The organism is Polynucleobacter sp. MG-5-Ahmo-C2, assembly GCF_018687735.1.
Taxonomy (GTDB): domain Bacteria; phylum Pseudomonadota; class Gammaproteobacteria; order Burkholderiales; family Burkholderiaceae; genus Polynucleobacter.
In genome coordinates, this window is the sequence record NZ_CP061304.1 from 227063 (window position 1) to 281743 (window position 54681).

Here is a 54681-nt window from a genome sequence, read left to right on the forward strand (position 1 = left end):
AGCACTTTGTCTGAAATCAGGCAATGCTGTGATTTTGCGGGGTGGTTCAGAGGCAATCGATTCCAATACTTTGTTGGCTCAAATTATCCAAAAAGGATTGGCTGCAGCAAATCTTCCTGAGGATGCTGTGCAGGTTGTCACTACAACAGACCGTAGCGCTGTTGGCGAAATGATTACGATGACTCAATATATTGATGTGATCGTGCCACGGGGCGGCAAGAGCTTGATTGCTCGTCTGATGGCCGAAGCACGTGTGCCAATGATTAAGCATTTGGATGGTATCTGCCATACCTATATTGATGCGGATGCAGATATCGCGATGGCGGTAAAGGTTTGCGATAACGCTAAAACGCAGCGTTATGCGCCATGCAATGCGATGGAGACCCTATTGGTAAATAAAGGGGTTGCGCAAAAAGTACTGCCTACGCTTTGTAAGATTTATCAAGACAAAGGTGTGGAGTTGCGGGTTGATAGCTTGACTCGCAATACGCTTGAGGCAAATGGCTTTAAAGGTTTAGTGGATGCGACAGAAGAGGATTGGCATACAGAATATTTAGCCCCCATTCTTTCCATTAAGACTGTGGCTGACATTGATGAAGCTATGAATCATATTGAGCGTTATGGGAGTAAGCATACCGATGCGATTATTACTAATAATGAGGCCCAGGCGGATCGTTTCTTGCGCGAAGTAGATAGTGCAAGCGTGATGGTAAATGCCAGTACACGCTTTGCAGATGGCTTCGAATATGGCTTAGGCGCAGAGATTGGCATTTCTAATGACAAACTACATGCCCGAGGTCCGGTTGGTCTAGATGGCTTAACCTCGCTGAAATATATCGTCATGGGTCATGGCGAGATTCGCGCTTAAAAATATGACGAACTCTTACCTTTGGGTTAAAACTTTCCATATTGTTTTTATTACTTCCTGGTTTGCGGGGCTGTTTTATCTTCCCCGAATTTTTGTGAACTTAGCTGAAGAAAAAAATTCAGATTCCTATACCCGCCTGCTAGGGATGGCCGATCGCCTCTTCCGATTTATGACTATCTTGGCAGTACCGGCTATCTTGCTGGGCCTAATACTTTGGCTTTACTTTGGTATTGGTGCGGGTGATATCTGGATGCACGCCAAGTTATTTTTTGTTCTCTTAGTGATTGGCTACCACCACGCCTGTTATAGCTTATTAAAAAAGTTTCGTGCGGGTGCGAATACTAAGTCTGGTGTTTGGTATCGCTGGTTTAATGAAGTACCAGTCATTCTGCTGGTTGTCATTGTTGCTCTGGTTCTTTTTAAGCCTTGAGTTCAGTCCAGTATCAGCGCCCCATTTTTTCACTCTTTTTAGACTGTTAGCCCCATGAGATTTTTTGTTGTTTGTCCAGGCGGTTTAGAAGCACCGCTTGCTCAGGAGCTTGCAGAGATTGCGCAGCGCCCTGATTCCAAGGCCCTGGGGGCTTGGGTGATCGATCCAACTCCAACTAGCCCAACTGGTGGCATTGGTCTTGCCGCACCGATTTCTGCGGCGATGGCTTTGAATTTACATTCCAGAATTGCTAGTCGCGTGTTGTTACAGATGGCGCAAGCGCCTTATCGGCAAGAAGAAGATCTCTATAAGTTAGCAAGTGGCTTAGCTTGGGAAGATTGGTTTACCTCTAAACAAACATTGCGCGTTGATGTGACTGCGCATCGATCTCCATTAAAAAGTTTGAACTTTGCAACCCTCAAGATTAAAGATGCCATCGTAGATCGCTTGCGTGACGTCACGGGCGATCGCCCCAGTATTGATACTGCGTTTCCGGATGTACGAGTGCAGGCGCATTTAACTGCAACCCAAATTACGATTTACTTGGATACCTCTGGTGAGGCTCTTTTCAAGCGAGGTTGGCGTGATGAAAAAGGCGATGCTCCTTTGAAAGAGAATTTAGCTGCAGGGATTTTGTCAATTACTGGCTGGAAACCTGGACAGTCTTTGTTTGACCCGATGTGTGGTAGCGGAACCTTTTTGATCGAGGCCGCTCAGATAACGCTGTCTATTCCGCCTGGGGCAATTCGGGCAGGGATATATGGTGACGATGCGAAGCCTAGCAGATTGGCCTATCGTTCCTTAGTTAGCTCTGCGGAAGGCTTTGGCTTTCAGAGACTCAAGCCATTTAATGAGGCAGCAGAGCAAAAGCGTTGGGGTACTTTAAAAGAAGCCGTCCTTACACAAATGCTAGAAAAGCGTAAGCAATATCCGAATGCGGATTCATTAAAAATCAGTGGTGGTGATATTAATGAAAAATTAGTCTCTATGTATAAAGGCAATTGGCAGAGAGCGCAGTTACCTGATCAACCGCTTGTGCGCCAGGTCGATGCTCTCGCTAGCAAGCCCCCAGTGAATTCTAAAGACGGTGTGATGTTATTAAATCCACCGTATGGCGAGCGTCTTGCCATTAAGGGCGGTAGAGGCGGAGTCGCGCAGGACCACGACTCCCGAGGTGAGGGTAATACTGAGTATGATGTTGAGCCAGAAAATCGCTTTGAGATGAATTTAGAAACTGGTCGTCAGAGCGCCAAACGCTCCAGCCGTGAGTCTTTGAAGAAACTGCAAGCTCAGGAAGAGCAAGATCCCAAGTTTGTGGAGTTTTTGCGCCAATTTGGTCAGCACTTAAAAGATGCTTTTGGTGGCTGGAATGTCTTTGTATTGACTGCTGATATGACCTTGCCAGGACAGCTTCGCATTAAGGAATCAAAGCGTACCCCATTATTTAATGGTCCTTTGGAGTGCCGTTTATTTAAGTTTGAGATGCATGCCAAGCGCCCTTCTTCAAGTGAAGGCTAAGCACTTAAAATAAAGTTATCACTGATTCAATACCAAAGAAATAAAGCGGAGAGTAAGCAAATGGAATTTAAAACGTATATGTGTCTGATCTGTGGTTGGGTCTACGATGAAGCGGTAGGTTTGCCTGACGAAGGTATTGCTCCAGGCACCCTCTGGAAAGACGTTCCAATGAATTGGACCTGTCCAGAATGTGGTGCTCGTAAAGAAGACTTTGAAATGATGGCAATTTAGTTGGGAAAGCACGACGAGGAATTGACTGTGGCAAAAGTAGATCGGAACGAGGCTTTATTCGAGCGCGCACAAAAAACTATTCCCGGTGGCGTGAATTCTCCTGTGCGGGCGTTTCGTCAGGTAGGCGGTACACCTCGTTTTGTTACTAAAGCCAAGGGGCCTTACTTTTGGGATGCGGAAAATAAGCGTTATATCGATTTGATTATGTCTTGGGGTCCCATGATTGTGGGTCATGCAAACCCAGAAGTAGTTGAGGCGGTACAAAAAGCGGCAGAAACCAGTTTTAGCTACGGCGCGCCAACTGAGGGCGAGATCGAGCTGGCTGAACGTCTCTGTGGATTGATGCCTAGCATTGAGCAAGTGCGTATGGTATCCAGTGGCACCGAAGCGACGATGAGCGCTTTACGACTTGCGCGTGGCTATACCGGTCGTGACTTAATTATTAAGTTTGAGGGTTGCTATCACGGTCATGCAGACAGCCTTTTGGTGAAGGCTGGCTCTGGTTTATTGACCTTTGCAGACTCCACTCACAATGCGCCCTCTTCTGGCGGGGTTCCTCAGGATTTAGTGAAACACACTCTAGTGCTGCCATATAACGATGTGGCTGCAATTGAAGAGGTTTTCAAAAAACAAGGTAATCAGATTGCGGCTGTCATTCTAGAGCCAATTGCAGGCAATATGAATTTGATTCAGCCCTCAAAAGAATTTTTATCAGCAATTCGTAATCTCACCAGCAAGCATGGCAGTGTTTTGATTTACGATGAAGTGATGACAGGATTTAGGGTTGCTTTAGGTGGTGCTCAATCTTTGCAAGGCATCACCCCAGACCTTACTTGCTTAGGTAAAGTCATGGGCGGTGGTATGCCGATGGCAGCCTTTGGTGGAAAAAAAGAAATCATGTCGAAGCTTGCTCCTTTAGGTAATGTCTACCAAGCGGGCACGCTGTCTGGTAATCCGGTGGCAGTGGCGGCAGGTCTCAAGACTTTGGAGATTATTGCTCGAGAAGGTTTTTATGAATGCCTTACTCTTCAAACTGAAAAGTTGATGGCTGGCTTAAAGCAAGTAGCTGATAAAGCAAGTATTCCGTTTGCAGTCGATAGCGTTGGGGGCATGTTTGGTTTTTACTTTGCTAACCAGGTCCCTGCGTCTTATGAAGCAGTTACAAAGTCTGATATTGAAGCGTTCAAGAAATTCTTTCATCTCATGCTAGATGAGGGAGTTTATCTTGCACCATCAGCTTATGAGGCTGGATTTACTTCGATTGCGCATGACAATGAAGTAGTCAATGCCATTATTACTGCCGCTGAGAGCGCATTTAGAAAACTCTAGGAAATGTAGTAATTACATTTTGAGTGGATGATCGTAGCCGTCTACTTGGATGATCTCAAGACTTTTTGAATCCTTGTTGGAGTTGGCAATTTCCAGTGCGGTCAATTTGCCACCCCATACACAGCCAGTGTCTAGGCCAATGACATTATTACGTCTTAGCAGACCCAGTGTGGACCAGTGGCCAAAGTAAATAAGAGTGTTGGCAGTTTTACGTTTGGGTGCCTTAAACCAGGGGATATAACCCTTGGGGCCATTTCCTAAACCCTCTTTACTTTCAAATTCCATTTGTCCGCTGGGTGTGCAAAAGCGCATACGAGTAAGTGCATTAGTGATAACGCGTAAACGCTCATAACCTTTTAATGAGTTACTCCATTTATTGGGGGTATTGCCATACATATTTGCTAGAAATTGTTTATAGGATTTGCCGCGCAAAGCCCTCTCAACCTCTTGAGCGCATTCAAGTGTTTGCTGTAAGTCCCATTGTGGAAGTACTCCAGCGTGAACTGTAAGTACCTTGCCATTACTAAGCGCCATAGGCCTATTGCGTACCCAGTCAATCAGTTCTTTGCGATCTGGGGCCTTTAGGATGGGGTCAACGGTATCTAAACCCTTAGTCTTGCGCACACCAGCATCAATAGCGAGTAGATGAAGATCATGGTTTCCTAAAATGCACTCTGCACGACCTGATTCTTGCAGAGATTTAAGTTGTCGCAGTGCCGCAAGGGAGTTTGGACCGCGATTCACTAAATCCCCCAAAAAAATCATATTTGATTTTTTAGGAAGCTTCTTTACTAGGGCTTTCAGTGAGGGCGCACATCCTTGAATGTCGCCGACAGCATAGATTTTGCTCATATCCTATCTTAGCGGAAAAGCAAGCTTTAGACCTTACTGACTCACTTTCTTGACTACGCTATAGCGCAGCAAAGTTTTTTTGCGTGCCTCATCGTGATCAACCACAGGAAGGGGGTAGTCTCTGCCCAGCACTAAGCCGGCAGCCTCGAGTTCAATATGCCCAGCTTGCCAAGGAGCGTGAATCGATTTCTTAGAGAGTTTTTCGAGTTGCGGTAGATAGCGCTTTATAAATTTGCCCTCAGAATCAAATTTCTCTGATTGAGTAATGGGGTTAAAGATCCGGAAATAGGGCTGGGCATCGCAGCCCGATGAAGACGCCCACTGCCAGCCGCCATTATTAGAAGAGAGTTCAAAGTCATTGAGGTGTTCAGCAAAGTAGGCCTCACCCCAGCGCCAGTCAATGCCAAGATCTTTGGTCAGAAAGCTGGCTACTACCATGCGTAAGCGATTGTGCATGTAACCGCTCTGATTGAGTTGGTGCATCGCTGCATCGACTAGTGGGTAGCCTGTCTTGCCTTCGCACCAAGCTGTAAAGAGTTTTTTGGCATGAGCACCGCTCTCCCAAGCGATGTTGTTGTAGTCTGGTTTGAAAGAGTCGCCTTCAGCTAGCCTCGGATGATTGGCCAAAATCATGAAATAAAAGTCACGCCAAATAAGCTCGCTTAACCAAATCGTCGCACCCATACTGCCAGCAAGCATACGCCTATGGGCTTCGCGCACCAGGCCTCTAATGGAGAGCATACCAAAGCGTAAATGCGTTGATAAATAACTGACGCCTTTAATGGCAGGGAAGTCTCTGCCGATTTGGTATTGATCAATGCGGGAAAGAAAGTCTTCCAGAAATACTTGACCACCTTCAGAGCCCGGTGGTAAATAGGCTTCAATGCCAGTAGCGCAAAATCCCATAGATTCTAGGGAGGGGAATGGGGTGTCTAGATTTTTGGGGATGGCGGCAAATTGACTTGGCTTAGGTTTACATTCATGTGCGTCCAAATCTTTTTCTTGCAGCGTTTTGAGCCAATTATTTTTATAAGGTGTGAAGATGGAAAAGACCGTATTCGAGTTGGTAAGAATTTCTTTCTTCTCAAAAATCACTTGATCTTTAAAGTCTTCAAACTGAATACTAAGTTTTTCTAATGCAGTCTTAACAGCATTATCTCTAGCGATAGCAGATGGCTCATAGTCATGATTGGCAAACACGCTATCAACCCCAAGCTCTTTGGCAATCTGAGGGATACATTCAATCGGCTTGCCAAATCGAACAATCAGGCCCCCGCCTAAAGCGCGCAACTCCTCATCTATTTGCTTTAGACCTTGCCAAATAAAATCAACACGGCGCTCGTGTTTTAAACCTTGGGCATTTAGCTCACCTTGGATGAGGGGCTTCAGAATGCCTTCATCAAAAATAAAGCTTAACCAAACCTGCTTAGCCTCCTTAAGGGCGTGGGATAGGGCAGCATTGTCATAAAGACGAAGATCGCGACGGAGCCAAACCAGAGCTTTTTGCATAGCCCCTATATTAGGGCTAATTTAGGGAGAGTGCAGGAGACATGACTTCTAGGGAGGTTAATATCTATAGCAATAATGGATACGATCTTTTTTATTCTCTCGAAGGTAGTGCAATTTTGCATTGAACCCCTGAATTGGGTGATGATTTTCATTGTGCTGGGATTGCTCTTTTTGAGCTTGAGAAACCCCCATCTTTCTAAACGATTTTTAGTTTTTGCCCTTCTAGATTTGTTAATCGTTGGGTGGTTGCCTGCATCTGAGGTTTTTCTGAGGGCCCTTGAGGATTCGGTTCCAAAAATAGAAATTGGAAAATTGTCCAAAGAGAACTTTGGCGGGATCATTATTTTGGGTGGCGCAATTGAGGGCGGGGAAATTGCAATAGACCGCGGTGAGATCTCTATTTACTCATCCGCTGAGCGAGTGACGAAGGCCTTCGAGCTTATTAGGAAGTATCCTGATTTACCGTTCATCTTTAGTGGGTTTTCTGGGCGAATTGCTCCAAAAGGGGTATCTGAAGCAGACGCATTTAAACAGCTCATTCAAGAACAGGGTTTAGCAGATAGGGCTGGGTACTATGAAAATCAGTCGCGCAATACCTATGAGAATGTAGTCTTTATAAAGCCCATGATCGCAGAGATTGAAAAAGGTAAGCCTGAAAAACCATGGCTTCTAATTACCTCGGCAAGTCATATGTATCGATCGGTGAAGATTTTCCAAAAGCAGAGCATGGAAGTCATCCCTTTGCCGGTGGATTACCAAACCGCCAATAGCCTTCAGTGGACTGCATTTGATTTGTTTGAAGGGGCTCAAAACTGGAATAGACTGGTTCACGAAATAATTGGACTTTTTGCTTATTGGGTTACGGGAAAAATCTAGATATTCTGTAAAATAGGCTTATATGACTTCGGCTAAAAAAGCGCCTCCTGCTTCAGAACCAGCGTCTGTGCCAGAGGCTTCAATTTCTTTTTCGGCCAATCATTTAGCAAATCAATTTCTAGTGGCCATGCCTGGCATGGTCGATCCAAACTTTGCAGGGTCTGTTATCTACCTCTTTGAGCATACCGATAGAGGTGCAATGGGCTTGGTTGTCAATCGTCCAACCGAATTAGATCTAGGAACCCTGTTTGACAGGATTGAACTTAAATTAGAAATTTCACCTTTGTTAGAGCAGCCAGTGTATTTTGGTGGCCCAGTGCAGGTGGAGCGAGGGTTTGTTTTGCATGAACCCATTCCCAGTCCATCCTATAGCTCCTCGTTAATTATTCCTGGCGGCTTAACCATGACGACCTCTAAAGATGTTTTGGAAGCTGTAGCTATTGGTAACGGTCCCCGCAAGTTTCTGATGACTTTAGGTTATGCCGGCTGGAGTGCTGGCCAGCTTGAGGAAGAGATTACATTAAATGGTTGGATGAACGTACCTCTTTCACGCCAGCAAATGGTTGATATTATTTTTGATACCCCTTCGAGTCAGCGTTATGAAAAGGCAATGAGTCACTTGGGTTTTGATCCTGCGCATTTGTCCGGGGAGGCAGGGCATGCGTGATCCAATCAAGAGGCCGATGACAATACTGGCTTTTGATTATGGAACGCGTCGGGTTGGTGTGGCAGTAGGCAATACAGAGACTAGGGCAAGTCAGGCGTTAAAGACTATTGCTGCTGCGAATGCAGACGGGTTGTTTTGGGAGGTAGAAAACCTTCTAAAAGAGTGGCAGCCAGATCAAATAGTAGTGGGGCTCCCAACCCACCCAGACGGCGCTGACCATGAAATGACAGCTAAAGCAAAGCGTTTTGGCAATCAACTGCACGGGCGCTTCAATTTGCCAGTGAGTTGGGTAGATGAGCGCTATACATCTGCAGTTTTGGAAACTGATCTTCAGATGCACGACAATCTAGATGCACATTCTGCTGCACTCATTTTGGAGCAATATTTTGCAGAATATAAATAAGCACCGGAACTAAAGAATGAACGCTGAATTCATATATCAAAAATTACTCGAAAACTTGCGTAGCAGGTTGGGGCGTGGTCCTGTTGAGCTTGCCGGTCTAGCTATGGGGGGTGCATGGATTGCCGAGCGTTTAGCGCAAGATTTAGATCTGCCTCACTTCGGTGTAATTAATGTAGCCTTTCACCGAGATGATTATGCAGAAAAGGGTATGACAGCTTTGAGGACGTCGAGCACTATGCCTACTCGGCTACCTTTTGAGGTGAATGGCGCAAATATTATCTTGATTGATGATGTTCTGCTCACTGGTAGAACTGTGCGAGCGGCTCTCAATGAGCTATTTGATTTTGGCCGCCCTGCACAAGTGGAGTTAATGGTCTTGGCTGATCGAGGTAAGCGTGAATTACCAATCTCCGCAAATTTTATAGGTGAAATGATTGAAGTGCCCGATCAAAAAATCTTAGTTTTGGAAAAAGATGCGGCTGGCAAGTTCAGCTTTCTGCTTGAGGAGCGCGAATAGTGAACTTAGTGAATCAATTTAATTCGGATGGTGAATTAACCCATCTTCTGACCTTAGAGGGTCTACCTAAAGAGCAAATTCTGCATATTTTGGATACTGCCAAACAGTTTGTCAGCGTTACCGATCCAGCGAGAGAGGTGAAAAAGGTTCCTTTATTGCGCGGCAAGAGTGTATTCAATCTCTTTTTTGAAAATTCAACCCGCACCCGAACCACTTTTGAGATTGCTGCAAAGCGCTTGTCTGCTGATGTTATTAATTTAGATATCTCGACCTCTTCAACCGCTAAGGGTGAGAGTCTTTTAGATACGATTGATAACTTGGTAGCGATGCAGGCAGATATCTTTGTAGTGCGACACAGCGTTTCTAAGGCGCCAATTGAAATTGCAAACCATGTGCCGCCGCATGTGCACGTTGTCAACGCGGGCGATGGCAGCAATCAGCATCCAACCCAAGGCTTATTAGATATGTATACGATGCGTCACTTTAAGCAGAACTTTAAAGGTTTGAAGGTTGCTATAGTTGGCGACATCGTTCATAGTCGTGTTGCTAAATCCAATATTCATGCATTAACCACGCTTGGTTGCGAGGATATCCGTGCGATTGGTCCAGAGAGTCTATTGCCAAGTGATATAGATATGCTGGGAGTCAAGGTCTTTCATAGTATGGAAGAAGGGCTTAAGGATGTAGATGTCGTGATGACTCTGCGTATTCAGAAAGAACGCATGGAAGCTGGTCAGGTTCCGGAGGGCGATGCATTTTTCAAACAATACGGCTTAAATCCTGCGCGCCTAGCCTTAGCAAAATCAGACGCCATCGTGATGCATCCTGGACCAATGAATCGTGGTGTTGAAATTGATACTGTTGTGGCGGATGGCCCTCAATCCGTCATCTTAAATCAGGTGACTTTTGGCATTGCTGTACGCATGGCTGTGATGTCAATTGTTGCGGCTAATTAAGTTAGCGCGTGACAAACAATACGGTGGATCTGAGTACTATGCCTGCGAAAAAATCTTGGTTGATTTTGTCGCATGGTTTTAATATGGATGGCCGGGCTGCCAGCCAGACCATTACTGACAAAATCCCTTATCTCTTAGCTGAAGGCATTGAGCTAACTGTTTTTAGTGCGATTACCGGCATCAAGGATCAACGCTTTCCTCATCATCAGTTTTTGGCTTGGGGTCCAGCGGCCTTTCGATTTGATTTCCGTCACTGGATTGCCAATCAATATGGTCGCGGTTTTATTTATAAGTTGTTGACTAGAACAGTTTCAGTATCACTGGCTCCCTTTATTGGCCTCGAAAAACTCTGCTTAGGCTTTTCGAGTCAATGGTCTTGGGCCATGCCTGCATTTATGCATGGTCTGCGCCTAGTCAAGTCTGGCAAAGTGGATTTAGTTTTTAGTACTGGGGGCGCTTGGTCTGCGCACTTGGCTGGTCTTTGGTTAAAGAAGGTGACTGGTACAACTTGGATTGCTGAGATTCATGATCCCCTGGTGATCCGCAAAGACCCCAATGATCAAGGCTTTGAGAGACCTAAAAATCGCGATGCGCGGTTTAGACATTATTTGGAAAGTCAATTAGCAAAATATGCAGATGAGGTTTGGTGGTTTACTGAAGGCGCACTCCATTATGCAAAAGTACGTAACGCCAACTTAAATACGCCAAATAACGCTCACGGATTTATGGTCTTGCCGGGTGCTGAGCCGCCAGGTGGACTATCTGCTGCAACAACACATACTTACTCGGATAAGTTAAATCTTTGCCATTTTGGTTCTTTGGCTAATGATCGTTCTCTATCTACTATTTTGAATGCCTTAGTTCCTTTGATTCAAAAGTATCCAGAGGCAAGAGATTTGATCCGAGTACATGCTTACGGCGCCCCCTTAGACTCCTTAACTGTTGCTGCTATTCAGAGTTTAGGTTTGGACGATGTGTTGTTGGCTCATGGGCGACTTGAAAAAGATCTAGTCACGGGTAAGTCTGGACGTGAGCGCGTAGTGGAGAAGATGCAAGGGGCAGATATATTGATATTGCTTCATGGGAATGATGAGTGGTGTGCTGAATATATTCCCTCCAAGTTTTACGAATATCTATGGACTGGCCGCCCAATTTGGGGGGTTACACATCGCAATCCACAGCTCGATCAGATGCTGCAAGAGCGCGGCGCTTACCTTAGCTTAGAGGGCGATAAGGCTGGAATTGCTATGGCCTTGGAGAGAATTTGGTTAGACTGGCAGCAACACAGACTGATTGAGCCAAAATGGTTGCCCATGGGGGTTGATCAAGCTGTTCAGCAAATTCTTAGAGAAATTCATTGGAATTAATGGGAAGTCAATTGAGAGATCTGGTTCTTTACTGCAAGTCTTACCGCAATGACTTCTTGCGCCTGAAGAGATTGCTCTCATCAATAGAGCAATATAACCAAGATCAACTCCTTTTTTATATTTCTACCCCAAGGGCAGATCAAGAGGCGCTAGTTAGCATTCTTGGAAAGAGCGCCCCTTACATTTGGATCGCTGATGAAGATATTGTTACTGCCAATCCCAGGGTTGCATTTGAAAAGTATCAAGCCATGCCCGGTGGTTTATCTCAGGCCATTGTCAAGTCTGAGTTTTGGCGTTTAAAGCTGGCAGAAAATTACCTGTGTCTAGATTCAGATTGCGTATTTATTCGCCCATTTACTAAGTCTGACTTTATGTCAGAAGACGGCACCCCATTTACAGTGCTTCATCAAAATAAAGAATATTTTCAGCTTGCCAAAAATCGTGGTGAGGCGAAGGTAGAGCAGAACTTACGTGCAGAAGCGCAACGGGTACAGTTCCTATTTGGCCGCATTGGCCCAGAATTTTATTGCGCGCCGGCTCCTTTCATTTGGTCGGCAAAAGTATGGGAATCATTAGACCGGGAGTATTTGCAGTCCAAGGAGATGACTTTGTGGGATTTAGTGACGCCCAGCTATCCTGAAACTTTGATTTATGGCGAGACTCTATTAAAGTACCATGCCATTCCTTTGATTGCAATTGAGCCATTGTTTAGGGTTTATCACTATGATTGGCAGTACTTTATGCTGAAGCGCCTCGGTGAGACTGAAGATAACCTTAAATCGAATTATCTTGGCGTCATCTATCAATCCAATTGGGAGTCAGATCTGCATCATGGAGGTGCTCAGAAGTCATTGCCATCATGCTTATTAAAAAGTGTCAAAAGATCATTGCGTTATTTGCAAAGCTATCTCTAATGTCAGATATTCAAGTTTTAGTAATCTCATTAGCCGGGTCCGATGCTCGCCAGCAGCAGGTAAGGGCTGAGCTTGAGAAAACAAGCTTAAATTGGCGCTTTCTCGATGCGGTACGGGGATCTGCCTTCACCAGCATTCCAAAGGAATATAAGCCCGCTAAGGTAAAAAAATTACTGGGATTTGAATTAACGCCAAACGAGCTCGGCTGTTTTCTGTCACACAAAAAGTCGTGGCAAGAATGTGTTGATAAAAATATTCCCACCATCGTCTTTGAGGATGATTTTTGCTTGTTACCCCACTTTGAGAAGGTGATTGCCTTTTTAATGGATGACTGTAGCAATTGGAACGCGGTGAGATTGCAGGGCTTAAGTGAGGTCCCACAAGCAATAATTCAGACCAATGGCGATATCAGTTTAGTCAGAAACATCGGCGATGCAGTTGGAGCTACGGCATATTTACTAAAACCAGACGCTGCCAAAATATTACTTGAGGCCTCGAGTGATATTTATGAACCCCTAGATCATTTTCTAGAGCATTATCAAAAACACCATTTAGAATTTCTGGCAATCAGTCCTTACCCAGTTGGTATTACTGGTGTAAAGACTACGATTGCAGATCGCCCTGGAAGATTGCCCATTCGTGGCTGGGATAAGGCAAGGCGCTCTATTTCACGGACCCTTGATCGCTGGTTCTCTAGGAGCCCCTGGTTTCCAAGGTAATTTACTGAGTGTTACAAGTAAAGCTTTTTTTTCAGGTTCCGTAATTTACGTTCAAAGCGGTATTTTTGAATCATAGTGCGATCAATGGGTGAGATGCTAACGTCTACCAGATTTTTACCTTGAATAAAAACTTCATTAAATTTTCGCATGATTACTTTAGATGAAAAGTCTTGCGAGTAAGCATCCCAATTTTTTTCGTGCTGCACGTGACGACTAAAGTTTTGGAAAATATCTGCCAAATCTTTTTTGCCTTTATACAAAATACCCTTATCACCCAAAATTTCAATATGACTACGTTGAGGAGAGAGGGCGTAGGTAATCACAGGCTTGCCTTTAATGGAGAATTCTCCGCAGGCTAGGCCAAAACTTTCACCAATACCACGTGCATGTAACATGCCATCGCAAGTATTAATGAACTTCACTTTGTAGATCAGATCAGAATTTCCGGGCAGGAAAAGCATCCTCTCATGTTTGGCAAAAGGCTCCATATTCATGAATAAGAAGTACAAATCGGGGCGTTTTTCAACTGCGGCAATCACTTCTTTTTTCACGAAGTCGAGATTAAAGCTATCTGATCCGCCATACCAACCAAGAACAGTGACTCCTTCGGGGATGCCAAGTTCAGAGCGCAGATTCCCTTCATGATCTGGCAGCTCAATCATATGTGGCACAAAAGGAATTTTGGAGTTGGAATACTCCTTTGATAGCCATTGAGATACAAATGCATATTTATCACCATGGAACTCTTCAGGTTTAGTGGGAAATACTGCATGAATCAAAGTGAGGGAACTCTCGCAGATGGCATCATCGCGCTCACCCGACTTAATAAAGTAAGTCAAATCAATTTTTTCTTGCTCAATGAGGCGATTGAGTTCTAGTTGTCCTTCATAAGGGCATAACTTAAATTGTTTGGCAAACTTCTCGTGTACAGATTGAACTATTGGATTATTTTTGCGATAGAAGATAACGGATTGATTTCCTAATAGCTCTTGGTTATGGTGTGCGTAGTCATACAGGGCAATTTCTGTTCCACGTAGCGACAGGCCATTCGTATGAAAGCCAATCTTCATTTTTTAAGATCTAGCATCTTCTAGAACGCGTTTGACGAAATCCCTAAATGGCAAAATGCTTGGCGTCTCCAATAGTAGGGCTTGCGAGGCATAGTCCTCAAGCATCTGTGGCGAGTTGACTAACTCTCTGAGTGGAAAATAGTTGCACCATGCCATCGGCGCAAGATTAATAAATGCATTGGGATTGAAGTCTACTTTGACATTCTCATCGGTCCAGGTCATAGGTAGGCAATCAGCAAAGAAGGCTTCAGGAATTTTTTCAGTGTAATAGCCAGGGTGCATGCCATTTTCTGGGCAGAGATTAAATCCAAATTCTTGTAGTAACTCTTGTTTCAAAAAGCCACTTCGATGATGATTCTCAATATTTTTATTGAAGTGTGCTCCAAACCCAGTAACGGGCATTACTTTTTGCACTGCCTCAAAAAGTGTTTTACGAGGCTCGCGAATATGAGAACTTAAAAAAGCCGCTGCTTTCTTTTTCTGTAAAAAACGATTGCCCAGTGGCTGCATGAGGCGCTCTATTTTCATGAGCTGGCCATAACGGGGGTTGTGATTACCAGTTATTCCCTCATGCGACCAATCAATCATTTCCATCCAATAGGGAAGGCGGAAATGGTTTGCTTGGCTAACATTGAGGTCAAAGGAAATGCTGTAATCGGCCAGGATAGTGTCGTGTCGAAGATTCTCGGCGCTATGAAATAGCCGAAGGGGGGGTGAGGCTCTCAAGGGCATCAAGTTGAGGGCAGATTGAAGCGAAGGGCGTAGCGGTTTTGGGCACCATTTCAGCTTTTTAGTCTCTGGCTTAATAAATGGGCCTAGGATGAGTAAATCAGCGTGGCTGGACTTTACCCAATCGAGCTGGTATCCAAGGCTTTGGGCGATAATTGGCAACAAGCCATGCGAATAGTCGCTAGGGCTTCCGGCAGTAGAAATTCGTATACTTCTCATTCCTCAATACTAATTTATTTTTATGCCTGAGCAATTAGCCCCTTACTCGGTAGTAATAACCACCTTTGACAAGCGGTTTGAGCCTTTTTTAGTTCCCCTGCTTGCGCAAATTAAGGAGCAGCGCCCTCATATCGAAGTCATCGTTGTGATTAATGGACCAGCAAGAGGGGTATTTGATGAGGCTTACCGTGCAAATATTCTGTCTTACCTTGCGCGTTTCCCAAAAGTATTTCCAACGATGTTTCCGAGCTTTCAGTCCTTGGCTAAATTGTGGAATCGTGGCGCTTTAACGGCCAGTCATGATCATGCCTTAATTTTGAATGATGACCTCGAGCTGAAATCAGAAAATGGCACATGCTTTTTTGATCACCTAGAGGCAGCGATGGCAACTCATCCTGGCACTTTCAAAATTAATGGTAGCTTTTCTCATTTTACCCTCGATAAGCGTGAGCTCATCGAGGTAGGATTCTTTGATGAGCGCCTCTTGGGTCTTGGTGAGGAGGACGGTGATTTTTATTGGCGCTTTTATAAGAAATTTAAAAAAGAGATTGCCAGCGTTGATATGGGCTTAATTGATAACGTGCAGTCTGATTTAGCTGATGACGGTTACACCAAGGGAATCCGCACGGCTTCTAAATTCAATCGCGAATTTATTCAAAATGAAAAATATAAAACTACGCTAATTGGCGGTTATCGCGGTATGTTCGATAAGAAAGTGAACCAAGCTCTCGAAGACGAGAAGCAGTACCCTTATGAACTGTTTTACTTAGAAAATAAAAATAAACTTTAGCTGAACAAGCTGTAGCTTACACGTACTCAATTTTAATATAGCTATTAGGGCGTAAGAATGATTCTGGTGACTGGCGGTGCGGGTTTTATTGGCGGTAATTTTGTATTGGATTGGCTATCCAATACAAATGCTGAGGGCATTGTTAATCTTGATAAGTTGACCTATGCAGGTAATTTGGCGACTTTGAGCCCACTGGAAAAAGATCCTCGTCACCAGTTTGTTCATGGAGGTATTGGTGATAAAGAGCTAGTTGCTAAATTACTAAAAGAGTTTCAGCCGCGTGCCATCATCAACTTTGCTGCCGAAAGCCATGTAGATCGCTCAATTCATGGTCCTGCAGAGTTTGTGCAAACCAATATCGTGGGCACCTTTAATTTATTGGAGTGCGCCAGAGAGTATTGGAGCGGCTTGGATGAAGCCGCCAAGAATGCATTTCGTTTCCATCATGTATCTACAGATGAGGTTTATGGCTCATTGTCGGCAACTGATCCCGCTTTCACAGAAGCCAACCCTTATGAGCCTAACAGTCCTTACTCGGCTTCCAAGGCTGCGTCTGACCATTTGGTGCGCGCCTGGTTTCATACCTATGGATTCCCGGTAGTGACAACCAATTGTTCAAATAACTATGGCCCGTACCATTTTCCTGAGAAGTTAATTCCCTTAGTGATTTTGAATGCCCTTAATAGTAAGTCCCTACCAATCTATGGCGATGGTCAGCAGGTGAGGGATTGGCTTTATGTTGGCGATCATTGCTCTGCCATTCGTGAAGTATTGGCAAGTGGCAAATTAGGCGAAACCTATAACATTGGCGGCTGGAATGAAAAAGCCAATATTGACGTCGTAAAAACGATTTGTCGCATCTTGGATGAATTGAAGCCTCGCGATGATGGGAAGTCATATGCCGAGCAAATCACTTTTGTAAAGGATCGCCCTGGCCACGATCGCCGCTATGCAATAGATGCTAGTAAGGTTGAGCGTGAACTTGGCTGGCGTCCAGCCGAGACTTTTGATACGGGCATTCGTAAAACAGTGCAGTGGTATTTGGACAATCCTGTGTGGATAGAGGGCGTTGTTAGTGGCTCTTATCGCGACTGGTTGCTAAAGCAATATAACTAATTATAGTAAGCGTAAATGAATATCCTCGTATTTGGTAAAGATGGCCAATTAGGAAAAGCATTTCAAAAACTATTTGACTCAATGCACTCAACAGAAGTGCATATTCAATATGTAGGTCGCGAACAATGTGATTTGAGTAATTCTGCTGTCCTATTGGATTTTCTGCGGCAATCTAAACCAGATCTCATCATTAATGCCGCTGCCTATACGGCGGTAGATAAGGCTGAGACAGAAGTAGAAGTGGCCTTTGCTATTAACGCTAAAGCGCCCGAACTCATGGCTCTTTATGCGGCGGAGCATGGCGCCACTCTATTGCATTACTCAACAGATTATGTTTTTGATGGCAATAAAGAGGGGTTTTATGTTGAGGCTGATCCACGCAATCCATTGGGTATTTACGGCAAGACTAAGGCTGCTGGAGAAGAGGCGATAGAAAAAGTATTTTCTATCCCTAACCAAGGACAGTATGCGATTTTACGTACAAGCTGGGTCTACGGCGATGGCAGCAACTTTATACGAACCATTTTGCGTTTGGCAAAAGAGCGCGAAGAGTTGAAGGTCATTGCTGATCAATATGGAGTGCCAACCAGCGCAGAATGGTTAGCGCAAGTCAGTTTTAATTTAGCCTTAGATCAGCACTTTAATCTTAGAAAATTTTCTTCCGGTATTTATCATGCGGTACCTGCTGGTGAAACTACCTGGCATGGTTTAGCGAGACTGGCTGCTCAAGCTGCGATTGATGTAGGTATAGCTCTCATGGCAGGGTCTGAGGCGATCAGACCCATACCCGCAGTCGAATATCCACTTCCAGCCCCTAGACCCACAAATTCGCGGATGGATACGGCTAAATTGCGCAAAGCCATAGAAAGCATCGGCGATATGTCAAAATTGGAGCACTGTAAGCGTCTTTGGGGTGATGAGGTTCAGGCTTATGTTGCTCGGCTCGCCCAAGACGGACTCATTTAAAGGCTAAAGGTATGGCGGTGAATCGTAAAGGTATCATTTTGGCTGGTGGATCTGGAACGCGCTTGTACCCGGTTACACAGGCAGTTTCTAAGCAGTTAATGCCGGTCTACGATAAGCCAATGGTGTACTACCCATTGAGCACTTTAATGTTGGCTGGTATTCGTGACATCTTATTGATCTCCACTCCGCATGACACACCACGCTTTTCTGAACTTCTCGGCGATGGTTCGCAGTGGGGACTTAATATTCAGTATTGCGTGCAGCCATCTCCAGATGGGCTTGCTCAAGCATTTACTCTTGGCAAAAACTTTGTTGGCAATGATCCAAGTGCTTTAGTTCTTGGAGACAATATATTTTATGGCCATGAATTGGTTGATCAGCTGAATAGTGCAGACGATAGAGCGGTTGGAGCTACTGTATTTGCATATCACGTGAACGATCCTGAGCGTTATGGTGTTGTGGATTTTGATAAAGACTATAAGGCACTTTCAATCGAAGAGAAGCCTGAAAGCCCCAAAAGTAACTATGCCGTAACAGGCCTCTATTTTTATGACAATCAAGTTTGCGATATCGCCGCCTCTATCAAGCCCAGCGCTCGTGGCGAGTTAGAGATTACTGATATAAATCGTGTGTATCTTGATAACAATGAACTTAGTGTTGAAATTATGGGCCGTGGCTTTGCTTGGTTAGATACTGGTACCCACGACTCCTTGTTAGATGCTGCAGGCTTTATCGCTACCTTACAAAAGCGCCAAGGCTTAATGGTGGCTTGCCCAGAGGAGATAGCCTATCGTCAGGGTTGGATTAGTGCAGATGCAGTCCAAAAGGTTGCCGCTCAGCTGAGCAAAAATAGCTATGGTCAATACCTTCATAAGATTTTGAAGGAACTCAATAGTTCAGCTCAGTCGATTTCATTATCTGCAAAAAAGGTTGGTAAATGAGCGCGCCCTCTAAGGTGCAGGTTACCCCGACTGCAATTCATGATGTATTAGTCATTGAGCCAAAAGTATTTGGTGATGAGCGTGGTTGGTTTACGGAGTCCTTTAATGCCATTGATTTTGCAAATGCAACCGGCTTAGACCTTGAGTTTGTGCAGGACAACCACTCTTTTTCCCGTCAATGGACTTTGCGTGGTCTGCACTATCAGCTAGAACAAACGCAAGGTAAATTAGTTCGCGTCGTTGCTGGTAGCGTATTTGATGTCGTAGTGGATATCCGCAAGGATTCGCCAAGTTATGGCAAGTGGGTGGGGGTTGAGCTTAGCGCCCAAAACCATAAACAGTTATGGATTCCTCCAAAATTAGCCCATGGGTTTTTGGTGCTGTCAGAAACTGCCGAGTTTCTCTACAAGACAACTGACTACTATCACCCTCAAAGTGAAGCATGCTTGGCTTGGAATGATCCAATGATAGATATTCAGTGGCCCTTACCAGCAGGAATGTTGCCGAATATGAATGCCAAGGATGCCGCTGGCTTGCTTTGGGATGCCGCACCCAAGTTTTAAGCTTCTATGAGCAATCTGGCTGCTAGAAATCCTACCTCCGCCCCAAAAATTTTATTGGTCAAGCTCTCCTCGCTCGGAGATGTGTTGCATAACTTGCCGATCGTTTGGGATTTACGTTCGCGTTTTCCAGATGCACAAATTGATTGGGTAGTTGAGGAGGGCTATGTACATCTTCTTGAGCCACTCTTAAGTAAAGACGGATTTAAGGGAATTGATCACATCATTCCGTTTGGGTTACGTCGCTGGAAAAAGAATCTTTTTAAGCTTGCTACTTGGCAGCAATTTTTTGCTTTTAAGAAACAATTACAAGAGACTCAATATGACTACCTGATTGAAACTCAAGGCCTCTTAAAGTCGGCATTAGTTTGTGCTCTTGCTAATAAATCAAATCATGCGGTGGTGGCTGGGCTTGCTAATGCGACCCAATTTTCTGGATATGAACCGATTGCAAGACTGTTTTACAACCAGTGCGTTCATGTGCCAGTCGACTGCCACGCAGTCGATCGTTCTCGCTGGGTGATGTGCTCTGCGCTAGATTGGCCTTTAATAGAGCGCTCAAATACACCTTTGTTCTATTCAGAATCTTTTTCCCAAGCGCTTGTTAAAAAGAAAATAGCAGACATTAAAAAGCCTTATGTATTGTGTTTTCATTCAACCGCTAGAGAGGCTAAGCGTTGGTCCAATCAAGGCTGGGTTGCATTGGGGCAAGAGCTCGCAAGTCGCGGCTATCAAGTGGTTTTACCTTGGGGCAATCTTGCTGAGAGGGTCGTTAGCGATGAGATTGCCAGGCAAGTGCCTGGCTCGCTTGTACCCCCGGCGTTTTCTATTGAAGATGCTTTCTCAGTCATCTCTGGAGCTGCGCTAACTATAGGTGTTGATACTGGCCTCACGCATTTAGCTGCCGTATTGGGCAAACCTACCGTCGAAATTTATTGTGATTCTCCTCGCTGGAAGACCGAGGGCTATTGGGCAAAGAATATTTGCAACGTTGGAGATATTGGTAGTCCGCCAAGCACTCCAGAGGTAATTAACGCCTCTCTGAGTTTGCTGCCTTAAATTAGCGAAGTAAGGTATTGATAGAAATTAAATCTTCATCTGTCAATGCGGCAGCATGTGCCTTTAATTTGATTGCATTGAGGATAGTGTTATAGCGTGCTTGTTGAAGCTGTGAGCGAGTGGTAATTAAAGTATCGAGAGCAATTAACACATCAATGTTGATTAAGGTCCCTACTTGAAACCCGAGTTTGCTTGATTCCAGGGCAGAGTTTGATGAGCGTTCAGCAGCTTCGAAAGCTTTAACGCTTGCCAATCCACCATAAAAACCTGTGAATGCTGTTCTAGTGCTTTGTGCAGCAGTGCGACGTGCGTTGTCATAGTTTGCTTTAGCTTGATCTACTAATGCAGCATTTTGACGAATCACAGAACTATTAAATCCGCCTGATACCAAGGGGATTGTCATCTGCAGGGCAATCGTATTGTTATAGACGTTGGTATTCGATGGCGTGTAGCTATTGGGCGTCCCATTGGAAGTGTTATAGCCAGTGGTGCCTACAAAGTTCACTGAAGGATAATTTAGGGCTTGCGCAGATCGATAGGTACTTTCAGCAAGACTGACCGAGAGTTGATTCGCTAAGACATTAAAGTTTGCTGCTTCAGCTTGGTTGATCCAATCATCCATTGTTTGCCCTGGCGGCAGTTGAGGATTCACTGACTCGGCAATTGGGTTACCTTTACTGTCTTTGCTCTTGGAGCGTGGGTCCTTCAAAACTCCATCTATTTTTGCCTCCTTCACTAAGGGCTTAAGAGGCCCAACGGCATGCCCAACCAATTGTTCCAATACTCCACGCTTAACAATGAGATCAGCTTGTGCTGCAATTTCTTGTGAGTTGGCTAAATCAAGTGCAGCTTGCGCTGTATTGACATCGACTATGGTGGCAAGACCAGCATCAAATTTAGCTTGAGCAATATCGAGTTGCTGTTTGATCAAAGCTTTTTTATTGCGAAAGAGTTCAACGTTATCTTGACTGGTGAGCGCATCAAAGTAAGCCTGTGACACGCGAATAATCAGATCTTGTTGCGCCAGATAAAAACGCATATCTGCAATCTTGGTATTAAGGTCACCTTGTTTGAATGCTTCTAATGCAGCAACGTTGAATACTGGTTGCGTTAAGGTAACGGTATAACTTTTTTGGTCAAACACCCTTGAATTACCTGGAGCACTGGATACTACGGTGCTATTTGCTCCATGCTGGTAGTAGCGTGTGCCAGTGGGCGTTGCATTTGCCTGGGGCAATAAGAGGGATAGACCTTGCCAATATAACTCTTTGCTAGCTACATAATTAAAGCGAGCTGCGTTTAATACGGGGTCACTAAAAGCGGCCTCTTGGTATAGCTGTATCAAATCAAACAATTGACCTTGAGAATTGCCTGATTTGTTGCCTGTTACATTTGAGGGCGCCGCAGCAGAAGGGAGTGCAGCTTTTGCCGGCACCACGAACTGCGGGGGCCGCTCCAGACCTATCAGCGTCGAGGCGCTCATAGGGGTTGGTAAGGCCGGCCTCGCCGCATCATTTGGGCTTTGGGCAAAAGCATTCACTGGTAAGAAATGAAGGCCGAATGCCTGGCTCAGGATTAAACCAATAGTGCTTAACTGGGAGCGACGAAAACGGGCTTGGGTCATCTCATTCGGATACTTTTCAATGTGCCATGAAGTTTAAGGCTAATTCATTCAAAGTGCCTATTTAGCAACTATTTTGCCAAATTCTCTCTGAATTCTCGTAAGCCTATAAAATTTGCTCATGGATCTAATTTTGTTACTAAAAGCAGTCATTTTGGGAGTGGTAGAGGGCTTCACGGAGTTTTTGCCGATCTCTAGTACTGGGCATCTTATTTTGGTCGGTGATTTGCTCGATTTCAATGATGACCGTGGCAAGGCCTTTGAGGTCATTATTCAGTTCGGTGCAATTTTGGCGGTCTGCTGGGAGTTTCGTGAAAAACTTCTCAAAGTTGCACTCTCAATGACCAGTAGCGCTCACTCTCGCCGCTTTGTTCTAAATTTACTCATCGCATCCATTCCTGCCATGGGCTTGGCGTTCTTGTTTGGAAAATACATTAAAGCTATTCTCTTTGCGCCTATACCAGTAGCTAGCGCCTTCATTATTGGCGCCTTCGTTATCTTTTGGGCGGAGCGCCGTCAAGAAAAAATCACCACAGCGAAGCGTCAAATTCAATCAGTAGATGATCTGTCTCCCTTAGACGCGCTCAAGGTTGGATTGGCTCAATGTGCTGCTTTAATACCGGGGACCTCGCGTTCTGGAGCAACGATTATTGGCGGCATGTTGTTTGGTTTGCCACGTGCTGTAGCAACAGAATTTTCTTTTTTCTTGGCGATTCCAGTGATCGGTGGCGCAACCGCTTATGAATTATTAAAGCTTTGGAAGTCTCCAGTTGCATTTTCTGGAGAATTTGCACTCGCAACAGTCATCGGTTTTATTGCCGCTTTTATTTCTGCATTTATTTGTGTGCGCTGGTTAATTCATTATGTGGCACACCATAATTTCATCCCATTCGCTTGGTACCGCATTGCTTTCGGGCTTGTGGTATTCATTACCGCTTACAGCGGTTTGATTGCTTGGTCTCACTAACAATATTCATAATTAAAAGAATACGGAACTGAAGATGGATGCATCAATAGACGCGATCACGAATAATATTCAATTGGCACTGGCACCGGTTTTCTTATTGACTGCAGTAGCTACTCTGATCAACGCTATTTCTGCACGTCTCGCTAGAACGGTTGATCGTATGCGAGCGATTCAGCAAAAAATTCAGGATGGCTTGGTAACTGATGAGAACATGCTCAGTCATATGCGAATTGAAGCGAATGAAGCTAAGGTTCGAGGGCGCTTGTGCACGTTGGCAATCTTTTTTGTTGTCTTAAGCGGAGTATTTATTTCTCTCACCGTCCTTGAGCTTTTCTTTTTTCAGGCAGGCGCGGCACGTTCTTTTAAAACAGATTATGTTATCTGGACTTTTGTACTCGGCCTAATGTCATTTATGACCTCCTTATCGATTGTTCTGGGGGAGGTTATCTATGCCTACTGGTCTGCTGGCTGGCATCTATACCGCCGTTAAATTAGAATATTCTTTTAAAGATAAAAAAAGTTATGAACAAAATCCTCATTACCGGTGGCGCAGGCTTTTTGGGTTCACACCTGACCGAGAAACTTCTTAAAGAGGGCAACGATGTTCTGGTAGTAGATAACTACTTTACGGGTACCAAAGAAAACTTAGCTCACTTGTTGCCTAATTCAAAATTAGAGCTGATGCGTCATGATGTGACCTTTCCACTATATGTAGAAACGGACCAGATTTATAACTTGGCTTGCCCAGCTTCACCAGTCCACTATCAATACGATCCCGTGCAGACCACTAAAACAAGTGTGCATGGTGCCATCAATATGCTTGGCCTTGCTAAAAGAACGAGAGCTCGTATTTTGCAGGCTTCTACTAGCGAGGTCTATGGAGACCCAGAGGTGCACCCTCAGCCGGAGGAGTATTGGGGCAAGGTCAATCCCATCGGTATTCGTTCTTGTTATGACGAAGGCAAGCGCTGCGCTGAAACCCTCTTTTTCGATTACAACCGTCAGCATGGCTTAGATATTAAAGTAGTGCGTATCTTTAATACCTATGGCCCGCGTATGCACCCCAATGATGGCCGTGTAGTGAGTAACTTCATTGTCCAGGCATTACAAGGTAAAGACATTACCATTTATGGTGATGGCCAGCAAACCAGAAGCTTTTGCTATGTGGATGATTTGATCGATGCCATGGTCAAAATGATGAACTCCGAAGAGGGTTTTACTGGACCAGTCAATATTGGTAATCCTGGTGAGTTCACCATGTTGCAATTGGCTGAGACAGTGCTTAAGCTCTCCGGCAGCAAATCCAAGATCATTCATCAAGCCTTACCATCAGATGATCCTAAGCAGCGCCAACCGAATATCGACCTAGCGAAAGCGAAGCTTGGCTGGCAGCCAAAAGTGAATTTAGAAGACGGGCTAAAAGAGACGATTGCTTACTTTAGGAAAGTTGTAGCGTAAGTTGACGCAGCAAGACTCACAATCATCAAAAAAGCACTTTGAGCGTATTCGCTCTTTTGTATTGAGGGCCGGTAGAACTACCGCTGGCCAGCAGCGAGCCATAGATGAGTTGGGCCCCAAGTATCTATTGCCCTTTCAAGACAAGCTGCTTGATCTCAATACTACCTTTGTAGGCTCAACTAAGCCCAAGATTTTAGAAATTGGCTTTGGCATGGGTGAGACCACTGCCAAGATTGCCGCCACTCGAAATCAAGATGATTTTTTGGCGATTGAAGTTCATACGCCTGGAGTCGGGGCTCTGCTGAAGCTAATTGGCGAAAATAATCTCACTAATTTACGGATCATTCGCCATGATGCTGTTGAGGTACTTGAGCAAATGATTGCCCCTCATTCTTTGGATGGCATCCACATTTATTTTGCCGACCCTTGGCACAAGAAACGTCATCACAAACGTCGCCTCATTCAAGCTGAGTTTGTGCGTTTATTAGTCTCTAAACTCAAATCACGCGCTTATCTTCACCTGGCAACGGATTGGTATAACTATGCTGAGCAAATGCTCTTGGTCTTGAACGCTGAACCTGATTTGCAAAATACCTCGACCGATTTGGTGAAAGTAGAAACATTTACCAACCAAGATGCTGCTAAGTCGGATGAAATCTCTAATGAATTTCAACCTACCTTAGAGCAACTTAATTCTGAGCATCTGGGCTACGTTGAAAGACCATCTTATCGACCGATCACGAAGTTCGAAACCCGTGGCATCAAACTAGGTCATGGCGTTTGGGATTTGGTTTACAAGAAAAAGTAATGCGCTGGGAGTAAATTGCGCAGCGAGGGTTAACCTGCTTGCGTCTCAGCGCTACGTAATGTTTGAGCCAGCAAGTCCAGAACGCCATTCACATATTTATGGCCGTCAGTTCCACCAAAAGTCTTAGCAAGCTCAACTGCTTCATTGATGGCTACTTTGTACGGCACAGAAAGATCTGCTGCTAACTCGTAGGTACCGATTAATAGCGCAGCGTGTTCAACGGGAGAAAGTTCATTAATCGGACGATCCAATGCCGGAGTGATGAGAGCCTCTAATTCATCTGCCCGATCTAGGACGCCTTCAAAGATACCCTGAAATAGCTCTAATTGACAGCGGCGAAATGCTGGATCTTCGGCCAGTTGTTTTGCGATGGCTCCGCTATTTGGTAGGCTGCCTGCACGGCGCACTACCAGGCTTTGATATACACCCTGAAGAGCGTATTCGCGGGCACGTCGACGTGGAGTCAGGGAGCGCTTGGGGGCGGCTGACTTTACGTCTTTTGTTGTTGCAGGGGCGGAAGAGTTAAGGCTAGATTTAGGCATGAGAATAATTATTCTTCGCTTGAGTTGATTTCGATATCAATATCGGGAGTGAGTGCCAGCGCAAGATTGGCCATTTCTACTGCGGCTCTGGCACAATCTGCGCCTTTGACCTCTACCCGTACTTGCGCTTGCTCATCAGTATCGCAAGTCAATACACCATTTGCGATTGGCAGTCCTGATTCGATCGAGATGCGAGTAATGCCAGCGGCTGATTCATTTGAGACAAGTTCAAAGTGGTAGGTTTCACCACGGATCACGGCGCCTAATGCTACTAAACCATCGAACTCACCGGTCTCAGCGAGCTTTTGTAGAGCAAACGGAATTTCAAGGGCGCCAGGAACGGTAACGAGTTTGATATCAGATTGTGCAACACCTAAAGAAATTAATTCTTTAATGCAGGCATTCGTGAGCGCAAGGCAATGTTCTTCATTGAAGCGGGCTTGCACAATGCCAATGCGAAGATCTTGACCATTCAGGTCTGCTTCTAGTACGCCTACAAAGTCATTGTTGGAGCTAGTCATGATTAAAATTTTCTAGATGAGTTCAGAAGAGCTTACGGTGTAGCGGGTTTGTAAGGTTGGTAAGCTGTCACTTCAAGCTTATAACCAGATAGGCTTGGTACCGGGCTTGGGTTCGCAAGCAAGCGCATTTTGCCAACACCAATGTCTTTTAAGATCTGGGCGCCAATACCATAGCTTCTGAAATTCGTTTTGCGTGCTAATGGCTTTTTGACCTCATCTTTTGATTGGTTAAGCTTCTGAAATTCCGCTAACCAATCTTGATCATTTGGTGCTGCAATGCCTGAAGCATTCAAAAGTACTGCAACGCCTGCTGGGGCAGTAGCAATCTGCTGTAAAGCTTGTGCGAGTGGCCAGGAGTGATTACTGACCTGTGAGTCTAGAAAATCCAATACGGTTACCGGTTCGTGTACACGCACTAATGTTTCTTGGGTCTCAGCAGGTTTACCATGCACTAAGGCAATGTGTATGCATGAGCTTGGAGTATCGCGATAAATGATGCCTTTGAACTTCCCCCAAGGGGTAATAAATTCACGCTCACCTTCGCGGACCACGATGCTTTCGTGTTGGCTACGATATTTAATCAAATCAGCAATGCTGCCAATCTTCAATTGATGCTCTTTAGCAAACTCCAGGAGATCTGGCAGACGTGCCATGCTGCCATCATCTTTCATAATTTCACAGATGACTGACGTCGGTGAGCAGCCCGCCATTGCAGCAAGGTCGCAACCTGCTTCAGTGTGGCCTGAGCGAATGAGCACGCCACCTGGCTGAGCCATGAGCGGGAAGATGTGACCTGGTTGGACTAAGTCGCTTGGTTTGGCATTAAGGGCGACAGCAGTTTTAATCGTTAAGGCGCGGTCTGCAGCGGAGATGCCAGTAGTCACTCCAGTGGCAGCTTCAATCGAGACTGTGAAATTCGTTCCCATTGAGGTGCCGTTATCACGGACCATCAAAGGAAGGTTTAATTGCTGACAGCGCTCGCGGGTCAGGGTGAGGCAGATAAGGCCGCGACCATGCTTTGCCATGAAGTTCACCGCTTCAGCAGTGACGTGATCAGCCGCCAGAACAAGATCTCCCTCGTTTTCACGATCTTCTTCGTCAACGAGCACGACCATCTTGCCGGCGCGTAGGTCTGCAATGATTTCTTCTGTGGATGCAAGCATATTTGGCATAGCCCTCTATTTTAAGCTGAGGAGGCAATTACCGTGAGGTCTTACTGGAATATGCTGACTTTCTGACAGCAAGAGCATCAGTGAGATCTTTTAAGGGCTTATAGACCCCCTGAAAATGCTTCTATGTACCAGTCCTGCCAAGTTGCCCAAAAAGATCCAAAGGATCCTCGAATTGACTCATTTAAAGGCTTTGTCTTATTGGAGGTATTGCTAGCGATGAGTCTTATTTTGGGTGTTTGGATGGCTCTCGTCGGAACTTATCAAAACTTAGCCTTACGAACCACCCAAACCGAAAGTAAAAGAGCTCAGCTTAGAGTGGAGTTCGATAAGGTTGAGACAAGTGAGCGGGCTAGGGCAAATGCCAAAGCAAATAGTAAAGGCCTAATTCATGAATCTTCTCGAGTGTCTAGTCGCAATCGCACTAAGCATGCTACTTCTCAATCCACTGTTAAAAACAAGCGCTGATTTAGTGGCTAAGCAAATCGAGCATGAAAAAAGACAAGCGCTGACTTCTGAAGCAGAACGTGCCTTCGAGCTCATTGGCCGCGCGATTCGAGCGGCGGGCTATCGCAATATCAATACAACTCAAAATTACAAACAAGTAGATCAATTCATTCAAGTCCACAAAAGCTCAGGTTATCAAGGGTCTGACTCTTTAATGGTGCAACATGAGTTATCTACTGGGATCGACTTTGATTGCATTGGTAATGTACTAAATAAAGAGCGGACTAAGAATGGGTTTGCTCGCCAAGGATTTTTAGTAGATAGGCAGGCTGGGATTGCTAAAGGCATCAAGGTAAATGGCGGATCCTTGATTTGTCAATCGCTCGATCGCCAGGGCCGTTTGCAAAATACGACATTGATGAATAGTGTGAACCACTTATGGATTGAAGAGCTTGCCGCTTCAGAAAAAGCACAAGCACAAAAACTATTTAAAGTAAGTCTGCAGATGACCGACGGAGCTCTATTAAATATAGACTTGGAACGTACCTTTAGCACAAGAAATCTACCATGATTCTTGCTTGGGTGATTTCATTATTGTTGCTCTGTGCCTCTTTAGTCGTGCATCTCGAGCGCTTGACTGCACTAAGAATAGTTGAGTTCAAAACACTTGAAATAGCGCAACAAAACTTTATTGCAGCAGAAAAAGCAGTATCAGATTGTGAGAATCATTTCACTACACTTTCTTTATTAAGTGATAACCCCTGTTTTATTCAGCCAATTTCGAAAACTATCTGGTTAATCACTAGTAAACAAAAACCAGCGATTCAGGTTCACATTGCCTTCGATGAAAAGTCTGGTACAGCTACACGCATCAATTGGCGACAAGTATTTGAATAAATATCACCCCTCTCAAGGTGGTAGCTTGCTCGAGTTAATGGTGGTGATGTTGATCGTTGCGATCATGGCGATGATCACCATGCCGCTTTTACAAAACCAAATCGCTGCTCGAGAAATAGATTCCGTTGCAAGGCGATTTATTACGCATGCTCTTTTTACTCGGCAGCAAGCATTACATTTAGGTGAGCAGGTATTACTGAAGCCCATTACTGAGATTGGCTGGGATGATGGCTGGGTGGTTCAGAGCGGTTGCCTTGTTAAAGCGACTCAATCGAATTGCGTACCAAAGTATTGGTTTTCTCAGGGAGCTATAGATCCCATTTATTTTAAGGGGGGTGGCAAGCAATTTGTAGACCCCCATTCGGGCAAAAGAGGCATTTTGTTCAATGCGGCTGGGGCTGCTAGGACCGGACAAGGAGGTTTTGTGGCTAATCGACTGATCTTGGGTCATGATAGAGCCCCAGGTCTTGAACGGCAGCTTATTTTGGGTAGTGGAGGTCGCTGGAGAATCTGTGACCCAACTAGGGATGCCAAGCGCTGTCATTGAATGGTTTAATAGATGTATGTATAGCGCAGTTGACCACCAGTTTATGAGCGAAGCTTTGGCCGAGGCTCAAAAAGCAATCTATTTGTCGAACCCAAACCCGCGGGTAGGCTGTGTCATCGTAAAGGATGGGGAAGTCATTGGGCGTGGCTTTACTCAAAGGGTAGGTGAAGCCCATGCGGAAGTACAAGCATTGGCCGACGCTCAATTGAAGGGCAAGGATCCAATAGGCTCCACTGTCTACGTCACACTAGAGCCTTGCAATCACACCGGTAAAACACCTCCGTGCGTTGATGCTTTGATTGCTGCAAAGCCAGCCAAAGTCATTGTTGCTATGAGTGACCCCAACCCATTGGTTGGCGGTAAGGGTTTAGAAAGAATAAAAGTAGCAGGTATTGATGTGCAGTGTGGTTTGTTGGAGGCAGAAGCCCAAGCGCTGAATCGCGGATTCATTTCGAGAATGACAAAAGGTCTTCCTTGGGTGCGGATGAAAATCGCTGCCAGCTTAGATGGAAAAACTGCACTGCCAGATGGCAAGAGTCAGTGGATTACTGGCCCTCTTGCCAGGGCAGACGGCCACCACTGGCGTGCACAAGCTTGCGCAATCGTGACAGGTGTTGGTACTGTTAAAGAAGATGACCCCTCTCTCAATGTAAGAGATGTCGTAACGCAACGCCAACCTTGCAGAATCATTATTGACTCCAGGCTGGAGACGCCATCAAGCGCTAAAATACTCAATCATCTTGATCAGTCACCAGTACTGATTGTCTGTGCTGACCTCGACTCTCCAGAAAGACGTGAGAAAGCAAGGACTTTTACAGAGCGTGGCATTGAGGTAGTTGTTATGGCTAACGCCTCTGGTAAGGTGGATCTACCGAAACTCTTTTCTTATCTAGCCAAAGAGCGTGAGATGAATGAGATTCATGTTGAGGCCGGTTTTAAGCTCAATGGATCAATGCTCCGAGAAAACTGCGTAGATGAGTTGTTGCTCTATTACGCACCATTTTTCATGGGCGAAGGAATTGGCATGGCAAATATACCGGGTTTAGCCACATTAGATGCGCCAAAGAGATGGAAGGTAATTGATCAAAGTCTCTTTGAATCTGATTTAAGGCTCAGGTTAATTAAGCACTAAAATCTCACCATGTTTACTGGAATCATTACTGCTGTTGGTCAAATTACAAGCGCTCAAGTTAAAGGCGATGGCTTGCATTTGCTAGTTGAGGTGCCGGCTGGCTACTTGGACGATGTTGCCTTAGGTGACAGTATTGCGATTCAGGGGGCTTGCATGACTGCAACGCAACTTCAGGGTAATGCATTCTCTCTGGATATTTCTCGTGAGTCACTGAATAAAACAGTTGGCCTTGATAAGGTCGGTCCTGTGAATCTTGAGAAGGCAATGCGCCTCAATGATCGTTTGGGTGGCCACTTGGTCAGTGGGCACGTAGATGGTGCTGGTAAGGTAGCGCACTTCTCGCAAGTGGCAAACGATGCCTATGGTTCTTGGCTGTTACGCATTGAGGCTCCCAAAGACTTAGCTCCATACTTGGCTTATAAGGGGTCGATTGTGGTGAACGGCGTTTCGCTCACAGTCAATAAAACAGAAGATAGTTCAAATGCTTGTGTAGTTGACATTAATCTGATTCCGCATACTCTGCAAAGTACTACCCTAGGCAATTTGCAACAGGGCGATGCTGTTAATCTTGAAGTGGATTTGATTGCGCGTTATGTGGCGCGTATGCTTGAAACTCAAGCAAAATAATTTTCAAATCTCAATAAATCAATTATATATTTTTGCGGTAGCGAGTTGGATCGCTCACATTAGCTTGCTTAAAGCCCGCTTGACGCAAGCGGCAAGATTCACATTCTCCACAGGCTTCACCTAAATCATTGGCTTGGTAGCAAGATACGGTTTGTGAGTAATCTACGCCCATTGTGCTGCCAAGCTGAATGATTTCTGCCTTCGTTAAATTGATAATTGGTGCATGAACTCGAAAGCGATTCTCATCATTGATTGCCTCTACACCTGCTTTAGTAGCCAAATTAGCCATATGTTCAAAAGAGGCAACATATTCAGGCCGGCAATCAGGGTAGCCAGAATAATCGACCGCATTAGCGCCATAGAAAACATCTAAGCCACCCAATGATTCGGCCCAACCCAAGGCAAGGGATAGCAAAATTGTGTTGCGTGCCGGTACATAAGTAACCGGAATTTCTTGATCTTTACCGGGGGTGGTTGGGACTGCAATGGAAGAGTCTGTTAAAGCTGAACCACCAAAACGAGTAAGGTCTAAATTGACCACCTCATGACGAATGATGCCAACTTGCTTGGCAATATGTTTGGCTGCAGCTAGTTCAGAGGAGTGACGTTGTCCATAGCCTACTGAGAGTGCATAGGGTGAATAGCCTAAGTCTTTGGCTAAAGCGAGAACTGTTGTTGAGTCTAGACCACCAGAAAATAAAATGACCGCAGGAGCACCAGGCTTGCGTGGTGCCAGATTCTGAAACGCGGCAGACAATTTGGACATGAATTACTTGGTGGCGGCCAGAAGCTGCTGCGCATCTTTAGCTGCCTCAGTATCGGGATACTTAGCAACGATCTCGCTAAAAGTCTTTTTAGCAGCCACCTTATTGCCGCTCTCTAACTGTGAGTTCCCTAGGGTGACCATTGCAGCTGGGACGCGTGGGTGAGCTGGATAATTTTTAATGAGGCTTTGCAGTTGACTTATTGCGCCAGCATAAGCCTTGTTGGCGTATTTACTGTTGCCACCCCAGTACAGTGCGAGAGGCAAGTAAGGGCTTTTTGGGTATTTGGCTGCGAATGCAGAAAATCCTTCGTCTGCCTTCTTAAGACTGCCTGTCTGGAAGGCTTTTAGTGCATCGTCATAAGCCTTTTTTTCGCCAGGCTGCACCGTTCCGCTAACGCCCTCGATCGTCACACTACGCGGCTCAAAATTACCTAAGCGAGTATCTAGATCTTGGTAATACGTCTTTTGACTAAATGAAATATCTTCGCCTTGTTTTTCTAGATTTTCAATCTTGCCGCGCAACTCAGCATTATCTGCTTTGAGTTTTTCAATCTCACCCTGTAATTCAAGCTGGGTAGTTGCTAGAGTTTTGCGTAAGTCAAGAATCGCTTTGCGCGCTTCATCATCTGAGAAGAGGGCCCAGGCACTGTTAGGGGTACCCAAGCAAATCAAGGTGGCACCTAAACAAAACGCTCGTGAGAGCGTTTGTTTTGCAGAAGTTAACAGCATCTTCACTTAGTTTGTGATGTAAACAATGTCAGCACGGCGGTTCTCAGCCCAAGCTGCTTCAGTATCACCCTCTGCTTTGGGTTTTTCTTTACCAAAGCTGACGGCTTCCATCTGATCATCGGATACGCCCATCAAGCTCAATGATTTGCGAACTGCGTCCGAACGACGTTGACCAAGTGCCAAGTTGTATTCAGCAGTGCCGCGCTCATCGGTATTGCCTTGAATGATGATCTTCTGTTTTGGATTGGCTTTTAAATAACTTGCGTGAGCAGATAGCATTTTTTGGTATTTAGTCTGCACAGTGTATTCGTCAAAACCAAAATAAACACTCTTCTCAAACAATGGGCTACTAGGGTCATTCCATGGCTGTGAGCCAAATTTGCCACTACCGCTTCCGCTACCATTCGTACCGTCAACATCGTCTAATTTCACGCTCGAACAGGCGGCTAGCAAAAATGCAGTTGCTCCGATCAGGGTAAATGTGGTGGCACGGCGTGCGAGAGAAATCTTCATGGTCTTTCCTTTTTCTTACAAACTAACTCAGTAAATATCTGAGCTTATAGCCAATATTATGCCTCTAAGACTATAAAAAGAAGCGATTTCGCCTTAAAAGAGGGTGTGGCGGAAAGGGTTTATGGATGAAGACTTAGTCAGCCTTAATCCATAAATGGGCCCCAGGATGGCTGACGCACGTCAGAGCCTGGAATGCTCAAAATCTGTTTTGAGTTGCCATCTACAGAAACGGCGGCCAATACCCGCTTACCATTGACTTTGGTGGAGTAGAGCACATAGCGGCCATTAGCAGCAAAAGAAGGCGACTCATCGCTAGTGCCATCCGTTAAAGCTTGTGCATCGCCAGTTGCCAAATTCAGAATATAGAGTCGATAAGCCCCGCCAACATTGGCAATGTATGCCAAATATTTTCCATCCGGAGAAATTCGGGGTGAAGTGACGAAGCCTTGTTTGTAGCTTACCCTTTTTACGCCCTCAGCTTGCTCGCCTTCGGCACTCATGCGATAGATTTGTGGGTTGCCACCACGATCGCTCGTGAAATAAATATAACGACCATCAGCGGAGTATTGGGGCTCAGTATCAATGGTGTAGCCGCGAGTTAAGCGATGCAAACCTGTGCCATCAGCATTAATGCCATAGATCTGAGTGTTGCCATCTTTAGAAAGAGAGATTGCTAATCTTTTGCCATCAGGTGACCATGCCGGTGCACTGTTGTTTCCCTTTTGATTAGAAAGAGAAATGCGACGACCAGTTGCTAGCTCATGAACATAAATCACGGGTTTACGATCTTCGAATGAAACGTAGGCCACTTTCTTGCCATCGGGCGACCATGATGGAGAAATAATGGGCTCGCCACTATTCATGGCATTACGAATATTCTGACCATCCGCATCCGAAATCACCAGACGATAGCGCTTGCCATCCTTGATGACATAGGACAGACGGGTCGAGAACACGCCACGCTCACCCAGTAATTTGAAGATGATGTCATCAGCAATTTTATGGGCTGCTGCGCGGAGATTATCCGCACTAGAGTCAAGCTTTAGGCCGCCTAGGCTTTGGGATTTTCGAACATCAAAGAGCTTGTAATGAATCTCAAACTGAGCATTGCCTGTTTGAATGACGGAGCCGACCACTAAAGCATCGGCGCCACGTGCAGACCACGATTTGTAGTTTGGTGTGCCCTCATCGCTTTCAGCGGCATTGCCATTCTCAGTATTTTTAAAGTAACCGCTACGCGCTAAGTCCTGACGAATGATTTCAGTAACGCTAGTCGGCAATTTATTTTCATCTTTAAAGCGCATCACGGCAATCGGGTAGAGCGATTGACCAACGCCTGTGATTTCGATATTCATTTGAGCGAATGCGGGGGTTGTTGTGCCAATGAATAGCGCAATAAATACTGTGCTGAGTAACTGCAATTTCAAAACGATTCTTTTCATCAACTGCAACATGCATTAGTCCTTAGGTTTAAAGGTCAGCTTTACTTCACGTTGTGGAATTTTGCCATTGTCATCTTTTGGCAAACTTTCTGCACGAGAGAGTGCTAGTAATACCGCACGATCCCAGCTTGAGTTGCCGCTTGAGCTTAAAATGCTTGTGCTCAATATAGCGCCGTCTGGTGCCAAGCTCACCTGTATGACTGCTGCAGGATTACCACTGACAGATTCGGGATTAAAGACAATGAGTGGCTTCACCTTTTTGATGACTTTGTCAGTCCAGCCTGGGGGCGCACTGCCGCCGCCCCCAACTCCGCTTCCAACCGTGCCGCCACTGCCGCCCTCAGCCCCTGCGGCTGCACGAAGGCGAGCCAATTGATCGGCGCGTACCTTTTCAGCTGCTGCATTGGCTTTTGTTTCAGCAGGAGATAGTGCTTTCGGAGCCTCCACTTTTTTTGGCGGCCCCTTTTCTTTCTCCTTTGCTGGAGGCGGTTTGACTGTCTTCGGACTCTCCTTCACCACTTCTTTCTTAGGGGGCTCTTTTTCAACTTGCTTTTTCTGAACTGCAATCTCAGCAGCCTCTTCTTTAACCACGGTTTTCATTTCTGGTTCTGGCGAGGTTTGTACTTGTGGCACTGAATCCCACAACTCTACCTCGACCCCAGAAGGAGTACTGTTATTCCAGCTAATGCCAATCATTAAAAAAGCCAGTAGACCTAAGTGCGCAATTAAAGAAAAACCAAAAGCGCGTTTAGTACTCTCTTTTTTTGTGGGACGTGCCCGCTTAAATGGCGCGTGATTGAATTGAAAGGTTTGTGAGCCGTTCATGGATAAAGTCGCCTGAGCTAGACTTATTGACTCTTGACTGCTAAGCCAACGCGTTTGACGCCATTCTCTTTGAGTTTAGACATGACGTTCATGACAGTTTCATATTTGATGGACTTATCCGCGGCTAGCACAATAGGTTGATCAGCAGATTTTTCTGCCTGGGATCTGGCAAATGCACCTAACTCGAATTGATTGAGAGTTTGAACTGGTTCACCATTTTTTCGGACAATGACATTCTCATTAGCATCAATGGTCAGAAAGACTGGTGGCAGGGCTTGTACCTTAGCGCCACCAACAGTTGGTAAGTTCACAACCCCTGGATTCACCATGGGTGCCGTGACCATAAAAATCACGAGCAATACCAACATCACATCGATATACGGAACGACGTTAATGTCGGACATGGCCCGACGTTTTGATTTACGCAAAGAGGATCCAGCCATCACTTTTTCGCTTAACGTCCCGCAGTTTGACGCTGCAAAATGTTGGTGAACTCTTCAATGAATGTTTCAAAGCGAATTGCTAGGCGATCGACATCGGTAGCGGCGCGGTTATAAGCAACCACTGCAGGGATGGCTGCGAACAAGCCAATTGCCGTTGCGACCAGAGCCTCTGCAATCCCGGGAGCTACAGCAGAAAGTGTTGCATTTTGCACGTTGGCTAAGCCGCGGAAGGCGTGCATGATTCCCCATACCGTGCCAAAGAGACCGATGTAAGGTGATACTGAGCCCACAGAAGCCAAGAAGGGTAAGTTAGCTTCCAGAATATCCATTTCGCGCTGATAAGTTGCCTTCATGGCGCGGCGAGCAGCGTCGATTTCACGAACCTTCTTGAACTCTTGCATGCCAGCTTCAAAGATGTGCTCCAAGACAGCATCACTGCGGGTGTTGCGTTGAGCGGACGCTAAAAGGGTAGCCAAGTCTCCGCCAGACCAAAAATCACGCTCAAACCGCTCGGTGTCACGTCTAACCCCTCGTAAAACAGCCGTTTTCTTGAAAATAATGGTCCAAGAAGCAATAGACATCCCTAGTAATAACAACATTACCAACTGGACTAATAGGCTGGCATTGAGGACTAGAGAGAGAAAGGAGAGGTCTTGTGTAGTGGTCATGGTGGATTTTGTATGATGTAGGTTGATTTTACTAAGTTAATTCACTTAGTAATCCAACTTCTTCAGGATTATTACCATGTTTGACCGTCAGAACACCCTTGCAAAAGTTGACCCAGAGTTATGGGCAGCCATTCAGAACGAAAATAAGCGTCAAGAAGACCATATTGAGCTCATTGCCTCTGAGAACTACACCTCACCAGCAGTGATGGCAGCCCAAGGCTCTCAGTTAACTAATAAGTACGCTGAAGGCTATCCGGGTAAAAGGTATTACGGCGGCTGTGAATTTGTGGACGTTGCTGAGCAATTGGCGATTGATCGCGTCAAAACTTTGTTTGGGTCTGAAGCAGCAAATGTGCAGCCACATTGCGGCGCTTCTGCAAACCAAGCGGTGTTCTTGGCTTTCTTAAAACCAGGTGACACATTCATGGGTATGAGTCTGGCTGAAGGTGGCCACTTGACTCACGGCATGGCACTCAACATGAGTGGTAAGTGGTTCAACCCAATCGCTTATGGTCTCGATAAAAATGAAGAAATCGATTACGAGCAAATGGAGCATTTAGCTCGTGAGCACAAACCAAAATTGATTATTGCTGGCGCATCCGCTTACTCTAGGAAAATTGATTTTGAGCGCATTGGTAAATTAGCCAAAGAAGTGGGCGCGATTTTTATGGTTGATATGGCGCACTATGCAGGCTTAGTTGCTGCTGGTGTTTATCCAAATCCAGTACCGCATGCGGACATCGTCACATCTACTACCCATAAGAGCTTGCGTGGCCCACGTGGCGGCATCATCTTGATGAAGGCTGAGCATGAGAAGGCGATTAACTCTGCAGTATTTCCGGGCCTGCAGGGCGGCCCTTTGATGCATGTGATCGCTGCAAAAGCAGTGGCCTTCAAAGAAGCGCAGGAACCTGGTTTTAAAGATTACCAAAAGCAGGTGATTGCTAATGCCAAAGCATTAGCAGAGACATTAATCTCTCGAGGCCTACGCATTGTTTCTGGTGGTACAGATTCACATGTGATGTTGGTGGATTTGCGTGCCAAAAAAATGACTGGTAAAGAAGCTGAGCGCGTATTAGGCGAAGCGCATATTACTTGCAATAAGAACGGCATCCCGAATGATCCAGAAAAACCAATGGTCACCAGCGGTATTCGTTTGGGTTCGCCTGCTATGACAACCCGTGGTTTTAAAGAAGCAGAAGCAAGGCAAGTGGGTAATTTTATTGCGGATGTATTGGACAACCCCAATGATGAACAAAATATTGCTAAAGTGCGCGCGCAAGTAGCTGAGCTCACCAAACGTTTCCCGGTTTACGGTTAAACCTAAAACACTTAAGAAAAGAGCCCACATTGCGCTGCCCTTTTTGCCATAACGACGATACCCAGGTTCTAGATACCCGGGTATCGGATGAAGGCGATACCATTCGGCGGCGGCGGCGTTGTGCTAAATGCGACAAGCGCTTTACGACTTATGAGCGGGTGGAGCTGGCCTTACCGGCAATCGTCAAGAAGAATGGCAGCCGGGTAGAGTACAGCCATGACAAGCTTGTAAGTTCAATTAAGCTAGCCCTCAGGAAGCGTCCGGTATCTTCAGATTCTGTAGACGAATCGATTGCACGTATTGAGGAGAAGCTTCTGAGCCTAGGTGAAAAAGAAATCCCTAGCGAACGCGTTGGCGAATTGGTGATGCGTGAACTGAAACGCTTAGATAAAGTAGCCTACATCCGCTTTGCCTCTGTCTACAGAAGCTTTGCCGATATTGAGTCTTTTGAGAGTGCATTAAAGGAACTCAAGTAAAGCTCACAAATCTATAAATAAAAAAGGACTGCAATTGCAGTCCTTTTTGATATGTTGAATGGCTTACTTCAATTCGGCAAAGATGGCAGCGGTGATGTCATCAACGCTGCCGGTACCGCTTACTTTGCGATAAGCGGGAGCCTTTACTTTATCAGCGGGATTAGCTTGCGCTGCCCATGATGAGTAGTAGTGAATCAGTGGGCGAGTTTGATCGTCATACACTTGCAAGCGCTTGCGAACAGTTTCTTCTTTATCGTCATCGCGCTGTATCAAATCATCGCCAGTCACATCATCCTTGCCTGCCACCTTTGGTGGATTGAACTTCACGTGATAAGTGCGGCCCGATGCCGGGTGAACGCGTCGACCGCTCATGCGATCAATGATGGCATCAAATGGAACATCGATTTCTAAAACATAATCGATGGGCACGCCAGCATCTTTCATTGCTTGTGCCTGCGGAATGGTTCTTGGAAAGCCGTCAAATAAATAACCTTTACTGCAATCAGGTTGAGTTAAGCGATCTTTCACAAGGCCAATGATGATGTCGTCAGACACTAGGCCGCCGGAATCCATAATTTTTTTGGCTGCAATACCCAGTTCAGTTCCTGCTTTTACGGCAGCGCGCAACATATCGCCAGTGGAGATTTGTGGAATAGCAAATTTTTCGCAAATAAACTGAGCTTGTGTGCCTTTTCCAGCACCTGGTGCACCGAGCAGAATTAACCGCATTATTTTCCCCTTAGAAGAGCTTTAATTGTCCCGTATTTTTTCGGGATCCTTTGTATCTAATGACTAGGATTATCCCCGAGAAACCCTAGGAGGCTAGCAATTGAGCCTTAGTTGCCTTACTTGACTTCAAGTAGGCGTCTGACCCGTTCCAGGTCTTCAGGGGTATCGATACCTGCCGGCGGTGTTTCTGACGCAATGTGAACGGCAATTCGGTAGCCATTCCACAGGGCGCGCAGTTGCTCTAGTGCCTCTGCCTGCTCTGGCGGTGCAGGCTCTAGCCTGCTGTAGGCCTGTAAAAAGTCTGCTCTGTATGCATATATGCCTAAATGGCGCAGATGTTCTGTTTTATGGACGCTCTGGGTATCGCGCACAAATGGAATCGGCGCTCTTGAAAAATACAGAGCTTCACCGGCACGATTAAGTACTACTTTGACAACATTGGGGTTATCAATTTCCGCATGATCGGCGATGGGCACTGCAACGGTCGAGATCGCGCATTGCGTATTTTCTGCCAAAGTTTGCGCCACTTGATTAATGAGTCCTGGCGGAATGAGTGGCTCATCACCTTGAACATTGACGACTAAAGCATCGGCTGGCAGCTTTAGCAATTGTGCAACTTCAGCTAAGCGATCAGTACCAGTTGGGTGATCGGGACTGGTTAATAAACATTCAATGCGGTACTCATTGCAGGCTGCCTCGATTTCTGGAGAGTCTGTTGCAACAACAACGCTGTGCGCAAGTGATTGCTTGGCGCGTTCAGCCACTCGAATCACCATCGGCTTGCCGGCAATATCCGCGAGCGGTTTGCGTGGTAAGCGGGTTGAACCCAGTCTTGCTGGTATTACCACGAAGAAATCCGGGGTTATTCTCTCACTCATACAAGAAGAGGTTAGATAGCTTAGAGAATTTCATCGGCACTTAAATTGCGCGCTTCATCTACCAGCATCACTGGTACGTCATCGCGAATGGGGTATGCCAGACGATCGGCTTTACAAATAAGCTCATCTTTGGCAGCATCTAAATGCAAAGCGCTTTTGCATAAGGGGCAAACTAAAATTTCTAGCAAACGTTTATCCATGATGAGTTAAGTTTAGCGCCTTAAGAGTAGATTTATAAGTTATAACAATAGGGATCTGGTCTTTGCAAAATCGATTGCATCCAGTCTACCAAGTTATCAGGCAGATTTAGGTTCAATGGCACCACCCAGATTCGCTCATCTGTAATCGCAGCGCATTTAACTGCATCTTTTTCAGTAATGAGAATGCAATCAGCCTGAATTGCACTAAAAAACTCTGGGGTGTAGGTAGCATGATCTGGCATTGCGATGCAATTGCCGGCGATACCCTGTTTTCGAAGGGCGTAAAAAAAACGCTGTGGGTTGCCAAGCGCGGCAACGGCAGTAATTTTGCTTGGTAGTAGTTGCTCAGCAATCTGAGCTAGCGTTTTGGTGTTGCTGTGATTGAAGAGTTGGTATGGGCAGCCCATAGTTCCCAACAAAGTAAATGCGCGGCGACCTTCAAAGTACTCTTCGGGCGAGCCGCTTTTATTGCCGCCAGTAGACTCTGTTAGTAAAGTGGCATCTCGTCCGCGACTTGCTGGCTCACGAAGTGGCCCAGCGGGTAACAAAAAGCGATTGCCCTCACCCCGGCCATCGCGCACTACAAACTCAATATCGCGGCCACCTTCACGTGCAGGCCAACGTGCTAGGCCGCTATGTTGTAAACCATCATCACTAATGATGACATTCACTTCGGGGGAGTTCTTTAAAAGTGCTTTGATACTTTTCTGTCGCTTTGGAAAAACCCAAATCGGAAATTGATCATGCGTACGCTGGGCAATCAAGACTGGTTCATCTCCTACTTGCATTGGATCAGAGTTGCCGTGCACTTGAATGGGTGAGATGGGCGTAGATCCGTACCCTCTACTGATGATGCCCGGCTTCCATCCTAGTTGGGATAGGCGTTGCGCTAACGCAATCACAATCGGAGTTTTGCCCGTCCCACCCACCCGAATATTACCTACGATGATCGTCGGAATCGGTGAGGCTTGGCGGTTGATCAGGCCTAAATCCTGCATAAATTTGCGGGCACGCAGAACTAAGCCATATAGCCAAGATAGAGGCCATAGCAAGAGAGCAGTAGGCCCGCGCCTTTCCCAAAACTGAGGTGCTTTACGGAACAAAGAGATCGCCATGATGAAAGTGTTGTTCTCTAAGCTTACTTTTTGGTTTGGCTACTAAATACAATATTGGAAAGATTCGCATCCCGTGCGGCTTCTAGAGCGCTCATGACCGCCTGATGCGGCGCTTTCGCGTCGGCATCAATATTTACTTGTAAATTGCTCACACCCTCTTTTGTGCTGCTACCTTGATTGCTAAGCTGAATGAGTGCACTACTCAGCTGGGTCCGATCCGTTACCTTACCGTTGATTGCAAAGCGTCCATCACGACTCACAGCAATGTGTACTTGTTTATTGTCCGCCTGACTCTCGCTGCCGTTAGCGGTTGGCAGCGTGATGGCTAATTCTTGATAACGAGTAAAGGTGGTGGAGATCATTAAAAAAATCAACACAACCAACAAGACATCAATAAAGGGAATGAGATTAATTTCTGGTTCAACAGAAACGGGAGCGGTCCCAAGAGAAAAGCCTCTCTTAGAGGGTGAGTGCAGACTGAGCCAGCTCATCAAAAATTAGTGGGGTACAGTTTTTTGAATAACTGGCGTGTGAATTCTTCGCACTCACGCTGACGTTGGGTGGCAATCGCTTTTAGTCCTCGCCATGCTCCGAGCGCTGGAATAGCGATCATCAAGCCGAAAGCCGTGTTGTAAAGCGCAACCGAAATTCCATGGGCCAATTGTTGTGGACTACCAGCACCATTAATGGCGCCTTGGCTACCAAAAATTTCAATCATCCCCACCACAGTGCCAAATAAACCTAACAAGGGGGCAATGGTGGCGATTGTTGCCAAAACGCCAAGGTAGCGATCCAATTTGATCCAAGTCGTTTGTGCTGCCGCTTGGAGCTCTTCTAGTGCCGCTTCAGAACTGCTGCCATTAAGCTTTTCTTTTAAAACGCAAGCGAGCAGGGGGCAGGCTGGAGAGATCTGCGCTAAGGCGCTAATTTGCGCATCTGCAGGCTGATTTTTTTTTAGTATTTGGCTACAAAGGCTAAAAGCAGTTTCTAGACAATTTTTTGGAAAGATGTGGGTTTGGCGTAAATACCAGCTACGCTCCAGGACAATAGCCAAGCCAATGACGGAAATGATCAATAAAGGCCAAATCGGCCAGCCAGCGGATAGTAAGATTGAGTACATAAGCTCAGTACTTTAGCTGAATTAAGAAACCTGTTTTGAAAAGCTAGCCTGTGGATAACTCTGTGCAAAACTTTTTCGGGATTGTGCGCTAAGTCCTTGATTGGTGGTAAAGCCGGTAGGAATTGACCTAAATGTTCTATGATTAAATTGAAAAATTAACTATATAAATCAATGACTTAATATTTATCTGTTGGATTTATGTGACGTTTTGGGTCAGTAATTACTTACTTTTGCCCGTAGGCCAAGGGTGAATGAGCTTCTGTGGATATTTATTGCCGTCTAAGTCAGATGGCCTTGTGGATAAAGAGAAAAAATGTCGGAAATATCAAGGGAAATTCTGAGTGTTGGCGATCTAAACCGCGCCATTGCAGCCTCTTTAGAGGATCGTTTCGATACCGTTTGGGTTTGCGGGGAGATTTCCAACTTTAAGGCTTATGACAGCGGACATTGGTACTTCTCATTAAAGGACGAGGAAGGTCAGATTCGCTGTGTGATGTTTCGGGGTCGTAATGGCCAAGTTGGGTTTATGCCCCAGTCAGGTGACTTGGTAGAGGTGAGTGCCAGCTTGGGGATGTATGTTCCTAGGGGCGACATCCAGCTGACCATTCAAACTTTACGCCGGGCAGGCATGGGTGGTTTATACGAGGCCTTTTTAAAGCTCAAAGCTAAATTGGCTAAAGAAGGTTTGTTTGATGAAGAACGCAAACGAGAAATACCGACGCACCCTAGATCGATTGGCATTATCACTTCGCCTCAAGCAGCCGCTCTAAAAGATGTTCTTTCTACTTTAGCAAGACGAGCGCCTCATATTCCGATTGTGATTTATCCAAGCCTAGTGCAAGGGCCTGATGCTCCTGCCGGAATTATTGCAGCGCTCAAAGCTGCTGAAAAAGAAAATACAGTCGACATCATTTTGTTAGTACGCGGTGGTGGCAGTATTGAAGATTTATGGGCATTTAATGACGAGCAACTTGCTTATGCGATTGCCAGTTCAAATATTCCGGTGGTGAGTGGCGTAGGACATGAGACCGATTTCACGATCGCTGATTTTGTAGCGGATCTGAGAGCACCAACTCCAACGGGCGCAGCCGAATTAGCAGCCCCGCGCAAAGATCAGCTCCTGCAAGAGTTAGATACCATGAAGCAAGCATTATTGCAGCGAGTGAATCAGCGTATAGAACGTGAAGCGCAAACCCTGGATCAATTGGCTTTGCGATTAAGTCATGCATTGCCAAACCCAGATCGGATGCGCGAGCAAATCATGAGTTGGCAGCTACGCTTAAATCAAGCCTGGTCAGTGCGCATAGAAAACATGAAGCGTAACCAATCACATTACCAATCCCAGCTAGAGATACTTAATCCCCAAAGAACACTTGAGCGGGGTTATGCAGTTATCTTAAGTAAAAATAAAGATCAATTGCATGCGGTGCGCAATCCTAGAGAGCTCAATACAGAGCAAGGTTTTCAGGTAAGGCTTGCTGAGGGCAAAGCAGAAGTACAGTTCTCGCAAGTAAAGCAATGAAGCGAGCGCTACAAGCTAGAGAATATTAGGTTCAATCTCTAAGCTCACACCAAACTCATTGCGCACTTTGTCTTGAATGCATTTAGCAAGGCCCAGAATATCTTGCGCAGTACCATTGCCATAATTCACTAGAACTAGGGCTTGGTTTTCATAAACACCTACTTCACCCATCCGCTGACCTTTAAAGCCGCATTGGTCAATCAGCCAGCCTGCAGCCAGTTTTCGTTTTCCAGGAGCATCTGGATAAGACGCCAAGTCGACATATTTTTTGAGCAGTGTTTCGTATTGTTCATTCGGAATGACTGGGTTATGGAAAAAGCTACCCGCATTACCAATTACTTTAGGGTCGGGTAATTTATGAGTCCGAATTTTACACACCGCTAAAAAGATTTCTTCTGCAGTTGGATTGGGATTTTCCTCAAACTGTTTTGCTAGATCGGCGTAATGAATCTTGGCCTGCCAAACTTTGGGTATTTTAAAGACGACCTTTGCCACGATAAAGCGCTGGGGATGTTGTTTAAAGTAGCTATTACGATAAGCAAACTGACAATCATCTTTACTCAGAGTGACAAAGGCGTGGATCTTGACATCAAACGCTTCGATGCTATCAATGTAATCGGCGATCTCAATGCCATAAGCGCCAATGTTCTGGATGGGCGCAGCGCCAACGGTGCCAGGAATGAGCGCCAAATTTTCTAAGCCAGGTAAATTATTTTCTAGGGTCCAGGCAACAAACTCATGCCAGTTGACCCCGCCCCCAACCGCAATCAAAGTCGCATTTTGGTCAGAAGGAAGAATTTCTTGGCCAGTGATATTCATAAGCAAGGTAGCACCTGGCAAAACCTTGGGCAAAATCACATTACTGCCACCGCCCAATACTCGCCATGGCAAATTCTGCGTATTAACCTCTCTCATGACTCCCGCAATTTCCCCCGGGGCAGTAATTTCATAAGCAATATCGGCCGTAGCATCCAGGCCAAAGGTATTTCGGTCTTTTAAGCCCAAATGGGGCATCGATTTGATTGGTCCAGGCGCATATGGGGTGGAGTTCATGCCACAATCTTATTCGAATGTCTGCCAAATCCGCAGATAATTGGCGTGATACTAATGAGATCACTCAAAGAAATAGAGAAGGAGTAAGAAATGCCCTCATTTGACGTAGTTTGCGAACCCGATATGGTTGAGCTCAAAAATGCAATTGAGCAGTCCAATAAAGAAATCAGTAATCGTTTTGACTTTAAGGGCTCTGATAGCCGTGTAGAGCAAAAAGATGAAGCACTCATTTTGTACGGTGACGATGACTTTAAATTGGGTCAAGTGCGCGATGTACTTTTTGGCAAGATGGCTAAGCGTAACGTGGACGTGCGTTACCTCAAAGACGATAAAAAAGAGACTATCGGTAGTGATAAGCGTAAGCAAACCATGAAGATACAAAAAGGTATTACTTCAGAGCTCTCTAAAAAAGTCGTACGCATTATAAAAGACAGCAAGATCAAAGTGCAGGCGAGTATTCAGGGTGATGCCGTGCGTGTGACTGGTGGCAAGCGCGATGATTTACAAGAAACCATGGCCCTGTTGAAAAAAGAAGTCACTGAAGCGCCATTGGGCTTTAACAACTTCCGTGACTAATGTTCTAGCGAGGGTTGCAATAACCACTTGCGCCCTAGGTTAATGTATATTATGATAATATACATGAATGATAGACTTTGATTGTATTGTTGGATTTCAGTGGGACACAGGCAATGCTTATAAAAGTAATGAAAAGCATGCCGTATCTCAAGGGGAGGCTGAAGAGATTTTTTTTAATCAACCTTTATTAATTGCTGGGGATGAAAAGCATAGCCTGGAAGAGAGGCGTTACCTCGCGCTAGGTATTACATCGCTTGGCAGACTCTTGTCTGTGGTGTTTACTTTGCGCAAGCAAGCGACTCTTATTCGAGTGGTTTCTGCAAGACCAATGAGTAGAAAAGAAAGGGCATTTTATGAAAAAGCCTACTAAAGTGATTCCAAAGTTTAAGGATGAAAAGGAAGAGCGTTCCTTTTGGGAGAAGAATGATGCTGCCGATTACTTTGACCTATCAAAGGCGGTACGCGTCACAATGCCAAATCTTAAGCCGACAACTGCCTCTATTTCCCTGCGTCTCTCACAGAGTTTCTTGGAAAATATTAAGTTGCAGGCTAATAAGTTAGATGTCCCTTATCAATCATTGATGAAAATTTGGCTGGCCGAAAAGTTAGAAGAGGTTACCAAGTAAGTTAGAGAATACCTAGGCCTCTAGCTCACTATGTCTGCTTTTAAAGGCGCCGAATTTCCAATAGCTCCAGTAAGCCAGGAGGCTATTGAACGTTTTTGTGATGCTTGCTGGTTGGAGGATGGCCTGGCGCAAAATAGCCTGGCCGCATACCGTAGGGACTTATTGCTGCTAGCGCAGTGGCTCTTCAAAAATCACCAATCTGATTTATATGCTGTGACAGAAAAAGATCTCACAGCTTACATTGCTCATCGAAGGTCTGATAAAGCCACTACTGCTAATCGACGCTTAACAGTCTTCAAGCGTTTTTATCGGCATGCTCTCCGAATCAATTTAGTCAAAAATGATCCGTGTATTGGCTTGCGTGCTGCTAAGCAAGCACTGCGCTTTCCAAAAACTTTAAGTGAAGATCAAGTCAACGCACTTCTAAATGCCCCTGATATTGAGACGCCGCTGGGACTGCGTGATCGCACCATGTTGGAGTTGATGTATGCCAGTGGACTACGCGTTTCAGAAATAGTTTCCCTTAAAACCGTAGCATTAGGATTAAATGAGGGTGTAGTACGTGTAGTGAACGGCAAAGGCGGCAAGGAGCGTCTTGTACCCTTTGGTGGTGAGGCAGGGCAGTGGTTACGTAGATATCTCGCGGATGCAAGAACGCCCTTGCTTGAAGGAAAAACGACAGATGCGGTATTTGTAGGGCGTCATACTGGCACGGGCTTAACGAGACAAGCTTTTTGGGCCTTGATCAAGCGTTACGCTACGCTGGCCAATATCCCGGTCGCTTTATCACCCCACACTTTGCGCCATGCTTTTGCGACCCATTTACTCAATCATGGGGCAGATTTGCGGGTAGTACAGCTGCTTTTGGGGCATGCCGATATCTCCACTACCCAGATCTATACCCACGTCGCTAGAGAGCGCCTTAAATCAATCCATCAGCAGCATCATCCGCGTGGCAGTTAAAGTACGCATCAAGCGCAAATTAGAAACACAAATCAGTAACTCAATAAATGATTAAGATAGCGATATGACTTTTGATTCAGATATCTTGCTGATCCCCATTGCTTATTTGATCGGCTCAATCTCGTTTGCAGTGGTGGTGAGTAAATGTATGCAACTACCAGATCCCCATACTTATGGATCTGGTAATCCTGGCGCAACCAATGTCTTGCGTACTGGCAATAAATTAGCTGCAGCACTTACCTTCATTGGTGATGCGCTTAAGGGTTACCTGGCTGTGATGCTGGCGAGAGTGCTTCTTGGGGAGCAATCCTTAACTTCCACTTTGAGCTCTTGGGTTCTATGTGGCGTTGTGCTCGCGGTATTTTTAGGGCACCTCTTTCCGATTTTTCATGGTTTTAAAGGTGGCAAGGGTGTGGCAACAGCCTGCGGAATTTTATTTGGCGTTAATGCTATTTTAGGAGTCGCAACACTGAGCACTTGGATCATTGTTGCTGTGTTTTTGCGTTACTCCTCTTTGGCGGCTTTAGCCGCAGCCATCTTCGGCCCCATTTATTTTGTTTTTTTGTTTGGTTTTCAGCCGATGGGTATTGCGCTCACACTGGTGTGCCTTTTACTCATTTGGCGCCACCGCAGCAATATTCGTAATTTAATGAATGGTACCGAGAGTCGTATTGGCTCTAAAAAAGACTTACAGAAAGCGCAGTAAAAATATGACTATTGCTTATGCCTGTGTACTCTTTATGGGATTATTTCCGTACGTTGCTGCGGGCATTGCAAAAAAAGGTTTTGACCATTACGACAACAGCATGCCGAGGCAGTGGCTTGCCAAGCAAACGGGATTTAGAGCCAGAGCTAATGCAGCGCAAGCCAACCTTTTTGAATCACTACCACTCTTTTTTGCTGCAGTAATTATTGCCAGCATGAACGATGCACCTCAAGCCAGAATTGATCTTTTGGCGATAGGTTTTGTAATAGCTCGCATTGTCTATCTGGTTTGCTACATTGCCAATTGGCCAACGACCCGATCGATTGTTTGGTTGGCTGGGTTGGCTTGTGTAGTAACCATTTTCTTCCAGATTTGAATTTAAAAATAACCGATAAAACACCGAGACAAGATGCCATCCACACCAGCAAAAAAAGTACCTGCCAAGAAAGTAGCCCTGAAGAGCGCGACTAGAAAGAAGCCGCCGACTAAAAAAATTGCAGTAAAGAGAGAGAGTGCTGGCCTACCTTTATCAGTAGTTATACGTCGTCGCATCGAAGCGCAAAAAGCGCGCTTTCATGCGAACGATAATATTGCTGCATTCATTCGACCTGGCGATCTTGAGGGTTTGGTTGATGAGGTCGCAGAGAAGATGCAGGCTGTGCTTGAGAGTTTGGTGATTGACACGCAAAGTGACCACAACACCAAAAATACTAGCCGGCGTGTTGCCAAGATGTTTGTTCAAGAAGTCTTTAATGGCCGCTATGTAGAACAACCGACCTTAACCAAGTTTCCCAATGTAAGTCGTTTAAATGAGCTCATGATCATTGGGCCTATCACTGTACGCAGTGCTTGCTCTCATCACCTTTGCCCCATCATGGGCCGTATTTGGATTGGTGTTCTACCGAGCAAAGAATCCGCTTTAATTGGATTATCTAAATATTCCAGGCTTACCGAGTGGGTGATGTGTAGACCACAGATTCAGGAAGAGGCAGTGGTGGAGTTGGCAGATATGCTGGAGAGAAAAATTAAGCCTGTAGGAGTGGCTATTGTGATGGATGCCGATCATTTTTGTATGCAGTGGCGGGGCGTAAAAGATCGTGACTCAAAAATGGTAAATAGTGTGATGCGCGGCGCATTCTTAAAAGACCCCAATTTGCGTCGCGAATTTTTATCATTGCTAGAAAAGCGCTAGTCTAATGCTGGCATCTCCTGGAAAATATCTTTTAGCAGTGCTCACTTTTGGCCTTGTCGCTTGTGGTGGGTTTCCATCGACTCATCCCAATGCTGCTAAAAATAATGCAGCTACTTATAAGGTGGATCTACAGGATTGCAAGCTGGCATATCCTGAAACGCCTGATGGGGTTTATCTCAAGCAGCGGATTGCCTGTCTGAAACTCAAGGGTTGGGAGTAAGTCTTTTTGTCCACCAAGATTCAGAATATTTTCTTGAGAATTGTTCTCAACAAATAAGCTATATAAATCATGGGCTTGCAATGCGAGTGGCAGCTATAAATCTTCTCCACTATGATCACCCCTAGAGTTAGAAGTGCATATCCATTGCACGCCTTTTACAGTTTTATTTTTTGGAGAATCCATGAAAAATAGTCGTCGCCAATTTATGATTTTGTCCGCTGCTGGTGCTTGCACCTTGGCATTGAACGGTAAAGTTCAAGCCCAAGCAATGGTTGCTGAAACAGACCCACAGGCTTCGGCATTGGGTTACAAAGCCGACGCTTCCAAGGTAGATAAAGCAAAGTACCCTAAATACGCGGCTGGTCAAGAATGCGATAACTGTGCTTTATACCAAGGCAAGGCAGGCTCTGCTGCTGGTGGATGCGCTTTGTTTGCTGGCAAGCAAGTGGCTGCTAAAGGCTGGTGTTCTGCTTACGCTAAGAAGGCGTAATGAAGTAACTGATCTGAAATCAATAAAAAGCCACCTCAGGGTGGCTTTTTATTTGCCCTGCCATTTTGCTTATCAATCTAGGCTTATTTGATCTTGCTCGCTGCAATAGAGGCAATGCAGTCCTTAATGGTGTAGTTTTGGTATTTACCAGTATTTTCTTTGCGAATGGATTGACCGCATTCGGTTAATGAGTTGCGTAGCTTGATTAGGGGAATATTGCTCATTTAGAAGCTCCTTGAAAATCGTTTTAGTTTTTCGGTTTTAACCTAGCGCTATTGTGCGCTCTTAGTGCATCTGAGAGGATCTTAATAAATTCTGCAAGTTTTTTAAAGAGTGGTTAGAAAACCTATAAAATCAGGTTTTCTTACTAAAAAGCAGATTAATTGCTTTAAATCCTTTATGGCTTTAGTAATTCCAGTTATTCTCTGCGGCGGCTCGGGTACCAGGCTTTGGCCTTTGTCTCGTTCGGGCTTTCCAAAGCAATTTTTGGTGCTCTCTGGCGATGGTTCATCGCAAAGTCTTTTTCAGCAAGCAGTTACTAGAATTAATTCAGTAGCAAATTCTACAATTACCTTAGGTAATACCTTAGTTGTCACCAATGAAGACCATCGCTTTTTAGTTCTAGATCAATTGCGTGAAATCAAATCGGTTCATGCCACTTTATTGCTGGAGCCTGCAGGTCGCAATACTGCCCCTGCGTTGAGTATGGCGGCATTTTGCGCACAGCAGTTGTCTGGCGATGACCAAGATCCAATCCTAGTGATTACTCCAGCAGATCAAACGATTCAAAATCAAGCAGCCTTTACCAAAGCATTGCAAGACTGTATTGCAACAGTTGAAGCGAGTGATCAAGCTATTTGTATTTTGGGGATCACGCCTAGAGCCCCAGAAACAGGCTACGGCTATATTGCGCGCTCGGGTAGGCAAGATCAAAACAATGCTTATATCGTCGATCGCTTTGTTGAAAAACCAGATATTAAAAAAGCCCAAGAGTATTTAACAAACGGAGGCTATCTCTGGAATAGCGGGATGTTTGTTTTAAGGGCAAGCACTTGGCTGAGTGCCCTAAAAGAATTTAGGGCTGATATTTTTGAGGCTTCTCAAAAAGCGTGGCTGAGTAAATCCGAAGATAGTGCTGATGGCGTCGGTTTTGTACGTCCTGGCAAAGAAGAATTTAAATCTATTCCTAGCGAGTCGATTGACTATGCGGTGATTGAGAAGTGCCCTGGCTCTAAATTCCCCATCAAAATGGTGGAACTAGATGCCGGTTGGAATGACTTAGGTGCTTGGGATGCAGTATGGCAAGTTGGTAGACAGGATCAAGATGGTAACGTCATTAGTGGCGATGCGCTGCTCACCAATTCCAAGAATTCCTTGGTTCATGCAAGCAGTCGCTTAGTCAGCGCAGTTGGCGTTGAGAACTTGGTCATCATAGAAACCGCTGATGCAGTCCTTGTAGCAGATCGCTCCAATAGCCAAGATGTTAAGAATATTGTCACGCAGTTAGAAGCACAAGGGCGTGAAGAAAAGAATTTGCATCGCAAAGTTGCAAGGCCATGGGGCTGGTATGACAGCGTGGATGAAGGCGAGCGCTTTAAAGTGAAGCGCATTCAAGTGAAGCCTGGCGCAAGCCTGTCATTGCAAATGCATCATCATCGTGCAGAGCATTGGATTGTGGTCAAAGGCGTTGCAGAAATTACCAATGGCGATGAAGTGATCACCCTGAAAGAAAATCAAAGTACTTATATTCCCCAGGGGCAAACCCATCGCTTGGCCAATCGTGGCACCGAACCTTTGGAGATTATTGAGGTACAGTCGGGCAGTTATTTAGGCGAAGATGATATCGTCCGCTTTGAAGATACCTACGGTCGCCAATAGCCATGAGTACAAAACAAGCTACCGCCTTAATTTGTGGTGTAAGCGGCCAAGATGGTGCTTACTTAGCTAAATTATTGCTTGAAAAAGGTTATGAAGTTTTTGGAACATCTCGAGATGTTCAGGGTGCATCATTTAAAAATTTGGCTACTTTAGGCATCAAAGATCAAGTCCAATTATTGTCGATGGTGCCAGAAGATTTTCGGAGTGTTTTAGTGGCGCTGCGAAAAAGTAACCCAGATGAAATTTATTATTTAGCAGGCCAGTCTTCGGTGGGCCTGTCTTTCGATCAACCAGCAGAAACTCTCCAAAGCATCACACTTGGAGCGCTGAACGTTTTAGAGGCCTGTCGCATGATGGATAAGCCAATGCGTTTGTATCATGCTGGTTCGAGCGAGTGCTTTGGAGATACTTATGGTGAGCCTGCAAATGAGATCACCCCTTTTTCTCCTCAAAGCCCATATGCTGTTGCAAAGTCCTCTGCCCATTGGCTGGTAAATAATTATCGACAAGCTTATGGCCTTTTTGTTTGTACTGGTATTTTGTTCAACCATGAGTCCCCTTTGCGACCCGAGCGTTTTGTGACTCAAAAAATTATTCAAGCAGTTAAAAATATCGCCAAGGGCAGCACAGAGAAGTTGCGTTTAGGAAGATTAGATATTTCGCGTGATTGGGGTTGGGCCCCTGAGTATGTAGAAGCGATGTGGTTAATGCTTCAACAAGACGCCCCTAGGGATTATGTGATCGCCACTGGGAATACGATCTCTCTGGAGGAGTTTGTTGCCACAGCCTTTGCGCAAGAAAATTTAGACTGGAAGCCTTATGTCATTCAGGATCCTGCATTATTTCGCCCAACGGATTTGTTAGTGGGCCGTGCAGACCCCTCCGGATCCCTTAGGGACTTGGGCTGGAAAGCTCAAACCTCTGGTGTAGATGTAGTCAAAAAGATGTACCACTCAATTTATTAAATACCGATATTACATATGACTAATAAACAAAAAGTAGCCCTTATTACAGGCATCACCGGTCAAGATGGCTCCTATCTTGCAGAGTTCTTACTGGGGAAGGGTTATATTGTTCACGGCATTAAGCGCCGCGCTTCTTCTTTTAACACCGAGCGCATCGATCATATTTATCAAGACCCCCATATCAATCACCCGGATTTAATTTTGCATTATGGTGATTTAACAGATACTAGTAATTTAGTGCGTATTATTCAGCAAACTCAGCCAGACGAGATATACAACCTTGGCGCACAGTCACATGTAGCTGTTTCATTTGAGTCTCCTGAATACACTGCTGATGTGGATGCAATGGGCCCCTTGCGCATGTTGGAAGCCATTCGCATCCTGGGCCTTGAAAAGAAATCCCGTTTCTACCAAGCGTCGACTTCTGAGCTCTACGGCTTGGTACAAGAGATTCCGCAAAAAGAGACTACACCATTCTATCCACGTAGTCCTTATGCGGTAGCCAAGATGTACGCCTATTGGATTACGGTGAACTACCGTGAAGCTTATGGTATTTATGCTTGTAACGGCATTCTCTTTAATCATGAATCTAAACGTCGTGGCGAAACCTTTGTTACTCGTAAAGTGACGCGCGGCTTAGCGAATATTGCCCAAGGTCTTGAGAAGTGTTTATTTATGGGAAATATTGATGCGCTGCGTGATTGGGGTCATGCCAAAGACTATGTGCGTATGCAATGGTTGATGCTCCAACAAGATCAGCCCGAAGACTTTGTGATTGCCACGGGTGTGCAGTTCACCGTGCGTGAATTTATTACTCGTAGTGCCAAGCAATTGGGCATCACCTTGAAGTTTGAGGGCAGCGCTGAGAATGAGAAAGCTATCGTTGCTAGTATTGAGGGTGATAAAGCCCCCGCCTTAAAAGTGGGAGACGTTATTGTGCAAATTGACCCGCGTTACTATCGTCCCACCGAAGTAGAAACACTCTTGGGTGATCCAACTAAAGCAAAAACAAAGCTAGGCTGGGTTCCTGAAATTACTCTAGATCAGATGATTGTCGAGATGGTTGCCAATGATTTAGATAAAGCCAAGCAACATGCTTTATTGCTCAAGCATGGTCATAGCGTTGCTGTAGGCAAGGAAAATTAAATGCACAAAATCAATGCTGGAGCGTTGAAATAATGCCTGTGGATTTAAAGCAAAAAATTTATGTCGCTGGCCATAGGGGTATGGTTGGGTCCGCTATCATTCGGACCCTAAAAGAGAAGGGTTATCAGAGTATAGTGACCCGAACTCACACAGAGCTTGACTTAACCAATCAAGCGGCAGTTCAATCTTTTTTTGAACAAGAAAAACCAGATCAAGTGTATTTGGCTGCAGCAAAGGTGGGTGGTATTTACGCTAACAATACTTTTCCGGCTGAGTTCATCTACCAAAATCTCATGATGGAATCTAATGTGATTCATCAGGCTTTTGTTGCTGGCGTTAAAAAACTTCTCTTTTTGGGATCAAGTTGTATTTATCCTAAATTAGCACCTCAGCCTATGGCAGAGAATGCATTGTTAACGGGCCAACTAGAGTCAACAAATGAGCCTTACGCGATTGCCAAAATTGCGGGTATCAAGTTATGCGAAAGCTACAATCGACAGTATGGCCAAAGCCATGGTATTGATTACCGCTCTGTGATGCCTACGAATTTATATGGTCCTGGCGATAACTACCATCCAGAAAATAGTCATGTGATTCCGGCGCTGATTCGGCGCTTTCATGAGGCAAAAGAAAGCAATTCCCCGCAAGTCATGATTTGGGGTACAGGGACGCCAAGACGTGAATTTCTATATGTAGATGACATGGCAACGGCTTCTATTTTTACGATGGAGTTGGATAAGTCGATTTACGATGCACAAACTGAGCCGATGTGCAGTC

68 protein-coding genes (2 of these 68 only partly in view) are annotated in these 54681 nt (G+C 45.4%); 45 read left to right on the top strand and 23 right to left on the bottom strand.

Going from position 1 to position 54681, the window contains the following annotated elements; genetic code table 11:
* The 5 genes in view from C2740_RS01210 to hemL are tightly spaced (at most 60 nt apart) and all read left to right on the top strand, a layout consistent with a single transcriptional unit that may run on beyond the window.
* Positions 1-868, top strand: partial view of a glutamate-5-semialdehyde dehydrogenase gene (locus C2740_RS01210; protein WP_215293595.1) — the 3' portion only. Its footprint begins 410 nt before the window's first position; the window shows 868 of its 1278 coding nt (coding positions 411-1278); its start codon lies off the left edge, out of view; it ends in the stop codon at positions 866-868.
* A gap of 4 nt (positions 869-872) precedes the next feature.
* Positions 873-1298, top strand: a complete 426-nt coding sequence (locus C2740_RS01215; protein ID WP_215293596.1) for a CopD family protein — start codon at positions 873-875, stop codon at positions 1296-1298.
* Positions 1299-1352: 54 nt separating this feature from the next.
* Positions 1353-2816 carry a class I SAM-dependent RNA methyltransferase gene (locus C2740_RS01220; protein ID WP_215293597.1) on the top strand — a complete coding sequence of 488 codons (1464 nt, stop codon included), beginning with the start codon at positions 1353-1355 and terminating at the stop codon, positions 2814-2816.
* A 60-nt stretch (positions 2817-2876) separates the two neighbouring features.
* Positions 2877-3047, top strand: coding sequence for a rubredoxin (locus C2740_RS01225; protein ID WP_215293598.1), 171 nt, complete (start codon positions 2877-2879; stop codon positions 3045-3047).
* Between the two features lie 27 nt (positions 3048-3074).
* Positions 3075-4376, top strand: coding sequence for a glutamate-1-semialdehyde 2,1-aminomutase (hemL, locus tag C2740_RS01230; protein WP_215293599.1), 1302 nt, complete (start codon positions 3075-3077; stop codon positions 4374-4376).
* Between the two features lie 12 nt (positions 4377-4388).
* On the opposite strand, the gene C2740_RS01235 is transcribed toward hemL, so the two are convergent.
* Together C2740_RS01235 and C2740_RS01240 are read right to left on the bottom strand one after the other, a co-directional pair.
* Positions 4389-5228: a symmetrical bis(5'-nucleosyl)-tetraphosphatase gene (locus C2740_RS01235; protein WP_215293600.1), complete on the bottom strand. Its 840-nt coding sequence runs from the start codon at positions 5226-5228 to the stop codon at positions 4389-4391.
* A gap of 33 nt (positions 5229-5261) precedes the next feature.
* Positions 5262-6737, bottom strand: a complete 1476-nt coding sequence (locus tag C2740_RS01240; RefSeq protein WP_215293601.1) for a deoxyribodipyrimidine photo-lyase — start codon at positions 6735-6737, stop codon at positions 5262-5264.
* A gap of 75 nt (positions 6738-6812) precedes the next feature.
* Between C2740_RS01240 and C2740_RS01245 the strand changes: the two genes are divergently transcribed.
* The 8 genes from C2740_RS01245 (at position 6813) to C2740_RS01280 (ending at position 13156) form a co-directional block, all read left to right on the top strand.
* Positions 6813-7613 (top strand): YdcF family protein, encoded by an 801-nt coding sequence (locus C2740_RS01245; protein WP_215293602.1) that lies wholly within the window; start codon positions 6813-6815, stop codon positions 7611-7613.
* 127 nt (positions 7614-7740) lie between these two features.
* Complete coding sequence (locus C2740_RS01250; protein WP_251369707.1) at positions 7741-8280, top strand: YqgE/AlgH family protein; 540 nt, start codon at positions 7741-7743, stop codon at positions 8278-8280.
* Entirely contained in the window at positions 8273-8683 is a 411-nt protein-coding gene (ruvX, locus tag C2740_RS01255; protein WP_215293604.1) for a Holliday junction resolvase RuvX, read from the top strand. The genes C2740_RS01250 and ruvX overlap by 8 nt, the downstream gene beginning before the upstream one ends.
* A 16-nt stretch (positions 8684-8699) precedes the next feature.
* The gene (gene pyrR, locus C2740_RS01260) at positions 8700-9200 is read left to right on the top strand and encodes a bifunctional pyr operon transcriptional regulator/uracil phosphoribosyltransferase PyrR (RefSeq protein WP_215293605.1); all 501 of its coding nucleotides are present in this window, start codon (positions 8700-8702) and stop codon (positions 9198-9200) included.
* Positions 9200-10156 carry an aspartate carbamoyltransferase catalytic subunit gene (locus tag C2740_RS01265; protein ID WP_251369658.1) on the top strand — a complete coding sequence of 319 codons (957 nt, stop codon included), beginning with the start codon at positions 9200-9202 and terminating at the stop codon, positions 10154-10156. The genes pyrR and C2740_RS01265 overlap by 1 nt, the downstream gene beginning before the upstream one ends.
* 38 nt (positions 10157-10194) lie before the next feature.
* Entirely contained in the window at positions 10195-11523 is a 1329-nt protein-coding gene (locus tag C2740_RS01270) for a hypothetical protein (protein WP_215293606.1), read from the top strand.
* 11 nt (positions 11524-11534) lie between these two features.
* Positions 11535-12437, top strand: coding sequence for a DUF6492 family protein (locus C2740_RS01275; protein ID WP_251369659.1), 903 nt, complete (start codon positions 11535-11537; stop codon positions 12435-12437).
* Positions 12437-13156 (top strand): glycosyltransferase family 25 protein, encoded by a 720-nt coding sequence (locus C2740_RS01280; protein WP_215293608.1) that lies wholly within the window; start codon positions 12437-12439, stop codon positions 13154-13156. Before C2740_RS01275 ends, C2740_RS01280 begins: the two co-directional genes overlap by 1 nt.
* Before the next feature lie 11 nt (positions 13157-13167).
* Here the strand turns inward: C2740_RS01280 and C2740_RS01285 are convergent, their stop codons facing one another.
* Both C2740_RS01285 and C2740_RS01290 read right to left on the bottom strand, forming a co-directional pair.
* Complete coding sequence (locus C2740_RS01285; RefSeq protein WP_215293609.1) at positions 13168-14226, bottom strand: hypothetical protein; 1059 nt, start codon at positions 14224-14226, stop codon at positions 13168-13170.
* A gap of 3 nt (positions 14227-14229) precedes the next feature.
* Positions 14230-15174, bottom strand: a complete 945-nt coding sequence (locus C2740_RS01290) for a glycosyltransferase family 10 domain-containing protein (protein WP_215293610.1) — start codon at positions 15172-15174, stop codon at positions 14230-14232.
* A 22-nt stretch (positions 15175-15196) separates the two neighbouring features.
* Here C2740_RS01290 and C2740_RS01295 point away from each other — a divergent pair, with 22 nt between their 5' ends.
* The 6 genes from C2740_RS01295 to waaC are packed head-to-tail and all read left to right on the top strand — an operon-like array spanning position 15197 to position 20606.
* Positions 15197-15964, top strand: coding sequence for a glycosyltransferase family 2 protein (locus C2740_RS01295; RefSeq protein WP_215293611.1), 768 nt, complete (start codon positions 15197-15199; stop codon positions 15962-15964).
* Between the two features lie 57 nt (positions 15965-16021).
* Positions 16022-17080: a dTDP-glucose 4,6-dehydratase gene (gene rfbB, locus C2740_RS01300; RefSeq protein ID WP_215293612.1), complete on the top strand. Its 1059-nt coding sequence runs from the start codon at positions 16022-16024 to the stop codon at positions 17078-17080.
* Between the two features lie 15 nt (positions 17081-17095).
* Entirely contained in the window at positions 17096-18046 is a 951-nt protein-coding gene (gene rfbD, locus C2740_RS01305; protein ID WP_215293613.1) for a dTDP-4-dehydrorhamnose reductase, read from the top strand.
* 17 nt (positions 18047-18063) lie between these two features.
* Positions 18064-18987 (top strand): glucose-1-phosphate thymidylyltransferase RfbA, encoded by a 924-nt coding sequence (rfbA, locus tag C2740_RS01310; RefSeq protein ID WP_215294261.1) that lies wholly within the window; start codon positions 18064-18066, stop codon positions 18985-18987.
* Complete coding sequence (gene rfbC / locus C2740_RS01315; protein WP_215293614.1) at positions 18984-19550, top strand: dTDP-4-dehydrorhamnose 3,5-epimerase; 567 nt, start codon at positions 18984-18986, stop codon at positions 19548-19550. The genes rfbA and rfbC overlap by 4 nt, the downstream gene beginning before the upstream one ends.
* A gap of 6 nt (positions 19551-19556) precedes the next feature.
* Positions 19557-20606: a lipopolysaccharide heptosyltransferase I gene (gene waaC, locus C2740_RS01320; RefSeq protein WP_215293615.1), complete on the top strand. Its 1050-nt coding sequence runs from the start codon at positions 19557-19559 to the stop codon at positions 20604-20606.
* A 1-nt stretch (position 20607) separates the two neighbouring features.
* Here the strand turns inward: waaC and C2740_RS01325 are convergent, their stop codons facing one another.
* Complete coding sequence (locus C2740_RS01325; protein ID WP_215293616.1) at positions 20608-22230, bottom strand: TolC family protein; 1623 nt, start codon at positions 22228-22230, stop codon at positions 20608-20610.
* Between the two features lie 118 nt (positions 22231-22348).
* Here C2740_RS01325 and C2740_RS01330 point away from each other — a divergent pair, with 118 nt between their 5' ends.
* The 4 genes from C2740_RS01330 to trmB are packed head-to-tail and all read left to right on the top strand — an operon-like array spanning position 22349 to position 25460.
* A complete protein-coding gene (locus C2740_RS01330; RefSeq protein ID WP_215293617.1) occupies positions 22349-23194 on the top strand; it encodes an undecaprenyl-diphosphate phosphatase in 846 nt (281 codons plus the stop codon).
* A 34-nt stretch (positions 23195-23228) separates the two neighbouring features.
* Complete coding sequence (locus C2740_RS01335) at positions 23229-23684, top strand: DUF2721 domain-containing protein (RefSeq protein ID WP_215293618.1); 456 nt, start codon at positions 23229-23231, stop codon at positions 23682-23684.
* A 32-nt stretch (positions 23685-23716) separates the two neighbouring features.
* A complete protein-coding gene (locus tag C2740_RS01340) occupies positions 23717-24652 on the top strand; it encodes a UDP-glucuronic acid decarboxylase family protein (protein WP_215293619.1) in 936 nt (311 codons plus the stop codon).
* A 1-nt stretch (position 24653) separates the two neighbouring features.
* Complete coding sequence (trmB, locus tag C2740_RS01345) at positions 24654-25460, top strand: tRNA (guanosine(46)-N7)-methyltransferase TrmB (protein ID WP_215293620.1); 807 nt, start codon at positions 24654-24656, stop codon at positions 25458-25460.
* 29 nt (positions 25461-25489) lie between these two features.
* Here the strand turns inward: trmB and nusB are convergent, their stop codons facing one another.
* From nusB to ribBA, 3 genes are read right to left on the bottom strand one after another with little or no spacing between them, the layout of a single operon-like run.
* Positions 25490-26002 carry a transcription antitermination factor NusB gene (gene nusB, locus C2740_RS01350; RefSeq protein WP_251369660.1) on the bottom strand — a complete coding sequence of 171 codons (513 nt, stop codon included), beginning with the start codon at positions 26000-26002 and terminating at the stop codon, positions 25490-25492.
* Positions 26003-26010: 8 nt separating this feature from the next.
* Positions 26011-26523, bottom strand: a complete 513-nt coding sequence (gene ribH, locus C2740_RS01355) for a 6,7-dimethyl-8-ribityllumazine synthase (protein ID WP_215293621.1) — start codon at positions 26521-26523, stop codon at positions 26011-26013.
* Between the two features lie 32 nt (positions 26524-26555).
* Complete coding sequence (gene ribBA, locus C2740_RS01360) at positions 26556-27695, bottom strand: bifunctional 3,4-dihydroxy-2-butanone-4-phosphate synthase/GTP cyclohydrolase II (RefSeq protein WP_215293622.1); 1140 nt, start codon at positions 27693-27695, stop codon at positions 26556-26558.
* Between the two features lie 123 nt (positions 27696-27818).
* Here ribBA and C2740_RS01365 point away from each other — a divergent pair, with 123 nt between their 5' ends.
* The 6 genes from C2740_RS01365 to C2740_RS01390 are packed head-to-tail and all read left to right on the top strand — an operon-like array spanning position 27819 to position 31342.
* Positions 27819-28160 carry a hypothetical protein gene (locus C2740_RS01365; RefSeq protein WP_215293623.1) on the top strand — a complete coding sequence of 114 codons (342 nt, stop codon included), beginning with the start codon at positions 27819-27821 and terminating at the stop codon, positions 28158-28160.
* Positions 28123-28710, top strand: a complete 588-nt coding sequence (locus C2740_RS01370) for a hypothetical protein (RefSeq protein WP_215293624.1) — start codon at positions 28123-28125, stop codon at positions 28708-28710. The genes C2740_RS01365 and C2740_RS01370 overlap by 38 nt, the downstream gene beginning before the upstream one ends.
* Positions 28707-29036 carry a hypothetical protein gene (locus tag C2740_RS01375; protein ID WP_215293625.1) on the top strand — a complete coding sequence of 110 codons (330 nt, stop codon included), beginning with the start codon at positions 28707-28709 and terminating at the stop codon, positions 29034-29036. Before C2740_RS01370 ends, C2740_RS01375 begins: the two co-directional genes overlap by 4 nt.
* On the top strand, positions 29029-29583 hold the full coding sequence (locus tag C2740_RS01380) for a Tfp pilus assembly protein FimT/FimU (protein WP_251369661.1): 555 nt from the start codon (positions 29029-29031) through the stop codon (positions 29581-29583). Before C2740_RS01375 ends, C2740_RS01380 begins: the two co-directional genes overlap by 8 nt.
* A 16-nt stretch (positions 29584-29599) precedes the next feature.
* On the top strand, positions 29600-30715 hold the full coding sequence (gene ribD, locus C2740_RS01385; RefSeq protein ID WP_215294264.1) for a bifunctional diaminohydroxyphosphoribosylaminopyrimidine deaminase/5-amino-6-(5-phosphoribosylamino)uracil reductase RibD: 1116 nt from the start codon (positions 29600-29602) through the stop codon (positions 30713-30715).
* A 9-nt stretch (positions 30716-30724) separates the two neighbouring features.
* Entirely contained in the window at positions 30725-31342 is a 618-nt protein-coding gene (locus C2740_RS01390; protein WP_215293626.1) for a riboflavin synthase, read from the top strand.
* Positions 31343-31364: 22 nt separating this feature from the next.
* On the opposite strand, the gene queC is transcribed toward C2740_RS01390, so the two are convergent.
* The 7 genes from queC to tolQ form a co-directional block, all read right to left on the bottom strand.
* Entirely contained in the window at positions 31365-32108 is a 744-nt protein-coding gene (gene queC, locus C2740_RS01395) for a 7-cyano-7-deazaguanine synthase QueC (protein ID WP_215293627.1), read from the bottom strand.
* Positions 32109-32111: 3 nt separating this feature from the next.
* Positions 32112-32837 carry a tol-pal system protein YbgF gene (gene ybgF, locus C2740_RS01400; RefSeq protein ID WP_215293628.1) on the bottom strand — a complete coding sequence of 242 codons (726 nt, stop codon included), beginning with the start codon at positions 32835-32837 and terminating at the stop codon, positions 32112-32114.
* 6 nt (positions 32838-32843) lie between these two features.
* The gene (gene pal, locus C2740_RS01405) at positions 32844-33350 is read right to left on the bottom strand and encodes a peptidoglycan-associated lipoprotein Pal (RefSeq protein WP_215293629.1); all 507 of its coding nucleotides are present in this window, start codon (positions 33348-33350) and stop codon (positions 32844-32846) included.
* Positions 33351-33493: 143 nt separating this feature from the next.
* Positions 33494-34804 carry a Tol-Pal system beta propeller repeat protein TolB gene (tolB, locus tag C2740_RS01410; RefSeq protein ID WP_251369663.1) on the bottom strand — a complete coding sequence of 437 codons (1311 nt, stop codon included), beginning with the start codon at positions 34802-34804 and terminating at the stop codon, positions 33494-33496.
* Between the two features lie 3 nt (positions 34805-34807).
* Positions 34808-35617: a TonB family protein gene (locus C2740_RS01415; RefSeq protein WP_215293630.1), complete on the bottom strand. Its 810-nt coding sequence runs from the start codon at positions 35615-35617 to the stop codon at positions 34808-34810.
* A 23-nt stretch (positions 35618-35640) separates the two neighbouring features.
* Entirely contained in the window at positions 35641-36060 is a 420-nt protein-coding gene (gene tolR, locus C2740_RS01420) for a protein TolR (RefSeq protein ID WP_215293631.1), read from the bottom strand.
* 11 nt (positions 36061-36071) lie between these two features.
* Entirely contained in the window at positions 36072-36728 is a 657-nt protein-coding gene (tolQ, locus tag C2740_RS01425) for a protein TolQ (protein WP_215293632.1), read from the bottom strand.
* Between the two features lie 76 nt (positions 36729-36804).
* Between tolQ and glyA the strand changes: the two genes are divergently transcribed.
* Together glyA and nrdR are read left to right on the top strand one after the other, a co-directional pair.
* Positions 36805-38049, top strand: coding sequence for a serine hydroxymethyltransferase (glyA, locus tag C2740_RS01430; RefSeq protein ID WP_215293633.1), 1245 nt, complete (start codon positions 36805-36807; stop codon positions 38047-38049).
* 29 nt (positions 38050-38078) lie between these two features.
* Positions 38079-38525, top strand: coding sequence for a transcriptional regulator NrdR (nrdR, locus tag C2740_RS01435; protein ID WP_215293634.1), 447 nt, complete (start codon positions 38079-38081; stop codon positions 38523-38525).
* Positions 38526-38588: 63 nt separating this feature from the next.
* Here the strand turns inward: nrdR and adk are convergent, their stop codons facing one another.
* From adk to C2740_RS01465, 6 genes are all read right to left on the bottom strand, one after another.
* Positions 38589-39254, bottom strand: coding sequence for an adenylate kinase (gene adk, locus C2740_RS01440; protein ID WP_215293635.1), 666 nt, complete (start codon positions 39252-39254; stop codon positions 38589-38591).
* Positions 39255-39370: 116 nt separating this feature from the next.
* Positions 39371-40132, bottom strand: coding sequence for a 3-deoxy-manno-octulosonate cytidylyltransferase (gene kdsB, locus C2740_RS01445; protein ID WP_215293636.1), 762 nt, complete (start codon positions 40130-40132; stop codon positions 39371-39373).
* A gap of 20 nt (positions 40133-40152) precedes the next feature.
* On the bottom strand, positions 40153-40332 hold the full coding sequence (locus C2740_RS01450) for a Trm112 family protein (RefSeq protein ID WP_215293637.1): 180 nt from the start codon (positions 40330-40332) through the stop codon (positions 40153-40155).
* A gap of 32 nt (positions 40333-40364) precedes the next feature.
* Entirely contained in the window at positions 40365-41447 is a 1083-nt protein-coding gene (gene lpxK / locus C2740_RS01455) for a tetraacyldisaccharide 4'-kinase (protein WP_215293638.1), read from the bottom strand.
* A gap of 23 nt (positions 41448-41470) precedes the next feature.
* Positions 41471-41938 (bottom strand): biopolymer transporter ExbD, encoded by a 468-nt coding sequence (locus C2740_RS01460; protein WP_215293639.1) that lies wholly within the window; start codon positions 41936-41938, stop codon positions 41471-41473.
* On the bottom strand, positions 41938-42567 hold the full coding sequence (locus C2740_RS01465) for a MotA/TolQ/ExbB proton channel family protein (protein WP_215293640.1): 630 nt from the start codon (positions 42565-42567) through the stop codon (positions 41938-41940). The genes C2740_RS01460 and C2740_RS01465 overlap by 1 nt, the downstream gene beginning before the upstream one ends.
* 313 nt (positions 42568-42880) lie before the next feature.
* On the opposite strand from C2740_RS01465, the gene xseA reads away from it, so the two are divergent.
* Positions 42881-44089: an exodeoxyribonuclease VII large subunit gene (gene xseA / locus C2740_RS01470; RefSeq protein WP_215293641.1), complete on the top strand. Its 1209-nt coding sequence runs from the start codon at positions 42881-42883 to the stop codon at positions 44087-44089.
* 15 nt (positions 44090-44104) lie between these two features.
* On the opposite strand, the gene murB is transcribed toward xseA, so the two are convergent.
* Positions 44105-45142 carry a UDP-N-acetylmuramate dehydrogenase gene (gene murB, locus C2740_RS01475; RefSeq protein WP_215293642.1) on the bottom strand — a complete coding sequence of 346 codons (1038 nt, stop codon included), beginning with the start codon at positions 45140-45142 and terminating at the stop codon, positions 44105-44107.
* A 90-nt stretch (positions 45143-45232) separates the two neighbouring features.
* Between murB and C2740_RS01480 the strand changes: the two genes are divergently transcribed.
* From C2740_RS01480 to C2740_RS01520, 9 genes are all read left to right on the top strand, one after another.
* Positions 45233-45718: a YajQ family cyclic di-GMP-binding protein gene (locus C2740_RS01480; protein WP_215293643.1), complete on the top strand. Its 486-nt coding sequence runs from the start codon at positions 45233-45235 to the stop codon at positions 45716-45718.
* Positions 45719-45785: 67 nt separating this feature from the next.
* The gene (locus C2740_RS01485) at positions 45786-46088 is read left to right on the top strand and encodes a BrnT family toxin (protein ID WP_215293644.1); all 303 of its coding nucleotides are present in this window, start codon (positions 45786-45788) and stop codon (positions 46086-46088) included.
* Positions 46072-46344, top strand: coding sequence for a BrnA antitoxin family protein (locus C2740_RS01490; protein WP_215293645.1), 273 nt, complete (start codon positions 46072-46074; stop codon positions 46342-46344). Before C2740_RS01485 ends, C2740_RS01490 begins: the two co-directional genes overlap by 17 nt.
* A 30-nt stretch (positions 46345-46374) precedes the next feature.
* The gene (gene xerD, locus C2740_RS01495; RefSeq protein WP_215293646.1) at positions 46375-47307 is read left to right on the top strand and encodes a site-specific tyrosine recombinase XerD; all 933 of its coding nucleotides are present in this window, start codon (positions 46375-46377) and stop codon (positions 47305-47307) included.
* A gap of 64 nt (positions 47308-47371) precedes the next feature.
* Positions 47372-48013: a glycerol-3-phosphate 1-O-acyltransferase PlsY gene (gene plsY, locus C2740_RS01500; protein WP_215293647.1), complete on the top strand. Its 642-nt coding sequence runs from the start codon at positions 47372-47374 to the stop codon at positions 48011-48013.
* Positions 48014-48017: 4 nt separating this feature from the next.
* Positions 48018-48389 (top strand): MAPEG family protein, encoded by a 372-nt coding sequence (locus C2740_RS01505; protein ID WP_215293648.1) that lies wholly within the window; start codon positions 48018-48020, stop codon positions 48387-48389.
* Between the two features lie 33 nt (positions 48390-48422).
* A complete protein-coding gene (locus C2740_RS01510) occupies positions 48423-49205 on the top strand; it encodes a GTP cyclohydrolase I (RefSeq protein WP_215293649.1) in 783 nt (260 codons plus the stop codon).
* A 4-nt stretch (positions 49206-49209) separates the two neighbouring features.
* The gene (locus tag C2740_RS01515) at positions 49210-49425 is read left to right on the top strand and encodes a hypothetical protein (protein WP_215293650.1); all 216 of its coding nucleotides are present in this window, start codon (positions 49210-49212) and stop codon (positions 49423-49425) included.
* A 181-nt stretch (positions 49426-49606) separates the two neighbouring features.
* A complete protein-coding gene (locus C2740_RS01520; RefSeq protein ID WP_215293651.1) occupies positions 49607-49915 on the top strand; it encodes a high-potential iron-sulfur protein in 309 nt (102 codons plus the stop codon).
* Positions 49916-49998: 83 nt separating this feature from the next.
* Here the strand turns inward: C2740_RS01520 and C2740_RS01525 are convergent, their stop codons facing one another.
* Positions 49999-50139, bottom strand: coding sequence for a hypothetical protein (locus C2740_RS01525; protein WP_215293652.1), 141 nt, complete (start codon positions 50137-50139; stop codon positions 49999-50001).
* A gap of 175 nt (positions 50140-50314) precedes the next feature.
* On the opposite strand from C2740_RS01525, the gene C2740_RS01530 reads away from it, so the two are divergent.
* The 4 genes in view from C2740_RS01530 to C2740_RS01545 are tightly spaced (at most 32 nt apart) and all read left to right on the top strand, a layout consistent with a single transcriptional unit that may run on beyond the window.
* Positions 50315-51793, top strand: a complete 1479-nt coding sequence (locus tag C2740_RS01530) for a mannose-1-phosphate guanylyltransferase/mannose-6-phosphate isomerase (protein ID WP_215293653.1) — start codon at positions 50315-50317, stop codon at positions 51791-51793.
* Positions 51794-51795: 2 nt separating this feature from the next.
* The gene (locus C2740_RS01535) at positions 51796-52758 is read left to right on the top strand and encodes a GDP-mannose 4,6-dehydratase (protein ID WP_215293654.1); all 963 of its coding nucleotides are present in this window, start codon (positions 51796-51798) and stop codon (positions 52756-52758) included.
* A 15-nt stretch (positions 52759-52773) separates the two neighbouring features.
* A complete protein-coding gene (gmd, locus tag C2740_RS01540) occupies positions 52774-53904 on the top strand; it encodes a GDP-mannose 4,6-dehydratase (protein WP_215293655.1) in 1131 nt (376 codons plus the stop codon).
* A gap of 32 nt (positions 53905-53936) precedes the next feature.
* A protein-coding gene (locus tag C2740_RS01545) for a GDP-L-fucose synthase (RefSeq protein ID WP_215293656.1) crosses the window boundary here: on the top strand, positions 53937-54681 show its 5' portion. Its footprint extends 236 nt past the window's final position; only the first 745 of its 981 coding nucleotides appear in the window; it begins with the start codon at positions 53937-53939; the stop codon falls past the right edge of the window.

Coding starts and splice junctions, on each gene's coding strand:
- gmd (WP_215293655.1), top strand. CDS start 52,774: ATGACTAATAAACAAAAAGTAGCCCTTATTACAGGCATCACCGGTCAA.
- C2740_RS01250 (WP_251369707.1), top strand. CDS start 7,741: ATGCCTGGCATGGTCGATCCAAACTTTGCAGGGTCTGTTATCTACCTC.
- C2740_RS01285 (WP_215293609.1), bottom strand. CDS start 14,226: ATGAAGATTGGCTTTCATACGAATGGCCTGTCGCTACGTGGAACAGAA.
- murB (WP_215293642.1), bottom strand. CDS start 45,142: ATGAACTCCACCCCATATGCGCCTGGACCAATCAAATCGATGCCCCAT.
- pyrR (WP_215293605.1), top strand. CDS start 8,700: ATGAACGCTGAATTCATATATCAAAAATTACTCGAAAACTTGCGTAGC.
- ruvX (WP_215293604.1), top strand. CDS start 8,273: ATGCGTGATCCAATCAAGAGGCCGATGACAATACTGGCTTTTGATTAT.
- C2740_RS01340 (WP_215293619.1), top strand. CDS start 23,717: ATGAACAAAATCCTCATTACCGGTGGCGCAGGCTTTTTGGGTTCACAC.
- C2740_RS01390 (WP_215293626.1), top strand. CDS start 30,725: ATGTTTACTGGAATCATTACTGCTGTTGGTCAAATTACAAGCGCTCAA.
- C2740_RS01295 (WP_215293611.1), top strand. CDS start 15,197: ATGCCTGAGCAATTAGCCCCTTACTCGGTAGTAATAACCACCTTTGAC.
- adk (WP_215293635.1), bottom strand. CDS start 39,254: ATGCGGTTAATTCTGCTCGGTGCACCAGGTGCTGGAAAAGGCACACAA.
- rfbB (WP_215293612.1), top strand. CDS start 16,022: ATGATTCTGGTGACTGGCGGTGCGGGTTTTATTGGCGGTAATTTTGTA.
- C2740_RS01375 (WP_215293625.1), top strand. CDS start 28,707: ATGATTCTTGCTTGGGTGATTTCATTATTGTTGCTCTGTGCCTCTTTA.
- ribD (WP_215294264.1), top strand. CDS start 29,600: ATGTATAGCGCAGTTGACCACCAGTTTATGAGCGAAGCTTTGGCCGAG.
- C2740_RS01290 (WP_215293610.1), bottom strand. CDS start 15,174: ATGAGAAGTATACGAATTTCTACTGCCGGAAGCCCTAGCGACTATTCG.
- ribBA (WP_215293622.1), bottom strand. CDS start 27,695: ATGCCAAATATGCTTGCATCCACAGAAGAAATCATTGCAGACCTACGC.
- C2740_RS01215 (WP_215293596.1), top strand. CDS start 873: ATGACGAACTCTTACCTTTGGGTTAAAACTTTCCATATTGTTTTTATT.
- tolQ (WP_215293632.1), bottom strand. CDS start 36,728: ATGACCACTACACAAGACCTCTCCTTTCTCTCTCTAGTCCTCAATGCC.
- C2740_RS01535 (WP_215293654.1), top strand. CDS start 51,796: ATGAGTACAAAACAAGCTACCGCCTTAATTTGTGGTGTAAGCGGCCAA.
- kdsB (WP_215293636.1), bottom strand. CDS start 40,132: ATGAGTGAGAGAATAACCCCGGATTTCTTCGTGGTAATACCAGCAAGA.
- xseA (WP_215293641.1), top strand. CDS start 42,881: ATGTCGGAAATATCAAGGGAAATTCTGAGTGTTGGCGATCTAAACCGC.
- C2740_RS01220 (WP_215293597.1), top strand. CDS start 1,353: ATGAGATTTTTTGTTGTTTGTCCAGGCGGTTTAGAAGCACCGCTTGCT.
- tolR (WP_215293631.1), bottom strand. CDS start 36,060: ATGGCTGGATCCTCTTTGCGTAAATCAAAACGTCGGGCCATGTCCGAC.
- C2740_RS01530 (WP_215293653.1), top strand. CDS start 50,315: ATGGCTTTAGTAATTCCAGTTATTCTCTGCGGCGGCTCGGGTACCAGG.
- nusB (WP_251369660.1), bottom strand. CDS start 26,002: ATGCCTAAATCTAGCCTTAACTCTTCCGCCCCTGCAACAACAAAAGAC.
- glyA (WP_215293633.1), top strand. CDS start 36,805: ATGTTTGACCGTCAGAACACCCTTGCAAAAGTTGACCCAGAGTTATGG.
- C2740_RS01515 (WP_215293650.1), top strand. CDS start 49,210: ATGCTGGCATCTCCTGGAAAATATCTTTTAGCAGTGCTCACTTTTGGC.
- tolB (WP_251369663.1), bottom strand. CDS start 34,804: ATGTTGCAGTTGATGAAAAGAATCGTTTTGAAATTGCAGTTACTCAGC.
- C2740_RS01480 (WP_215293643.1), top strand. CDS start 45,233: ATGCCCTCATTTGACGTAGTTTGCGAACCCGATATGGTTGAGCTCAAA.
- C2740_RS01485 (WP_215293644.1), top strand. CDS start 45,786: ATGATAGACTTTGATTGTATTGTTGGATTTCAGTGGGACACAGGCAAT.
- C2740_RS01415 (WP_215293630.1), bottom strand. CDS start 35,617: ATGAACGGCTCACAAACCTTTCAATTCAATCACGCGCCATTTAAGCGG.
- C2740_RS01240 (WP_215293601.1), bottom strand. CDS start 6,737: ATGCAAAAAGCTCTGGTTTGGCTCCGTCGCGATCTTCGTCTTTATGAC.
- C2740_RS01465 (WP_215293640.1), bottom strand. CDS start 42,567: ATGTACTCAATCTTACTATCCGCTGGCTGGCCGATTTGGCCTTTATTG.
- C2740_RS01280 (WP_215293608.1), top strand. CDS start 12,437: ATGTCAGATATTCAAGTTTTAGTAATCTCATTAGCCGGGTCCGATGCT.
- C2740_RS01270 (WP_215293606.1), top strand. CDS start 10,195: ATGCCTGCGAAAAAATCTTGGTTGATTTTGTCGCATGGTTTTAATATG.
- queC (WP_215293627.1), bottom strand. CDS start 32,108: ATGTCCAAATTGTCTGCCGCGTTTCAGAATCTGGCACCACGCAAGCCT.
- C2740_RS01245 (WP_215293602.1), top strand. CDS start 6,813: ATGGATACGATCTTTTTTATTCTCTCGAAGGTAGTGCAATTTTGCATT.
- C2740_RS01325 (WP_215293616.1), bottom strand. CDS start 22,230: ATGACCCAAGCCCGTTTTCGTCGCTCCCAGTTAAGCACTATTGGTTTA.
- C2740_RS01520 (WP_215293651.1), top strand. CDS start 49,607: ATGAAAAATAGTCGTCGCCAATTTATGATTTTGTCCGCTGCTGGTGCT.
- C2740_RS01525 (WP_215293652.1), bottom strand. CDS start 50,139: ATGAGCAATATTCCCCTAATCAAGCTACGCAACTCATTAACCGAATGC.
- C2740_RS01365 (WP_215293623.1), top strand. CDS start 27,819: ATGTACCAGTCCTGCCAAGTTGCCCAAAAAGATCCAAAGGATCCTCGA.
- C2740_RS01370 (WP_215293624.1), top strand. CDS start 28,123: ATGCTACTTCTCAATCCACTGTTAAAAACAAGCGCTGATTTAGTGGCT.
- rfbC (WP_215293614.1), top strand. CDS start 18,984: ATGAGCGCGCCCTCTAAGGTGCAGGTTACCCCGACTGCAATTCATGAT.
- C2740_RS01335 (WP_215293618.1), top strand. CDS start 23,229: ATGGATGCATCAATAGACGCGATCACGAATAATATTCAATTGGCACTG.
- waaC (WP_215293615.1), top strand. CDS start 19,557: ATGAGCAATCTGGCTGCTAGAAATCCTACCTCCGCCCCAAAAATTTTA.
- lpxK (WP_215293638.1), bottom strand. CDS start 41,447: ATGGCGATCTCTTTGTTCCGTAAAGCACCTCAGTTTTGGGAAAGGCGC.
- C2740_RS01460 (WP_215293639.1), bottom strand. CDS start 41,938: ATGAGCTGGCTCAGTCTGCACTCACCCTCTAAGAGAGGCTTTTCTCTT.
- pal (WP_215293629.1), bottom strand. CDS start 33,350: ATGAAGATTTCTCTCGCACGCCGTGCCACCACATTTACCCTGATCGGA.
- C2740_RS01225 (WP_215293598.1), top strand. CDS start 2,877: ATGGAATTTAAAACGTATATGTGTCTGATCTGTGGTTGGGTCTACGAT.
- C2740_RS01235 (WP_215293600.1), bottom strand. CDS start 5,228: ATGAGCAAAATCTATGCTGTCGGCGACATTCAAGGATGTGCGCCCTCA.
- C2740_RS01330 (WP_215293617.1), top strand. CDS start 22,349: ATGGATCTAATTTTGTTACTAAAAGCAGTCATTTTGGGAGTGGTAGAG.
- plsY (WP_215293647.1), top strand. CDS start 47,372: ATGACTTTTGATTCAGATATCTTGCTGATCCCCATTGCTTATTTGATC.
- xerD (WP_215293646.1), top strand. CDS start 46,375: ATGTCTGCTTTTAAAGGCGCCGAATTTCCAATAGCTCCAGTAAGCCAG.
- C2740_RS01490 (WP_215293645.1), top strand. CDS start 46,072: ATGAAAAAGCCTACTAAAGTGATTCCAAAGTTTAAGGATGAAAAGGAA.
- ybgF (WP_215293628.1), bottom strand. CDS start 32,837: ATGCTGTTAACTTCTGCAAAACAAACGCTCTCACGAGCGTTTTGTTTA.
- C2740_RS01505 (WP_215293648.1), top strand. CDS start 48,018: ATGACTATTGCTTATGCCTGTGTACTCTTTATGGGATTATTTCCGTAC.
- ribH (WP_215293621.1), bottom strand. CDS start 26,523: ATGACTAGCTCCAACAATGACTTTGTAGGCGTACTAGAAGCAGACCTG.
- C2740_RS01510 (WP_215293649.1), top strand. CDS start 48,423: ATGCCATCCACACCAGCAAAAAAAGTACCTGCCAAGAAAGTAGCCCTG.
- rfbD (WP_215293613.1), top strand. CDS start 17,096: ATGAATATCCTCGTATTTGGTAAAGATGGCCAATTAGGAAAAGCATTT.
- C2740_RS01450 (WP_215293637.1), bottom strand. CDS start 40,332: ATGGATAAACGTTTGCTAGAAATTTTAGTTTGCCCCTTATGCAAAAGC.